The 57671-nt window shown below is 48.4% G+C and carries 54 protein-coding genes (1 of these 54 only partly in view); 27 read left to right on the top strand and 27 right to left on the bottom strand.

The window, feature by feature from the left end; translation table 11 throughout:
• Positions 1-44, bottom strand: partial view of a GTPase gene (locus KNO85_RS11155; RefSeq protein WP_214790107.1) — the beginning only. Its footprint begins 1075 nt before the window's first position; 44 of the gene's 1119 nt are visible here — the first part of the coding sequence; its start codon is at positions 42-44; its stop codon lies off the left edge, out of view.
• Between the two features lie 80 nt (positions 45-124).
• On the opposite strand from KNO85_RS11155, the gene KNO85_RS11150 reads away from it, so the two are divergent.
• On the top strand, positions 125-514 hold the full coding sequence (locus tag KNO85_RS11150) for a VOC family protein (protein ID WP_214790105.1): 390 nt from the start codon (positions 125-127) through the stop codon (positions 512-514).
• A 93-nt stretch (positions 515-607) separates the two neighbouring features.
• Positions 608-1408 (top strand): formate/nitrite transporter family protein, encoded by an 801-nt coding sequence (locus KNO85_RS11145; RefSeq protein ID WP_214790103.1) that lies wholly within the window; start codon positions 608-610, stop codon positions 1406-1408.
• Positions 1409-1458: 50 nt separating this feature from the next.
• On the opposite strand, the gene KNO85_RS11140 is transcribed toward KNO85_RS11145, so the two are convergent.
• From KNO85_RS11140 to KNO85_RS11115, 6 genes are all read right to left on the bottom strand, one after another.
• A complete protein-coding gene (locus tag KNO85_RS11140; protein WP_214790101.1) occupies positions 1459-2931 on the bottom strand; it encodes an alanine/glycine:cation symporter family protein in 1473 nt (490 codons plus the stop codon).
• 268 nt (positions 2932-3199) lie between these two features.
• Positions 3200-3367, bottom strand: a complete 168-nt coding sequence (locus KNO85_RS11135) for a hypothetical protein (protein WP_015880321.1) — start codon at positions 3365-3367, stop codon at positions 3200-3202.
• A 1-nt stretch (position 3368) separates the two neighbouring features.
• The gene (locus tag KNO85_RS11130; protein WP_015880320.1) at positions 3369-3572 is read right to left on the bottom strand and encodes a YwbE family protein; all 204 of its coding nucleotides are present in this window, start codon (positions 3570-3572) and stop codon (positions 3369-3371) included.
• A gap of 57 nt (positions 3573-3629) precedes the next feature.
• Positions 3630-3968, bottom strand: coding sequence for a hypothetical protein (locus tag KNO85_RS11125; RefSeq protein WP_214790099.1), 339 nt, complete (start codon positions 3966-3968; stop codon positions 3630-3632).
• 54 nt (positions 3969-4022) lie between these two features.
• A complete protein-coding gene (locus KNO85_RS11120) occupies positions 4023-5678 on the bottom strand; it encodes a glycoside hydrolase family 13 protein (protein ID WP_214790453.1) in 1656 nt (551 codons plus the stop codon).
• Between the two features lie 129 nt (positions 5679-5807).
• Complete coding sequence (locus KNO85_RS11115) at positions 5808-6569, bottom strand: alpha/beta hydrolase (RefSeq protein WP_214790097.1); 762 nt, start codon at positions 6567-6569, stop codon at positions 5808-5810.
• A gap of 373 nt (positions 6570-6942) precedes the next feature.
• Here KNO85_RS11115 and KNO85_RS11110 point away from each other — a divergent pair, with 373 nt between their 5' ends.
• The 7 genes from KNO85_RS11110 to guaC all read left to right on the top strand — a co-directional run bounded on the left by KNO85_RS11110 (position 6943) and on the right by guaC (position 19287).
• A complete protein-coding gene (locus KNO85_RS11110) occupies positions 6943-10449 on the top strand; it encodes a lamin tail domain-containing protein (RefSeq protein WP_214790095.1) in 3507 nt (1168 codons plus the stop codon).
• A 99-nt stretch (positions 10450-10548) separates the two neighbouring features.
• Positions 10549-11751 carry an NAD(P)/FAD-dependent oxidoreductase gene (locus tag KNO85_RS11105; RefSeq protein WP_214790093.1) on the top strand — a complete coding sequence of 401 codons (1203 nt, stop codon included), beginning with the start codon at positions 10549-10551 and terminating at the stop codon, positions 11749-11751.
• 45 nt (positions 11752-11796) lie between these two features.
• Entirely contained in the window at positions 11797-12450 is a 654-nt protein-coding gene (locus tag KNO85_RS11100; protein WP_214790091.1) for a hypothetical protein, read from the top strand.
• A 132-nt stretch (positions 12451-12582) separates the two neighbouring features.
• Entirely contained in the window at positions 12583-14592 is a 2010-nt protein-coding gene (locus KNO85_RS11095) for a catalase (RefSeq protein WP_214790089.1), read from the top strand.
• A gap of 153 nt (positions 14593-14745) precedes the next feature.
• A complete protein-coding gene (locus KNO85_RS11090) occupies positions 14746-15930 on the top strand; it encodes an MFS transporter (protein ID WP_214790087.1) in 1185 nt (394 codons plus the stop codon).
• A 112-nt stretch (positions 15931-16042) separates the two neighbouring features.
• Complete coding sequence (locus tag KNO85_RS11085) at positions 16043-18103, top strand: PAS domain S-box protein (protein ID WP_214790085.1); 2061 nt, start codon at positions 16043-16045, stop codon at positions 18101-18103.
• Positions 18104-18303: 200 nt separating this feature from the next.
• Positions 18304-19287 carry a GMP reductase gene (gene guaC, locus KNO85_RS11080; protein ID WP_214790083.1) on the top strand — a complete coding sequence of 328 codons (984 nt, stop codon included), beginning with the start codon at positions 18304-18306 and terminating at the stop codon, positions 19285-19287.
• Positions 19288-19312: 25 nt separating this feature from the next.
• Here the strand turns inward: guaC and KNO85_RS11075 are convergent, their stop codons facing one another.
• The 5 genes from KNO85_RS11075 to KNO85_RS11055 form a co-directional block, all read right to left on the bottom strand.
• Positions 19313-19744, bottom strand: coding sequence for a GNAT family N-acetyltransferase (locus KNO85_RS11075; protein ID WP_214790081.1), 432 nt, complete (start codon positions 19742-19744; stop codon positions 19313-19315).
• Positions 19745-19749: 5 nt separating this feature from the next.
• Positions 19750-20601 carry an MBL fold metallo-hydrolase gene (locus KNO85_RS11070; RefSeq protein ID WP_214790079.1) on the bottom strand — a complete coding sequence of 284 codons (852 nt, stop codon included), beginning with the start codon at positions 20599-20601 and terminating at the stop codon, positions 19750-19752.
• Entirely contained in the window at positions 20589-21344 is a 756-nt protein-coding gene (locus KNO85_RS11065; protein ID WP_214790077.1) for a P-loop NTPase family protein, read from the bottom strand. Before KNO85_RS11065 ends, KNO85_RS11070 begins: the two co-directional genes overlap by 13 nt.
• 2 nt (positions 21345-21346) lie before the next feature.
• Complete coding sequence (locus KNO85_RS11060) at positions 21347-24517, bottom strand: EAL domain-containing protein (protein WP_214790075.1); 3171 nt, start codon at positions 24515-24517, stop codon at positions 21347-21349.
• Positions 24518-24656: 139 nt separating this feature from the next.
• Complete coding sequence (locus KNO85_RS11055; RefSeq protein ID WP_214790073.1) at positions 24657-25649, bottom strand: LLM class flavin-dependent oxidoreductase; 993 nt, start codon at positions 25647-25649, stop codon at positions 24657-24659.
• Between the two features lie 260 nt (positions 25650-25909).
• On the opposite strand from KNO85_RS11055, the gene KNO85_RS11050 reads away from it, so the two are divergent.
• Positions 25910-27283 carry a YjiH family protein gene (locus KNO85_RS11050; RefSeq protein WP_214790071.1) on the top strand — a complete coding sequence of 458 codons (1374 nt, stop codon included), beginning with the start codon at positions 25910-25912 and terminating at the stop codon, positions 27281-27283.
• Between the two features lie 73 nt (positions 27284-27356).
• A complete protein-coding gene (locus KNO85_RS11045) occupies positions 27357-28007 on the top strand; it encodes a C39 family peptidase (RefSeq protein WP_214790069.1) in 651 nt (216 codons plus the stop codon).
• Here KNO85_RS11045 and KNO85_RS11040 read toward each other — a convergent pair.
• Positions 27973-28797, bottom strand: a complete 825-nt coding sequence (locus KNO85_RS11040) for a hypothetical protein (protein ID WP_214790067.1) — start codon at positions 28795-28797, stop codon at positions 27973-27975. The genes KNO85_RS11045 and KNO85_RS11040 overlap by 35 nt on opposite strands.
• Positions 28798-28889: 92 nt before the next feature.
• Here KNO85_RS11040 and rluF point away from each other — a divergent pair, with 92 nt between their 5' ends.
• Positions 28890-29600 (top strand): 23S rRNA pseudouridine(2604) synthase RluF, encoded by a 711-nt coding sequence (gene rluF, locus KNO85_RS11035; RefSeq protein WP_015880301.1) that lies wholly within the window; start codon positions 28890-28892, stop codon positions 29598-29600.
• A 32-nt stretch (positions 29601-29632) separates the two neighbouring features.
• Here rluF and KNO85_RS11030 read toward each other — a convergent pair whose 3' ends face one another.
• Positions 29633-30046 (bottom strand): hypothetical protein, encoded by a 414-nt coding sequence (locus tag KNO85_RS11030; protein ID WP_214790065.1) that lies wholly within the window; start codon positions 30044-30046, stop codon positions 29633-29635.
• Between the two features lie 122 nt (positions 30047-30168).
• Here KNO85_RS11030 and KNO85_RS11025 point away from each other — a divergent pair, with 122 nt between their 5' ends.
• Positions 30169-30495: a hypothetical protein gene (locus tag KNO85_RS11025; RefSeq protein WP_214790063.1), complete on the top strand. Its 327-nt coding sequence runs from the start codon at positions 30169-30171 to the stop codon at positions 30493-30495.
• A 33-nt stretch (positions 30496-30528) separates the two neighbouring features.
• Here the strand turns inward: KNO85_RS11025 and KNO85_RS11020 are convergent, their stop codons facing one another.
• On the bottom strand, positions 30529-31278 hold the full coding sequence (locus tag KNO85_RS11020; RefSeq protein WP_214790061.1) for an SDR family NAD(P)-dependent oxidoreductase: 750 nt from the start codon (positions 31276-31278) through the stop codon (positions 30529-30531).
• A 123-nt stretch (positions 31279-31401) separates the two neighbouring features.
• On the opposite strand from KNO85_RS11020, the gene KNO85_RS11015 reads away from it, so the two are divergent.
• Positions 31402-32028 carry a TetR/AcrR family transcriptional regulator gene (locus KNO85_RS11015; RefSeq protein WP_214790059.1) on the top strand — a complete coding sequence of 209 codons (627 nt, stop codon included), beginning with the start codon at positions 31402-31404 and terminating at the stop codon, positions 32026-32028.
• Between the two features lie 25 nt (positions 32029-32053).
• Here the strand turns inward: KNO85_RS11015 and gloA2 are convergent, their stop codons facing one another.
• Positions 32054-32434, bottom strand: a complete 381-nt coding sequence (gene gloA2 / locus KNO85_RS11010; RefSeq protein ID WP_214790057.1) for an SMU1112c/YaeR family gloxylase I-like metalloprotein — start codon at positions 32432-32434, stop codon at positions 32054-32056.
• 278 nt (positions 32435-32712) lie between these two features.
• Between gloA2 and htpG the strand changes: the two genes are divergently transcribed.
• From htpG to ahpF, 4 genes are all read left to right on the top strand, one after another.
• Positions 32713-34581, top strand: coding sequence for a molecular chaperone HtpG (htpG, locus tag KNO85_RS11005; protein ID WP_214790055.1), 1869 nt, complete (start codon positions 32713-32715; stop codon positions 34579-34581).
• A gap of 95 nt (positions 34582-34676) precedes the next feature.
• Positions 34677-35474 (top strand): SRA domain-containing endonuclease, encoded by a 798-nt coding sequence (locus KNO85_RS11000; RefSeq protein WP_214790053.1) that lies wholly within the window; start codon positions 34677-34679, stop codon positions 35472-35474.
• Positions 35475-35807: 333 nt separating this feature from the next.
• Positions 35808-36371, top strand: a complete 564-nt coding sequence (gene ahpC, locus KNO85_RS10995) for an alkyl hydroperoxide reductase subunit C (RefSeq protein ID WP_015880295.1) — start codon at positions 35808-35810, stop codon at positions 36369-36371.
• A gap of 11 nt (positions 36372-36382) precedes the next feature.
• Positions 36383-37906: an alkyl hydroperoxide reductase subunit F gene (gene ahpF, locus KNO85_RS10990; protein WP_214790051.1), complete on the top strand. Its 1524-nt coding sequence runs from the start codon at positions 36383-36385 to the stop codon at positions 37904-37906.
• 38 nt (positions 37907-37944) lie between these two features.
• Here ahpF and KNO85_RS10985 read toward each other — a convergent pair whose 3' ends face one another.
• Positions 37945-38346, bottom strand: coding sequence for a hypothetical protein (locus KNO85_RS10985; protein ID WP_214790049.1), 402 nt, complete (start codon positions 38344-38346; stop codon positions 37945-37947).
• 128 nt (positions 38347-38474) lie between these two features.
• Between KNO85_RS10985 and KNO85_RS10980 the strand changes: the two genes are divergently transcribed.
• From KNO85_RS10980 to KNO85_RS10970, 3 genes are all read left to right on the top strand, one after another.
• Positions 38475-38822, top strand: a complete 348-nt coding sequence (locus tag KNO85_RS10980) for a PadR family transcriptional regulator (RefSeq protein WP_214790047.1) — start codon at positions 38475-38477, stop codon at positions 38820-38822.
• Positions 38809-39771 carry an HAAS signaling domain-containing protein gene (locus KNO85_RS10975; protein WP_214790045.1) on the top strand — a complete coding sequence of 321 codons (963 nt, stop codon included), beginning with the start codon at positions 38809-38811 and terminating at the stop codon, positions 39769-39771. Before KNO85_RS10980 ends, KNO85_RS10975 begins: the two co-directional genes overlap by 14 nt.
• Before the next feature lie 78 nt (positions 39772-39849).
• The gene (locus KNO85_RS10970) at positions 39850-40686 is read left to right on the top strand and encodes an aldo/keto reductase (protein ID WP_214790043.1); all 837 of its coding nucleotides are present in this window, start codon (positions 39850-39852) and stop codon (positions 40684-40686) included.
• Positions 40687-40717: 31 nt separating this feature from the next.
• Here KNO85_RS10970 and KNO85_RS10965 read toward each other — a convergent pair whose 3' ends face one another.
• From KNO85_RS10965 to KNO85_RS10950, 4 genes are all read right to left on the bottom strand, one after another.
• A complete protein-coding gene (locus KNO85_RS10965; RefSeq protein ID WP_214790041.1) occupies positions 40718-41533 on the bottom strand; it encodes a MetQ/NlpA family ABC transporter substrate-binding protein in 816 nt (271 codons plus the stop codon).
• Between the two features lie 20 nt (positions 41534-41553).
• The gene (locus KNO85_RS10960) at positions 41554-42216 is read right to left on the bottom strand and encodes a methionine ABC transporter permease (RefSeq protein WP_214790040.1); all 663 of its coding nucleotides are present in this window, start codon (positions 42214-42216) and stop codon (positions 41554-41556) included.
• Complete coding sequence (locus KNO85_RS10955) at positions 42209-42955, bottom strand: methionine ABC transporter ATP-binding protein (RefSeq protein ID WP_214790038.1); 747 nt, start codon at positions 42953-42955, stop codon at positions 42209-42211. The genes KNO85_RS10960 and KNO85_RS10955 overlap by 8 nt, the downstream gene beginning before the upstream one ends.
• Before the next feature lie 109 nt (positions 42956-43064).
• The gene (locus KNO85_RS10950) at positions 43065-43805 is read right to left on the bottom strand and encodes a hypothetical protein (protein ID WP_214790036.1); all 741 of its coding nucleotides are present in this window, start codon (positions 43803-43805) and stop codon (positions 43065-43067) included.
• A 194-nt stretch (positions 43806-43999) separates the two neighbouring features.
• On the opposite strand from KNO85_RS10950, the gene adhP reads away from it, so the two are divergent.
• The 4 genes from adhP to KNO85_RS10930 all read left to right on the top strand — a co-directional run bounded on the left by adhP (position 44000) and on the right by KNO85_RS10930 (position 47233).
• Positions 44000-45031, top strand: a complete 1032-nt coding sequence (gene adhP, locus KNO85_RS10945) for an alcohol dehydrogenase AdhP (protein ID WP_214790034.1) — start codon at positions 44000-44002, stop codon at positions 45029-45031.
• A gap of 112 nt (positions 45032-45143) precedes the next feature.
• Positions 45144-45569: a MarR family winged helix-turn-helix transcriptional regulator gene (locus KNO85_RS10940; protein WP_214790032.1), complete on the top strand. Its 426-nt coding sequence runs from the start codon at positions 45144-45146 to the stop codon at positions 45567-45569.
• Positions 45570-45677: 108 nt separating this feature from the next.
• A complete protein-coding gene (locus KNO85_RS10935) occupies positions 45678-46205 on the top strand; it encodes a CarD family transcriptional regulator (protein ID WP_260569981.1) in 528 nt (175 codons plus the stop codon).
• 113 nt (positions 46206-46318) lie between these two features.
• Entirely contained in the window at positions 46319-47233 is a 915-nt protein-coding gene (locus tag KNO85_RS10930) for a methyl-accepting chemotaxis protein (RefSeq protein WP_214790028.1), read from the top strand.
• 92 nt (positions 47234-47325) lie between these two features.
• Here KNO85_RS10930 and KNO85_RS10925 read toward each other — a convergent pair whose 3' ends face one another.
• Positions 47326-48825: a malate:quinone oxidoreductase gene (locus tag KNO85_RS10925; protein ID WP_214790026.1), complete on the bottom strand. Its 1500-nt coding sequence runs from the start codon at positions 48823-48825 to the stop codon at positions 47326-47328.
• Between the two features lie 207 nt (positions 48826-49032).
• Here KNO85_RS10925 and KNO85_RS10920 point away from each other — a divergent pair, with 207 nt between their 5' ends.
• Entirely contained in the window at positions 49033-49575 is a 543-nt protein-coding gene (locus KNO85_RS10920; RefSeq protein ID WP_214790024.1) for a histidine phosphatase family protein, read from the top strand.
• A 26-nt stretch (positions 49576-49601) separates the two neighbouring features.
• Here the strand turns inward: KNO85_RS10920 and KNO85_RS10915 are convergent, their stop codons facing one another.
• The 4 genes from KNO85_RS10915 to KNO85_RS10900 form a co-directional block, all read right to left on the bottom strand.
• Positions 49602-50465, bottom strand: coding sequence for a DegV family protein (locus KNO85_RS10915; protein WP_214790022.1), 864 nt, complete (start codon positions 50463-50465; stop codon positions 49602-49604).
• Positions 50466-50580: 115 nt separating this feature from the next.
• Entirely contained in the window at positions 50581-51063 is a 483-nt protein-coding gene (locus tag KNO85_RS10910; RefSeq protein ID WP_214790020.1) for a methylated-DNA--[protein]-cysteine S-methyltransferase, read from the bottom strand.
• Entirely contained in the window at positions 51050-51943 is an 894-nt protein-coding gene (locus tag KNO85_RS10905) for a DNA-3-methyladenine glycosylase family protein (RefSeq protein ID WP_214790018.1), read from the bottom strand. The genes KNO85_RS10910 and KNO85_RS10905 overlap by 14 nt, the downstream gene beginning before the upstream one ends.
• On the bottom strand, positions 51940-52488 hold the full coding sequence (locus tag KNO85_RS10900; RefSeq protein ID WP_214790016.1) for a bifunctional transcriptional activator/DNA repair enzyme AdaA: 549 nt from the start codon (positions 52486-52488) through the stop codon (positions 51940-51942). The genes KNO85_RS10905 and KNO85_RS10900 overlap by 4 nt, the downstream gene beginning before the upstream one ends.
• A 171-nt stretch (positions 52489-52659) precedes the next feature.
• Between KNO85_RS10900 and mprF the strand changes: the two genes are divergently transcribed.
• Complete coding sequence (gene mprF / locus KNO85_RS10895; RefSeq protein ID WP_214790014.1) at positions 52660-55152, top strand: bifunctional lysylphosphatidylglycerol flippase/synthetase MprF; 2493 nt, start codon at positions 52660-52662, stop codon at positions 55150-55152.
• Between the two features lie 47 nt (positions 55153-55199).
• Here the strand turns inward: mprF and KNO85_RS10890 are convergent, their stop codons facing one another.
• Positions 55200-57590 (bottom strand): carbohydrate binding domain-containing protein, encoded by a 2391-nt coding sequence (locus KNO85_RS10890; RefSeq protein WP_214790012.1) that lies wholly within the window; start codon positions 57588-57590, stop codon positions 55200-55202.
• Between the last annotated feature and the right edge of the window lie 81 nt (positions 57591-57671).

Below are 57671 nucleotides of genomic sequence, written 5' to 3'. Positions count from 1 at the left end.
TTCCCGGCAATCAAAATATTCGAGACGAGCCCTGTCCGATCCATATGCTTCCTCCCCCATTCGTTGTATAGTTCAATTATACCGAACGGACCGATTTCAAACGTCCATCGAAAGGATGATTCTCATGCTTCACCATGTTGAACTGTACGTATCCAACCTTGATGACAGTGTGCGTGCCTGGGAATGGCTCCTCTGTGACCAACTGGCGTACACACTTTACCAATCGTGGCCAGAAGGTCGGAGCTATCGTTACGGAGATACATATCTCGTTTTCGTCCAGACAGAGGAAGATCACCTTTCTCCGCCCTATCATCGAAAAAAGACTGGTCTGAATCATTTGGCGTTTCATGCCTCATCACTCGAGCAATTAGAAGAAATTCGACAACAGCTCACATCACACGGGTTTCGCGAATTGTATGCGGACCGTTTCCCTCACGCAGGTGGTCCGAACTATACAGCACTGTTTTTTGAAGACCCGGACCGTATCAAAGTTGAACTCGTGGCAACGATGTGAACGGTTTCTTGATAACTTCTTGAAAGTTTGTGAAAACAATTGCAAACTTTATGTCAACCTCCTAGACTGAAAGGGTCTAAAGGAGGTCTTTTTATGGAAAAGCAAGTCGTCGACTATATGGAAGAAGCCGCATTTAAAAAATCATCCTTGCTTCAGCAATCATTTTCGCAATACATGCTACGCTCAATCATCGCAGGGTTTTTGATTGGAATCGGGGTCGTCTTCTCGTTCACGGTCGGAAACATGTTCATCGATGTGCCCGGCACGATGCTCATCGCCGGCGCGAGCTTCTCGGTCGCACTCGTCTTCATCGTGTGGATGGGTGGAGAACTCTTTACGAGTAACACCATGTATCTCTATACCGGTGCAAAACGAGGTCGTGTCGCTTGGCTAGACTTAGCAAAAATATGGGGACTCAGTTGGGTCGGTAACTTGATTGGTGCCATCATCCTGGCCTTGCTCGTCATCGGTGCCCATAGTATGGGGGAAGTGACAAGTGAGCACTTACTCGCCGTCGTCGCAACGAAAAAAATCGGTGGAGATGCCCTCGCGATTTTTCTGAAAGGGATCTTATGTAACGTGCTCGTCTGTTTGGCCATCTTCATGCCGCTCAAAACGAACAATGACGTCGCGAAGATTATGCTGACGATGATTCCAGTCGTCGTATTTTTTGCCGCCGGGTTCGAGCACTCGATTGCGAACATGGGCGTCTTCGCGCTTGCGCTCCACTATGTTCCTTCAGATCTCATCACCTTCAGCGGTGCCCTTTACAATTTGTTCTTCGCCACACTCGGTAATATTGTCGGTGGTGCGTTGTTCGTTGCGGGAAGTTACTTATATTTGAACAAATCGGAGACGGAGCAAGCCGTCAAACCGATTCGCCAACGTGCATAAAAAGACAGGGACCCCGATTCGCAGGGTCCCTGTTTGTTTCATTTCACGAATTATGATTTTGAAGAGTCAGCAGCGGCTGCTTGAACAGAACCTTGTGCCACTTCGTCTTCTTCCACGTCCCAGCACTCTGTGTTCTCGATACCGAGCTTACGAGCAGAGAAGCGTGGGTTGAGACCTTGAGCACGTTGCTCTTCGTAGTCTTTGAGGACTTTGAAGGCAACACCACCGAGCAATGTGATGGCCGCGATGTTGATCAATGTCATCCCTGCCATGAAGAGGTCAGCAAGGCTCCAAACGAATCCGAGGCTAGCGACCGCTCCGATGAAGACGAATGCCATTGTTGCAAGACGGAATCCGAGGACTGCACCTTTGCTCTTCTTGATGAATTCGATGTTCGTTTCACCGTAGTAGTAGCTTCCTGCGATCGAGCTGAACGCGAACAAGAAGACGCTGACAGCGATGAATGCTGGAGCAAGCGCTCCGATTTGTTCAGTCAAAGCGTTTTGAAGAAGGACAATCCCTTCACCGTTCCCTGAAGCGTAGCTATCTGAGAGAAGGATGATTGCTGCAGTTGCCGTACAAACGATCAATGTATCCAAGAATACACCGAGTGCTTGAAGGAAACCTTGTTTCGCTGGGTGCGATACTTCAGCAGCTGCCGCTGCGTTTGGTGCAGAACCCATACCAGCTTCGTTCGAGAAGAGTCCACGACGAACACCCATTGAGATCGCAGCACCGATTGAACCACCGACCGCTTCGTCTAAGCCGAATGCGCTTTGGAAGATCATCGCGAAGACAGCTGGAAGTTCAGCGAAGTTTACAACCACAACGTAAAGTGCGATTGCAAGGTAGAGAACAGCCATGACAGGTACGACGATTGCCGAGAAGTTCGCGACACGTTGTACACCACCAAAGATGACGAGACCTGTAAGGACGACTAAGACTGCTCCACCGATGACTGCATCGACACCGAACGCGTTATCGAATGCTGCAGCGATCGTGTTCGATTGAACTGAGTTGAAGATCAAACCGAATGTGACGGCGATGAGAACCGCGAATACGATTCCGAGCGCACGGTTGTTCAAACCTTTTTCAATGTAGTAAGCCGGACCACCGCGGTACGCGACATCGTCTTTCACTTTGTATACTTGAGCCAATGTACTTTCAATCATCGCTGTCGCTCCACCGAGAAGGGCGACAATCCACATCCAGAAGACCGCTCCTGGTCCACCGAGTGTGACCGCTACCGTAACCCCTGCAAGGTTACCCGTACCGATACGAGTAGCTGCACCGATGAAGAATGATTTCATTGGTGTGATACTCTTTCCATCTTTTGATGGTGTTACGTCCGATTTATCTGTAATCGTCCGGAACATTTCTTTTAAGTAACGGAACTGCATAAATCGTGTTTTGACTGTGAAGTAGATCCCGGCTCCGACGAGCACGGCGATCAATACGTACGACCATAAGATGTTGTTCAAAAAGTCGACGCTTCCTTGTAACATACCTTGAATCGCTTCCATGAATAAGTTCCTCCCTGTTGTGTGAATCTGAAGTTGAGAATTTTTTATGATGTCTTAGTTCTGAATTATACAAAGATTCTGACAATTAGCAACAATTTTTTTATGGGTGATTTCACTCTTTTTTCACATCAATTCGACGAGATTCCTTATTTTTAGTCATTTAAAGCGCTTACATAAAAATGTTTAGAAATATTAAATCATGATACTATTCATTGATGATGAAACGAATATTCAAAAAAACAGCCACTCTTTTCGAGTAGCTGTGAGTTTAAATACCAGTACGTTTCTTCTGGTTATTAGGTTTTTTCGTCAATTGACTCGTTAACGGTTTTTGTTTTGTACCATGTAAACCTGTCGGAACCTTCGTCTGGTTCTGTTTCTTTTCTGCAAGCTTTTGTTTCATCGCTTCTTGAAAAGATAGTTTTTTCTCGCTCATCTTACTCACCTCCAGCTTCGATCACTTTCACACGACCGACCTGTCCATCGCTCAAACGCACTTTGATTCCATGCGGATGACGTGGCGAGTTCGTCAAGATATCTTGAACGACGCCTTTCGTCAGCTTCCCGCTTCGTTGATCTTGTTTCAAAACGATTTGGACATGGAGCCCTGGGCGAATGTCAGCACGTTTCGTTCCATCCATACCCGACACCCCTTTCCATTTAGTCAATCTCTATCATATGCTCTTTTCCCTCATTTGTCACAGCCTATTCCAGATCCCGATTTGTCGCATCGTTTCCGTCATGTAACTTTGATCGGTCTGTAGCATCTTCTCCGGAAAGGGATTATGGAACGCGATACGGACGCCCCGATGTGAGAAGCTGACGTCGATGACCTCGTTTCCGTCTATATCGCAAAGCGTAGCTAATCCTTGTAGAGAATGAAAAGCCTCCGCGAACGTCTCTGCAAAGTCGAGATACGCCGTCACAGCGATCACACTACAACTTTCCCCAATCCGTAAAGTTAATCGTTCACGATTGGCATTTGCAATCACAACCTGCACTGACTCGTTCTCATTCGAAAATATAACCGTATGCATCCTCGTCTCACCTCATATTCAAAAGAGGTACCCTCCTAAGAAGGTACCCCTCTATCATAAACGATACAAACGTGCTGCGAATGGTCGCAACATAAATGTCTCGGTATCAATCGTCTCCGGATCGATTTCATTCGTCATGACAAGCGTCGCACTCGCAATCTCCGGAATGGTCACTTCTGCCGGATTAGCGGTCAAGTTGACGACCACGAAGAATCGATTATTTTCAAATGTACGTTCGTAGACGAAAGCCTGCTTATGTTCCGGCAAGACATCACGATAACGACCGTACGTGAACGTATCCTCGGCCCGGCGAAGACGAATCATCTCCTTGTAGAACGATAAAATCGAGTGTTGATCGTGTTTCTGCGCCTCAACGTTGAGTGTCTCGTACTCTTCATGAATCGGCATCCATGGGGTTGTCGTCGAGAAACCGGCATATGGTGACGCATCCCATTGAATCGGTGTTCGCACGTTGTCACGGGACGTGCCCCACACTTGTTGCATCGAATCAAGCTCACTCATCCCGTTCGCAATTCGTTCGAAGTACTCATTTTTCGTCGCGACGTCATCGTAGTCATGGATGGACGGGAGCGGCACGTTCTTCATCCCAATCTCTTGTCCTTGATAGATGAACGGTGTCCCATGCATAAAGAAATACATCATCGCAAGCGCAGTCGCACTCTCCCGCCAGTAGTGTTGCTCATCCCCGACGAGCGAGACCGCTCGCACCATGTCGTGGTTTTCAATATATAGCGCGTTCCATCCTGTGTCGCGTAAACCTTGCTGCCACTTATCGAAGATTCGTTTCAACTCGACGACATCGAGTGGGGCGAGTCGCGACCGTCGCATAATGTCGACATGGTCAAAATGAAATGCCATATTCATCGCACCGTTTTCTGGCCCCATCCAAAGATCTGCCGCTTCCGGTTCAATCCCGTTCGTTTCACCGACGGTCATTATATCGTATTTCGAGAACGTCTCCCGCTTCATCTCTTGAAGGTAGTCATGGATTCCTTCAATGTTTGAATACATCGAGAACGCCGTGACGACCGGCTTGCCGTCCGGAGATGGAAGCATCGTCCCTGTTGGCATCTTTTTAATATGACTGATGGCATCGACACGGAACCCGTCGACGCCTTTATCGAGCCACCAGTTGATCATGTCATAGACGGCCGTTCGGACTTCACGGTTCTCCCAGTTCAAATCCGGCTGTTTCTTCGAGAAGACGTGTAAGTAATACTGGTCGGTCTGCGCATCGTATTCCCAAGCAGAGCCGCCAAAGATACTTGCCCAGTTGCTCGGTGGCGCACCGTCTTTTCCGTCTCGCCAGATGTACCAATCCCGTTTCGGGTTATCTTTGGAGCTTTTCGACTCAAGGAACCACGGATGCTCATCCGACGTATGGTTGACGACGAGGTCGAGCAACAGTTTCATGCCTCGTGCATGCACCGCCTCTAACAGCGCATCGAAATCTTCCATCGTCCCGAACTCTTCCATAATGTCTTGATAGTCACTAATATCATATCCATTGTCATCATTTGGCGATTTATACATCGGACAAATCCAAATCACATCAATGCCAAGGTCTTCTAAGTAATCGAGTTTTTCGATAATGCCACGGAGATCCCCAATTCCGTCTCCGTTTGAATCTTTGAAACTTCGTGGATAGATTTGATAGGCAATCGCCTCTTTCCACCATACGCGACTGATTTCTGTTTGTTTCGTTTGGCTGAACAACGTCTCCATACGGCACGTGCCTCCTACAATAAGGTATGATTCACATTTACCATAGCATTAGTGCAAGCGTTTGCAAAGAATCAACTCATAAAAAAATGCAGTTTACACTGCATTTGAATGAAGCGCCCCCACTTGTTTACAAAAAGTCGTGATGAGCTTCGATAAGTGTTTCCAATCATGATCCATCGTCGCGACATGATACGAGTTCGGAAGCACCGCATATTCTTTTGTACCTTGAAGTTGATCGTATAACCAAATCGAGTCGGTTGGCGGCACGACGTTGTCGACAGCCGAATGGATGACGTATGTCGGGACGTTTACCGAACCGACTTGTGGTCTCACCTCATCAATCAATGAAAGCAACTCCCGAATCGCTCTTGTCGGCACACGGTCATAGACAATCTCGTACACATCCTCTGCTGCGATATCCGGGGCGTCTTCATCGATAAAGCGACACTCGGTATCTGATGCATGACACGCATATCCCGGTACGGATAACGCAGCATTAATCGTCACGATTGCATCTGTTTTTTCGTCAAGGGCGGCCTTGAGCGCTAGCGTCCCACCCATCGACTGCCCGACGACGATGACCGTCCGACATGATTCACGTAATCGGTCGATGCCTTCAACCACACTCTTATACCAACATCGATGAGTCGAACATCGAAAATCTTCCGGGTCTGTCCCGTGTCCTTTTAAACGCGGTGCATACACGGTAAATCCTTGTTTCATCAATTCGATTCCGACGTCTTGAACACTTTGAGGCGTTCCATTGAACCCATGACAAAGCAAAATACCGATTTCGTTTCCTTCATAATAAAATGCGCCTGCCCCAGGAATGACTGGATAGTTGATTGCTCTCATTACTGCCTCCTTTTAATACCCACTTAACCGATACAATTAATTCGTATTAGAAGAGTGTAAAAGTTATCCGAGTAATCGTCAAGTTCTTCAATGATCCTTTACTTTGTCATCAAACTGTAATCATAACTTCGTATTTAGTGGATTGAGTTCTGACGTCTGCTTGGTTATGTTTAACATGTAGTTTAAAACTTGGGAAATGTGTTTGTCATTTTTGACAATACACGAATAATTTTTCAAGTGATTCGTTAAAAGGAAAGTAATGTAAGCGTTATCATAGTTTTTTTGATGTGAAGGAGGGTTGTTTATAATCAATTTATGACAACGTACGATGGGGAAATCGGATTACACAATTACATCCAAGGGAGACTTACACATGGGGAAACCAACACAATCATTTAAGGCAGTCACTGGACTCGCCTTGTCAGCAGGACTCATCGTCAGCAGCATGACGCCAATCGCGGCAAACGTGTACGCCGAGACGTTGAACGCTTCAGACCTTTTCATTTCAGAATATGTAGAAGGTTCGAGCAACAACAAAGCAATCGAGTTGTTCAACGGAACAAACGCGACAATCGATCTTTCTGCTTACACAATTGAATTGTATTCAAACGGCGGCACGACTGCCGGAAACACATTGAACCTGACGGGAACACTCGAACCAGGGGCTACATATGTCATCGTGAACGGCAGTGCATCGGAAGCATTGAAAGCAAAATCGGATACAACGAGCGCTGTCACGAACTTCAACGGTGATGACACAATCATCTTGAAAAAAGGAGACACGGTTCTCGATGTCTTCGGCCAACTCGGCTTCGACCCAGGTACAAAATGGGGAACGACCGTGGCGACTGCCGACCAATCGCTCATTCGTAAAGATACAGTGACGCGTGGCGATAGTGATGGCAACAATGCCTTCGATCCTTCGGTTGAATGGACATCGACGCCACAGGACTCGTTCGATAACCTCGGAGCACACACGTTCCAAGGCGTCGAGTACGGAGATGGCGGCACGACGGAACCACCTGCACCGGTCACACCAATCTCAATCGCTGATGCACGGACAAAAGCAGAAAACGAGACGGTCACGGTAAAAGGAATCGTCACAGGAAAATTAGCGAACACAATCTCCATTCAAGACGCGACAGGTGGTCTTTCCATCCGTCCAACGTCGCTTGCGGTCAATGTCGGGGATGAAGTCGTCGTTACGGGTGTCGTCGGTTCGTATCGTGAACTTCTTCAATTGAACAGTGCGGTCGTCGTATCGAAGCAAGCGGCGGCGCTCCCTGCCCCACAAGTGTTGACGGGCGAACAAATCAACGAGGACGCTGAGTCAGAACTCGTCACTGTCAAAAATGTCACGCTCACAGGTAGCGGCCAAAACTTGATAGCAACGGACGGAACGAAGGAGTTCATCGTTCGTGACGAGCGTGGCATCCTCGATTTGCAGACAGACGTGAACTATTCATCTATCACAGGAATCGTTCAACAGTTTGACGACGTTTATCAAATCATCCCGCGTGACCCAGCGGATACGGTCATCGATACGTCTGTTCTTCGTCCTGCCGTCGCAAAACCAGGTGCTGGTACGTTCGTGGGATCGCAAGACGTCACGCTCTCGACAACGACGGCAGACGCTGAGATTTTCTATACACTCGACGGTTCTGATCCGAAAGAAAACGGAACTCGATATGAGAACCCGATTCGCATCGAAAACTCGACGACGTTGAAGACAGTTGTAAAAACAGGAGATACATTCAGCGCGGTCTCCACGTTCTCTTACAAGATCACAGACAAGATTCGTATTCACGACATCCAAGGAGCGAACCACACGGCTCCGATGAACGGTCAGACGGTTGAAGGTGTTGAAGGGATCGTCACATCTACTTTCGTCTCGAGCGGCACGACGTATTACTTCATTCAAACTCCTGATACGGAAGCCGATGACGATGCACGCACATCTGAAGGGATTGTCCTTTACGGTGGACGTTCAATTGCTGGCATTCAAGTCGGTGATCTCGTCAAAGTGAACGGAAAAGTAAGTGAGTACGCGATTGAAGGATATAGCGATCGTCAACAGACAGATATGAAGATGACGCAAATCGATACGCGTAATGGGAAAGTTGAAGTGCTCGAGAGCGGTGTGACACTTCCGACTCCGATTACCATTGATGCGACAAACCTCCCGACTGAGTTTATCGACAGTGATAACCTCGCCGTCTTCAACCCTGAAAAAGACGCCATCGACTTCTGGGAGAGCCTCGAAGGCATGCGCGTTCAAACGAACAACTTGAAATCGGTCGGACCTCAAGAATACGGTGACCTCGTGACCGTTCTCGAAGATACACCAACGGAGACGTTCAATGGTGGCGTCTTATTGAAAAAGAACGACGCGAACCCAGAACGCATTCAGTTCCGTCTTGAACCGAACGCAGAAGCGCGTGACTTCGATGTCGCGACAGGTGACCGTTTCAACGGACCGATCATCGGTGTTGTCGGCTACTCGTTCGGTAACTATAAGATCCAAGCCTCTCTCGAGAACATGAAAGCTGCTTTCGTCAAAGGGGACGCGCAACGTGAGAAGACGTTCATCGAAGCAGAAGAAGATCAATTGACGATTGCGTCGTACAACTTAGAGAACTTCTCGAACAACATCAAAGAAACATCGGATGAGAAAGCACTCAAATTGGCGAAAGCGTTCGTCAACGAATTGAACAGCCCTGACATCATCGGCGTGACAGAAGTACAAGACAACGATGGACAGGACAAAGGTGCAGGTTCTGCCGCCGATCAAAGCTATCAGCGCTTGATTGACAACATTGTCGCTGTCGGTGGAAAAACATATAAGTACGTCAACATCGACCCAGAGAACAACCAAGACGGTGGCGCACCGGATGCCAACATCCGTGTCGGCTTCTTGTATGACCCTGAGCGCGTGTCATTGACGGATGGAATGCCTGCTGGTGATGCGACGACGGCTGTCGGATACGAGGACGGAAAGTTGACACATAACCCGGGACGCATCGACCCGACGAATGAAGCGTTCGATCGCTCACGTAAGCCGTTAGCAGCTCAATTCGACTTCCAAGGCGAGAACGTCATCGTCATCGCGAATCACTGGAACTCAAAAGGTGGAGACACTGGCTTCTTCGGTTCGCAACAGCCGGTCGTGCTCGGAAGTGAAGTACAACGTAAGAAGATCGCAGAAGTCGTCCACAACTTCGTGGCGGACGTGAAGACGAAGAACCCAGAAGCGAACGTTGTCGCTCTTGGAGACTTCAACGATTTCGAATTCTCAGATGCACTTCAAATCTTCAAAGGTGACTTGATGACGAACATGGTCGAGAAAGTCCCTGCTGTCGACCGTTACTCATATGTCTATCAAGGGAACTCGCAAGTGCTCGACCATATTCTTGTGTCGAACCGCTTGGCCGCTTCTACAAAGATTGACATGATTCACGTCAATGCGGACTTCACGGAGATGTCAGGTCGCGCCAGTGACCATGACCCGGTTCTCGCACAAATCGATTTCACACCGGAACCTGAAGTCGAGTTGACACGTTACACGGTAGAAAATCATCCGGCCGCTCGCCTCGTCCTTCAAGAGGATTTCATCGGCGTGACGATTGGAAAAGGCACGAACTTCAAAAACGGCATCTTCGTTCGTGGTGCATTCACGGAATTGACGGGTGACGCTTTGAAAAACGTCGTCGTTCAAGTGAAACCAAAAGAAGCCGGTGCCATCATCGACTTCAAAGGCGCAACAGTGAAGGAAGTCATCGTTGACGGGAAAAACCTTGCCGAGATTCGCGGGGCAAAAAATGTCCAACGTATCACGTATACGAAAGGTGCTTCCTCTTCATCCATCATCATCAAGAAATAACATGTTGAACCGCAGACACATCGTCTGCGGTTTTTTTGGGTTTCGCCTCTCTTGAAGCGGGGATAAAAAGAAAGATGCTGAATCATGGAGGATGAAACGATGGAATTGTATAACGGAGACTTATATTGGCCGACGACCGAATCAGATGACGTCGTATTGAAAAAATCTGAGAAAAAAGAGCATTATGACGTGCTCGTCATCGGTGCCGGTATGTCCGGAACGTTGACCGCCTATACGTTACAACAGGATGGTGTGGATTTTGCGGTACTGGATGGACGGAAAGTCGGAACGGGTAGCACATCGGCGAACACGGGGCTCATTCAATATTCGAATGACATCATGCTACACGAACTTGCAGAAAAAATTGGCGAAGAAGCAGCCGTACGCTTCTATCGCCTTTGTCTCGACGCCGTTGAATCGCTCGATCAAGTAGCGGAAGATGTGGGCGCATCCGAGATTTATATTCGACGGGATAGCCTTTGCTTTGCGAGCGAAGAGGCCGATGTTGCCAAATTGAAACTTGAGTATGAGATGCTTTCGAAGCATGGTTTTGAAGTAGAATGGCTTGATCGTGAGGCGTTGCGTGAACGCTTCCCATTTGAGAAACCCGCGGCATTGATCACAAAAGGGGATGCTGAAGTCAATCCACTCACGCTCAGCCGTCAAATCATTCGTCACTTATCGAAACAGCACGTACCGATTTTTGAAGAGACGTCGGTCGATGAAGTCGTTTCGGACGGTGAGGATTGGCTCGTTTTCACTTCAAACGGAACATTTAAAGCGAATAAAGTCATCTTTGCGACGGGCTACGGCCCTGCTCCCCTACTCGATTCTCATCGTATCGATTTGAATCGTTCGTATGCCATCGCCACAAATCCGATTGCTGAATTTACCGAATGGGAAGGGCGTGCACTCATCTGGGAGACGAAACGACCGTACCTCTATTTACGTACGACTCCGGATGGTCGAATTATCGCTGGCGGTCTCGACGAAGACAAAGCAGAGACGCCTCACAATGAGGCGCTCATGAATGATCGGGCTGAGCGAGTGAAGGAGAAGATCGCTGAACTCTTCCCGATGTATGATCTCGAAGTCGACTACGCCTGGGTCGCCTTATTTGGAGAATCGGTGGACCAGCTTCCGTTCATCGGGGAACACCCGAATCGACCGAATTTGTTTTACTTGCTCGGATATGGGGGAAATGGGACGGTGTACAGCATGCTCGGCTCTCACATCCTGAGCGCCCTCGTTCGTGGTCAAGTCCATCCGGATGCCGATCTCGTTCGTCTAGATCGAACGTAACCCCTATTCTTTGGGGTTGTTACATATTGAAGGAGTGTTTTTGGATTGAAGAAAAAAAGAAAAGCAAATTGGGTGTACACGTTTCGCCGACTTGTCGTGTTTCTCGTTCCTCTCGGCTGCGCCCTCTGGTTTTGGCCTCACGAGTCCACGCCCACTACACAATTAAAGTCTGAACACGTCTCTATGTCCGAGGAAATATATACGATCGAAGAACGTTCACCTGTTCAAGACGACGGTGTCACCCGCTATGTATACGATGTCGTCGTTCATGGCGAACCAAGTACGGATGAACTTCAATCAATCAGTCACGACGTCATCGATGAAGTTCGACAGTCCGATCAGTTTCAAGCCGCCTTGCTACGATTTTATGATGATGCCGCCTATATCGGGACAGACCCCACACTTGGTGAAGCCGTATTCGCTCCTGAAGGCGACTATGCGCTTGCCGATTGGGTCGAGCCCGGTCAAACAGACGAGATGTCGTTCGGCTGGCAACTGCGTGAGAAAGAGTGGTCGACGAAACTGACTGACAAAGAGATTCAAATCTGGGCGTTATGGCAAGAACAATATACAAAACAAGATCCCGACGATCCTGATGTGAAGTCAAAAGTGACGCGAATCGTTTCCAATGAATATGATCTCGACCCAAAAGCCGTGCAACAAGTCGTCTTGAAACAGCATGTATGGGCCGTACTGTAAGCTAATCGACCATTTGTGTGAAATCTCTCTTTTTTGAAAAAGAGGGATTTTTTTATTTCCGTTAGGGAACATCGATACAGTAGGTCAAAACGCGACTTACGACGGTCAGTCATACTTAAGGGAGGCAATCACATGGGGAACAAGAAAGAAGAGCAATTAAAACAACATACTATTGATAACGAACAACAAGCAGGCTTGACGACGAACCAAGGGTTGAAGATGGCGGAAGATGAATTCTCACTGAAAGCGGGGCGTCGTGGTCCGACCTTGATTGAAGACTTTCATTTCCGGGAGAAGATGACCCACTTCGACCACGAGCGGATTCCAGAACGCATTGTTCACGCTCGTGGCGTCGGTGCTCATGGAGAGTTCCACGTATATGAACCGCTCGCCGATATCACGAAGGCTGATTTCTTGAACGACCCTTCGAAGACGACACCGGTATTCGTCCGTTTCTCGACCGTCCAAGGATCACGTGGTTCTGCGGATACGGTGCGTGACGTCCGTGGCTTTGCAACGAAGTTTTATACAGACGAAGGAAACTACGACCTAGTCGGGAACAACATCCCTGTCTTCTTCATTCAAGATGCGATCAAGTTCCCTGACCTTGTCCATGCCGTAAAACCTGAACCGCATACGGAAGTGCCGCAAGGGGGAAGCGCGCACGATACGTTCTGGGACTTCGTCGGACAAAACCACGAAACTGCTCATATGGTCATGTGGGCGATGAGTGATCGGGGGATTCCGCGCAGTCTACGCATGATGGAAGGGTTCGGGGTCCATACGTTCCGTCTCGTGAACGCAGAAGGAAAAGCACATTTCGTCAAGTTCCATTGGAAACCGAAGCTCGGGGTTCATTCACAAGTATGGGACGAAGCCCAAAAAGCAGTCGGGAAAAATGCCGATTTCCATCGTGTCGACTTGTATGAAGCCATTAACAAAGGGGATTATCCAGAGTGGGAACTCGGTCTTCAGCTCATCCCGGAAGAAGATGAGTTCAACTATGACTTCGACATTCTAGACCCGACTAAACTATGGCCAGAGGAAGAAATCCCTGTGAAACTTGTCGGGAAGATGACGCTCAATCGAAACGTCGATAACTTCTTCGCCGAAACCGAGCAAGTCGCGTTCCATCCGGGACACCTCGTCCCAGGGATTGATTTCTCGAACGACCCGCTCTTACAAGGTCGTCTATTCTCTTATACGGACACGCAACTTTCGCGTCTCGGTGGACCAAACTTCCACCAAATCCCGATCAACAAGCCGGTTTGTCCGTTCCATAACAACCAGCGTGACGGTATGCATCAAATGGCCGTCCATAAAGGACAGACGAGCTATCATAAAAATGCGCTCAACAACAACCAGCCAGAACCCGTACCAGCCGACCAAGGTGGATTCGAGCACTACCAAGAGAAAGTCGATGGACATAAGATTCGGGGACGCAGCGACAGCTTCCTTGATTTCTATTCACAGGCGAAGCTCTTCTATAACAGCATGACCGATGTCGAGAAGCAACATATTCAAGACGCCTGCAGCTTCGAGCTCGGGAAGTGTGAGTCCGACATGGTGAAAGAGAACGCTGTCGATTTATTGAACCGAATCGATCGTCATCTTGCCGAAGTCGTCGCCGACAACTTAGGCGTACAAGTGCCAGAAGAGAATAATGAGGTCCAGTCAGACAAGACGTCCCCTGCCCTTTCCATGGCGAATACGATCAAAAAACCGGATACGAAGAGCGTCGCCCTTCTTCTCGCCGGTGATGTGGATGCGAATCAAGTGAAACAATGGGTGAAGAAGCTTGCCGACCACAACGTCAACTACAGTCTCGTCGGCAAGAAGGCCCATATGCTGGGTGACCTGAAAGTAAAAGAGACGTACGACACGGTCGACTCGAGCCTCTTCGATGCCGCTTTCTTGGTGAGCGCCGCAACCCATGTCGAAGACGACGTTCTCGAGTTTATCGAAAATACGTACAAGCACTATAAACCGCTCGCCCTGCACGTGCATCATAAAGAAGCACTCGCAACGTGCCGCGTGAAAACAGACCAGCCTGGTGTCTTCACGTTTGACGAGCATAACCTCGATGGATTCGATACATTCATCGACGGGATCGCGACCGCCCGTTTCTGGGACCGCGCTTAACGACTTCACTCGACTCGATTTATGAGTCGAGTTTTTTGTGCTCGTCCGCTCCATCGGATGCATCATCTCAGACAATCCTGTTTTGATTTGGTATACTCTTTTAGTTATGTTTATTAACTATTCGATTTTGAAGAAAAGGAGGCGTCGTGTTCGATGCATCAACCTATCCAAAAACTATGGACGAGAGACTTTCTGATCATCTCGCTCATCAACTTCTTCCTGACGCTCATCTTTTTCTTATTGATGGTCACCATCGGGGTACATGCCGTCGAGTCGTACGGGGCGACGACGAGCCAGGCAGGACTCGTCACCGGCATCTTTATCATCGGGACACTGACCGGACGACTGTTTATCGGTCGACTCATCGATTCGATTGGTCGGAAAAAGACGCTTTATATCGGCCTCGTCTTTTTCACCGCAACGATTTTGCTGTACTTCGTCCATTGGGGCGTCGGTTTCTTGTTACTCACTCGTTTCGTACACGGTCTCGGGATGGGATTATCGAGTACCGCAACCGGAACAATCGTAGCGCAAGTCATTCCTGCGACTCGAAAAGGTGAAGGAATCGGTTATTACAGTATGAGCTCTACCCTGGCGACAGCCATCGGGCCATTCGTCGGGTTGCTCCTTAGCCAATATACGAGCTTTACGATCATTTTCGGACTTTGTTTCGTGATCGGACTGATTAGTTTAGCGAGTACGTTCTTCGTGAGCGTACCTGAAGTAGACGCTCCTGAAGTCGTTCGCGGCTTCACATTGAAGTCATTCGTCGAACCGAAGGCGTTACCGATTGCGCTCATCATCGGGATGGCCGCACTCAGCTACTCGAGTGTCTTATCCTACATCAACTTTTACGCGAGTGAACTCGACTTGATCGAAGCAGCGAGTATCTTCTTCCTCGTCTATTCCGTCGCCGTCCTATTGTCGCGTCCGATCACAGGGAAGTTGATGGATGCGCGCGGCGCGAACGTCGTCATGTATCCGGCAATCGCCATCTTCGCCATCGGGCTTCTCGTGCTCAGTCAAGCAAACAGTGGCTGGATGCTATTACTCGCAGGTGCTCTGATTGGACTCGGGTTCGGGAATATCCAGTCCGGTACTCAAGCGATCGCCGTCAAGGCCTCACCACCGCATCGGATGGGAATGGCCACCTCGACGTTCTTCATCGCCCTCGATGCAGGTCTCGGATTTGGTCCATACTTCATCGGTTTACTCATTTCGTTGACCGGGTTTTCGACGTTGTACTTGATGCTTTCTGGTGTCGTTCTCTTCACCATTTTCTTGTATTACCTCATGAACGGCCGAAGCGAACAAAAACAATTGAAAGAAGCTGCCTGACAGGATGTCTACACATCCTGTCTTTTTTTGAAAGTTCACACATTTTACCGAAGGATACGTTAAGATAAAAATGACGTGTAAAAAATAGAATGAACGAAATGAGGGAGACGAGATGAAAGCTGACCAAACACTTCAATACAACGCATCGATTTTATTACGGACGTTCGATAAAATTTCAGACTATGTGTTCTTTATGGAAGTCGATGGTTCAGCTTATCGGTATGTCTTCGTGAATGAACCTGCAAAGCGCGCAATCAAGTGGTCGGACGCAGATGTCGGAAAGCAGATTGACGAACTCGTCCCTGCTGATACGGCCGCGCTCATTAAAAAGCATTACGATGAAGCGATTCGAACGAAAAAAAGTGTCGTCTATGAAGATTATCGTCTCGCTGACTCGTTCTACACAGATACGGTAGAAGCGGATGACGTGTTAACACTCCCCCTTCATTACTTCGAGTCAGAAGTAACACCTATTTTTAATGATGAGGGGACCTGTACCCATATCGTCTCGGTCGTTCGCGAAGTGACAGAACGAAAGCGTCGCGAACTTGAATTATCGATTTTAAAAGATCATCATGAATCACTGAGACGTTACTCGCCTCATGGGATCTTCGTGCTCGATCATCATCTAAATATCAAATCGGTCAACCCAGCTGTTACAGCCATCACTGGATATGCAGAACAGGAGATGCTCCATCAACCGTTTCTTCATTGGCTCCCTGAAGAAGAACGTTCTCGTGTCCGTAAAGGATTACAGTTCACCTTGTCCGGCATCCCTCATAAATATTCGATTTACGCTACTCATGAGTCGGGGGAACGGCTCGATTTGTCCGTGTTGAACATCCCGATCGAAGTCGGCGGTAATATTACGGGACTGTTTGCGATCATCATCGATTTGACGCCTGAGAAGAATGCCGAACGCGCTACAATTGAAAGTGAGCGCCGCTATCGTCAACTCATTGAGACGATTCCAGAAGGCATCATCGTCCATCAAAACGGTAAGATTTTGTATGCGAACGAGATGGCGCTCGCCACGATCGGGGAGACATATCTCGAGAGTGAGTCCATCTTCTCTTTCATTGCGGAAGAGTATCACCAGTCCACTCGTACACGCCTCGCCTCCCTTGAACTCGGGGGACCTGTACAAGATACGGAAATGGTCATTGTAACGCCAGGCGGAGACAGACTACAGATGGACATCAGTAGTCTCCTTATCGACTATGAGGGACAGATGGCCGTGTTGACGATTTTGCGTGATGTCACGGAAAAGCGTGAAATGGAGCAAGCTTTGAGGCAAAGCGAATTACAATATCGACTGATTACGGAAAACATGAGTGATCTCGTCTGCATGTTAGAACGGGACGGTGCTGTTCGTTATGCATCCCCATCCCACCAGACAATTCTCGGTTTTGCGCCCGGTTACTACGAAGGAAAGAATACTCTTGACTATATTCACCCGGATGACATCCATATCGTGCGTAAACAATTAAAAGAATTGAAAGAGCAAGATGTCTCATTGACGCTTGAATTCCGTCACTTCCATGCCGACCAACGCTGGGTATGGCTCGAAACAAAAATTCAACCGATCTACAACGAATCGGGTCAACTTCTTCACTACTTGACGGTCAGTCGTGAAATCATGCAACGTAAGGCGCTCGAGAAGCAATTGAAGCATTTGGCGTATCACGATACGTTGACCGATTTGCCGAATCGACGCTACTTCCTCGCCTATCTCGAAGAAGCGATTGGACAAAGCGAACTGGAACAGGAGAAATTGGCCGTCCTCGCCCTCGATGTCGACCGTTTTAAACAAATTAATGATACGTTCGGACATGATGTCGGTGACGAACTCTTGCGACAATTGGCGCGTCGTTTGACGTCGGTTCTTCGAAAACAAGATATGATCGCGCGACTCGGCGGTGATGAGTTTGCTGTTCTTATTCGCTACAACGACGCATCTGCTCTTCATCGCGTCGCAGAAAAAATCATCAAGGCGCTACAACGCCCTTGGGAAATCGATCATCATACGTTCATCACCACTTCGAGTGTCGGGGGTGCCCGATATGTCAAAGGATTATCCACTAAACAATTGTTAAAACGCGCCGATCTCGCCCTATATGAGGCGAAAGCTGGCGGAAGAAATCAATATGCCCTTTCCAAGGATCACCTTTGAGTGATCCTTTTTTCACGTGAAACACCAATAATCACACATAAAACCGAACATTAAACATATCAAAAGATAAATTTATTCATTTTTAGATGTTTTTTATTTATTTTACCTTTGACTTCGAGAACTATTCGCGTTATATTACCGAATGGGCGAAGTTTTTTTATTGTTAAAGACATTAATGTTCGTAAATAGGGGTGTGACATATGGATAAAGTGTTTGATTATGAAGATATTCAATTAATTCCTGCAAAATGTATTGTCGATAGTCGTTCGGAATGTGACCCGACCATCGAGCTCGGGGGCTTCACGTTTCGCTTACCGGTCGTTCCTGCTAACATGCAAACGATCATTGATGAAAAAGTAGCACTCATGTTGGCCGAAAAAGGATACTTTTACATTATGCATCGCTTCAATCCTGAGACGCGTCTCGCGTTTATCCAAGACATGCATGAGAAGGGGCTTTATGCCTCCATCAGCGTTGGGGTGAAGGATGAGGAGTATGCGTTTATCGAGATGCTTCAATCGACTGGCCATACGCCAGAATTCATCACAATCGATATCGCACATGGACACTCGAATGCAGTCATTCGAATGATTCAACATATTAAGCACCACCTTCCGGGTTCATTCGTCATCGCGGGGAACGTTGGGACGCCAGAGGCTGTTCGCGAATTAGAACATGCCGGTGCGGATGCCACGAAAGTCGGAATCGGGCCAGGGAAAGTATGTATTACGAAAATCAAAACGGGGTTCGGCACGGGCGGCTGGCAATTGGCTGCACTTCGTTGGTGTGCCAAGGCGGCAACAAAACCAATCATTGCGGATGGGGGAATCCGTACACATGGCGACATCGCCAAATCGATTCGTTTCGGCGCTTCGATGGTCATGATTGGATCCTTGTTCGCTGGTCATGACGAATCTCCAGGGGAAACGTTTGAGCAAGACGGCAAACAATTAAAAGAGTATTTCGGTTCGGCTTCTGAGTTCCAAAAAAGGGAACGAAAAAACGTCGAGGGGAAAAAGATGTTTGTCGAACACAAAGGGGCATTGCAAGATACATTGACCGAGATGGAGCAAGACCTCCAGTCGGCGATTTCTTATGCGGGTGGTGACAGTCTAGAAGCGTTGCGCACGGTAGACTATGTCATGGTGAAAAACTCAATCTTCAATGGGGATAAAGTGTATTAAAAAAAGGCGACCATCGTGTCGCCTTTTACAGTACCTTCATCATCATATAGTAGTCTGATCCAGGTGGGTAATCAGGAAGCACGCCTGCGACCGTATAGCCGAAGCGCTCATAAAATGATTTAGCCTGAAACGAGAACGTCGTTAATTTCACACGCTTGGCACCGAGTGACCTCGCAATCGTCTCCCCTTCTTCAAGTAATCGACTACCTAGCCGCTGTCCCTGTACGTTCGAATCCACCCATAAGCGATCTAAATCGAACCATCCCCAATATACACTCCCGTACAATCCGGCGATCACGTGTCCTTCCTGCTCAATTTTCAACTGAACGACCGGTACGACCGCCTCGCGAATCTCACGGTGATGCACCGAATGTACATTGTTATATTCACGCAACTTCCCAGTCAAAAACTGTTGAAACGACTCGTCTTCTTCATGGATGCGAACAATCGTATGCATGGATTTCACACCGTCCCATTCACAAAAAATGTAATCAATTCCTGCTCTTCCTCGTTTATCTCACGATTGATGAGTTCGGCATAGACATGGTTGATTCGTTCATTATTTCCTGGGAAATCCTTTGAAATGGTGGCGATTCGACGTAAGGCGAGACAGTCCTCGGCGAACGCTTCATGACTCACCATCTCACCGTGTGACCAAACGATGAACTGTGCATCGAATGTTTCCAATATGTCTAACAATCGAAGTGTCGCTTCAGGCGTCATCCGCCATGTCGGAGCATACAAGTTCGCATAGAGCGCATCTCCTAAAAATAAAACACGTTCTTCTACGAGATAGAGGACGATTGAATCTTTCGAATGGTCACCACCGACATACTTCAATACGACGTGAACCCCACCGAGGTCGAGCGTCAGCGATTCCTGAAATGTCAGTGTCGGCAAAACGATTTGAATGTCTCGCGAATCACCGTATTCTTCTCGGATTGCCTCCGCGCAAAACTCGATTTCAATCCCTTCAGCAACTCGTTCATTCAACGATGCGTCATCCCAAGCGTACGGAATGAGTTTTTTCATCTCATGCTTCGTTGCCTCACTCGCAATCGAGACAACCCCTTCTAGGGCAGGTAAACCGAAGATGTGGTCCCAATGCCAATGTGTCAATGCGACCATCGACGGTGCTCGAAGACCTTGCTTTTGAAGTTCATCTAAAAAGAGCGATGTGTGCGCTACCGAGTTACCTGCATCAATGAGCAACGTATGTGTGTCACCCACAACGGCACCAAGAATCGGACGGTCTGTATGCGCGACCGGCGTCATATACCAAAAGCGCTCCGAGTGTTTGATTAAGGTTTGCATGAACGACTCGACTCCTCTTCTATCAATTTTGTTAATTCTTCAAACGAAGAGCGCTCATCGTTCTGGATCCGGATGTGGCGAAGTGGTAGCCAATCAAGTAAATCGAGCTCGTGTCGCTGCCTCTCTTCCAATACCGTAACCGTTCCCGATACATCGGCAAGGTTACGTTTCAACGCATAGACCCCAGTCGTATAATATTCGACGAATCCATGTTGCCATGCAATCGGCCGTTCGTCATAAATGATTGGAAATATGCGTGCGACGTCGTTCAACTCTAAATAAACAACTGTCGGTTCAATAGGTTTTAAAATAGATGCAATCGCTTGAACGTACGCGTCAATCGCCTCTAAAGAAACGTCCTGTGCGACCATCCCGATTGTAAACGGGTTTTGAAGCAAGGCGCATTCAAAGACGACGTCTCCTTCTTCCTGCTCGAAACGCTTCACATAACGACGCCATCGTTCGCACATGATTCGAGTATGGAGCGGGAACGGCAACTCATAGACGTCCGTCCCGATGCGCTCCTCCCCTTCCTCATAACGGACGAGCCATCCACCTTCGATTTCCTCGAGAATCGTACCGTGTGAAGGTCGTTCATTCACCCAATACACATCATGCACGTCAACAGGGTGAGCGGCGTCCACTTCCGAATAAAAGGCACCTTGTATCATCGCGCATAACTTTTCGGCAAATGTGGACTTTCCACTTCCCGGTAACCCTTCGATCAACCATAATCTCCCCATGATCAAAACTCCTCATCATCTAAATATCCATCGTATTGAAACCACTGGTCTCCGCCATTGTTCTTCGCAATGTACATAGCCGCATCGGCTTGTTGGAGGATCGAGTCGATGGTGGATGCAGGTTGTACCGTAGCCACGCCCACACTCACGGTGAGACGAACTTCCTCACCATTTGAAGCGACTATTCCCCGGGAAATAGTGTCATTTATCTCGTTTAACCCGATCGGACTCTCCTCTTGCACGACAACGAATTCATCAGCTGAAAATCGATACACCTGACCTCCGAACGTTTCAACGAATTCATTTAACCGTTGCGCGATTTCGATTAACATTTCATCCCCAATGAGATAGCCAAATTGATCATTGATCCGCTTGAAATCATCTACGTCGATGAACAGCAAAGCGAATACTTTTGAGCGCTGCATCTGTTTATATAAATCGGTCATGAGTGTATAACGATTGCACAATTTCGTCAGTTGGTCTTGTGTTGCAATCTGAATCATCTCACGCTGTTTCCGTTCTTTTCGAATTCCGTTCTCTAGCCACCTCGCGAGTAACCGAATCGTGTCCGTCAATTCTTGAAGAGTTTCTTCGTCGAGTTGATCGTTTAAATTCCCTTGCTCCGCCAATAAGACAATCCACCCGAACACTTGATGTTTATGTGTCAGTGGAAAACTGACGAGCGTTGTGAATTCGATGCCATCTACAATCAATTCACCCTCTTGAAGGGTTTGTGAACCGACAGTTGTCAGTTGATGGAGCGAACGAAGTTCTTCTTCCCCCCATGTCAGACGTGACACCCCATTCTCCACTAAGAGACGATGCGAGGATTCGATCGAGAAAATCACCGCATGCGAATAGCCGACCCATTCTAATAAGATTTCTTGGACACGTGCCAGTTGGTCTTGGAACGGCATTCGAAGTGCGGTCGCTTCATATAATGACTCCACGACTTGTTGGCGTTTGATTTGTCGCCGTGACACTTCTGTATGCTCAATCTCTGTCATGACCCAGTGCGTGAATGACTCGAGTGCATGTAGGTTTTCTTCCGTGAACGTTCTCGCCTGAGTATCGACCACGCAAAGTGTACCGATGACATGACCTTGCTTTGTCCGGAGCGGCACCCCGGCATAGAATCCGACTTGTTCGAGCCATGGACTGTCACTCTCAAATTCTTCAGCAGCCACATCCTCGATCACCATCGAACGTTCCGATGTGACGACCCGATTACATAACGTCCACTCCCGCTTGAGATGAGAAGACCCGAGTTCGATGCCGACACAAGATTTGAACCACTGTTGGTCCGTTGTCATGATGGAAATGAAGGAGACCGGCATCTGCAACATTTGGGCGACCAAACGAGAAATTCGATCAAACCGTTCTTCTTGGGGCGTGTTCAAAATCTCCAATCGTAAGATGGCCTTTAGCCGTTTCATTTCCCGTTCGTCGAGTGCAGGATGCAGTAAGTGTGACGGTTGCTCAATTTTCGATAAGACCGTTTGGTGAGAATATAAAATTTCAAGCGCCTCACCTAGGTCTTCGAGCGCCATCGGACGGCTAAAGAAATAGCCTTGAATCTCATCACAACCGAGTTGACGCAAAATCCGATACTGTTCTTCCGTCTCAACACCTTCAGCTGTCACTTCGAGGTCTAACTTTTTGGCGAGTGACACAATCAGTTTGACGATTTCATACTCTTTCAGTCCATTTTCCTGGTCGAGTTGCGCAACAAATGACCGGTCAATCTTAATCCCGTCGATTTCGAATAGCTTCAAGTAATTTAAAGAAGAATAACTCACCCCAAAATCATCAATCACCAATCGGAATCCTTGTTGCTTCAACGATTCGACCGTTTTAATGGCAGCGACCGGTTCATGCATGAGCGTGTGTTCCGTCACTTCAAATTCGAATTGCTCCGGTTGTAAGTCGTAAGACGCAACGATTGTCACTAACTCATTCATATGATGCTCATGAAACAAGTTCGGAGACACATTCACAGCGACACGACGCCCTTCAAACTGTTCGGGATGAGTTGATACATCCTGGCACACTCGATTCATCACAAACTGTGTCACGTCCTCAATGAGGAGTGACTGTTCCGCCACGCGAATAAACGTTTCAGGTGAAACGAATCCGAGTACAGGACTATTCCAACGAATGAGCGCCTCAAAATGAATCGATCCGTCCATCGACACTTTTGGTTGATACACCATATATAGTTCATCTTGTTTGATCGCCTTCACCAGTTCCGTCTCAATCATGATCTCATCGATGTAACGCTGCACATACTCATCGTGCTCATACAAACGAATCGTTTGATTACCGGTCTGACGCGCCTCGAGTAAAGCGGTCGAAGCGTTCATGATCACGCGATCAGCGTCAGACGTTCCCGAACCGATACCGATACAACTCGATAACGGAAATTCCGCATCAGCCACTCGGTAAGAATGGCCCGCAATCACATCGAGTAGATGTTCGGCATACATATAAGCCATCTTGATTGGAACATGTGGCAAGACTGCTACAAAATCTTCCCCATCCACCCGACCAATGATGGAGCCTTTAGGAAGCGTATTCGCCAGTTGACGCGTGATGTCTTTTATCAATTCGTTCGATCGTTCCACCCCTTGGAGAGACATCATCATCTTGAAACGATTGATGTGTAGACGCATCACACTTGTCTCTTCCGTGCTCTGTTGCTCGAACAATTGATCGAGATCCAATTTGACTTTCATCAAATTCGGCATACCCGTCAAATAGTCCATATGCTCGATGCTTCGTAACAATTTGATCTCCGCTTCTTCTGATAAATCCGTCGTCAAACTGAGCACATAGCGTACGACACCCGATTCATCTTCGATTGGTACGAGCATGGAGGAAGCGAACCGGGCTGTATTGGAGTCGATGTTCATTTTTGACATGAAATAGACCGGGTCCCCCGTCTCGACGACCGCGTCATAATGTTCGATTAATTCATTGGCTACTTCTGAGCGGTACATCTCATGTAAATAACGACCTTCCACATCATTCGGAAGTGAGGAGGCCAGTTTGCCCTGTTCACTCACTTGCACATATCGATATCCCACATCTGTCACTTCCATGAGGAATACCATCCGATATAAACGTGTGAACAGTTCGAATAAATAATGCGGATCCCCTTTCATCCGTTTCATCGTATACCTCCACCTGATCCTTTTTCTTATAGTGTAGTTGGTTTCGCTGCTTCTATGGAGAAAACCTTTGAAAAAAGGGGAAAACGTTTTTCGTTCCAATACAAAACACCTCCTCAATTCCGAGAAGGTGTTCATCGAATCAAAGCAATTCGTTCGCCAACAGGCGATAAACGTTCAAACGATCCTCTTGTTTATGCTGAATGCTACAAATCATCGCCTCATCGAAGCCATATCGCTCCGACTCATCGCGTAACTGTTCCGCGATTTGTTTCGGCGTCCCCACAAGGTGAATGGCCCGATTGTTGGCGATATGAATCTTGTCGACTTCTGTGAGCGGATACTCATGCGCCGCTTCCGGACTCAACAGCTGTCTCAACTGTCCTCGCATCAAGAAGAGACGCGACAAGTCAGATGGTCGAGCCAAATATTCCGCCTCTTCTTCCGTCTCTGCCGTCGTCACTAAATACGTGACACTGATATCCGGCTTCTCCATAAAGTCAGACGGTGTAAAGTGGTGACGATACGTGTCGAGCGTGTCGGCACTCAGTTCGCCATTGAAAAATTGCGCAAACGAATAACCGAGACCCATGCGCCCGGCTTGAACCGCACTGTTCCCGCTCGATCCGAGTAACCACGCTTCCGGCAACGTGACGCCTGTCGGTGCAGCCGGTGTATTTTTGTACCACCGTTCTTCTGGCGTCTCGTCTTTAATCAGCTGAAGCGTTGTATCGAGCTTCTCATAAAGTCCATCCATCATCGGTTTTTGACCTTGTGACATCGCATAGATGGCATTCGCGTCACCACCTGGCGCACGTCCGACACCGAAATCGATGCGTCCTGGTGCAAGGGCACTGAGCGTCTTGAATACTTCCGCCATCTTCAGTGGCGAATAGTGCATCATCATGATGCCACCGGAACCGAGACGAATCTTGCTCGTCTTCGCTGCTAGATAGGCCGCGATGACTTCTGGAGCCGAACTCGCGAACGACATGCCACCATGGTGCTCGGTCATCCACATGCGGTAATATCCTAACTCTTCTGCGACTTGCGCGAGCTCGACCGCACTCTCTAGCGCATGCTCGCCTGTATGACCGGACGTGACCGGTGCCTGATCTAACACACTCAATCTCATGATGTATTCTCCTATCTCTATAATGAAGTTTCTAAATATCTTGAATTTGTTGGACTCGCCGTCATCATACTAAATGCCTCTATGGAATACGAATGATTTGCCTAGTGTACTACAACTATTTTTCTGAAAATTTACGCATTATGTTGATAGCACCTGGTCATATTTTTTATACTGATAAAGAAATACGTTTTAATATGGGCTGGATGTGTAATGGGGATACATAGACAGCACAAACACTTCGGGGAAATGGGGAATGCATCATGAATGGTTCATCAACACCAGACAAAAAGAAATCTTCTTTTTCGAGTTGGGACTTTTTTAAGTTTTTGGTCCCATCGCTCATCGGGATTATGTTTTTCATCGTCCCAATCTCATCAGAGGAAGGCTTTACGATTCCAGTCGCCTTCTTATCCAATCTATTGATTGAATGGATTGGCGAGTTCGTTCCGACACTTGCCGTCATCATGATGGGGATTTCAATCGCTGGATCTTTGTTATTGTTTACGGCACGTCCTGCTTTTATGGTCGAACGACCGTCCATCAACGCACTCTTTAGCGTGACACCGTTTTGGTTTATCATGCGTATCATCGGTTTTATCGCCGGCGTCATGACGCTACTCACTCTCGGACCAGAGATGATCACCTCGGAATTTACGGGTGGTTTGCTCCTCTTTGATTTGATTCCAATCTTGTTCGCGACGTTCTTCTTTGCCGGTATGTTATTACCTTTATTGCTGAACTTCGGACTTCTCGAGTTCGTCGGGACATTTTTGATGAAAATCATGCGCCCGCTCTTCCGCTTGCCGGGGCGCGCCTCGCTCGACTCGCTCGCTTCATGGGTCGGAGATGCGACGATCGGGATCCTACTGACGACAAAACAGTATGAGGAAGGCTATTACACGAAACGGGAAGCGTCAATCATCGCGACGACCTTCTCCGTCGTCTCGATCACCTTCACCATCGTCGTCTTACAGTATGTCGAGCTCGATCAATACTTCTTACCGTACTACGGGGCAATCGTTTTATCAGGACTAGTTGCAGCACTCATCATGCCACGGATTTATCCATTATCTAAAAAGGCAGACACGGCTTATGAGAAGACAGAACTTAAACCGGAAGAAGAGGTGCCGGCGAACGTGTCACTCAGCAAGTGGGCATTGACGCAAGCGCTACAAAAATCAAGTTCGAGTAAGAGCTTCCTAGAAACACTGAAAGACGGCTTCAAGAACGTCCTTGATATGTGGATCGGTGTCCTTCCTGTCGTCATGGCGGTCGGAACGATTGCGGTCGTCATCGCAGAATACACGCCGTTCTTCACCATCATCGGAAAGCCGTTCGAACCGATTCTGATGCTCCTGCAAGTACCTGAGGCATCAGAAGCTGCTCAGACGATGGTCGTCGGTTTCGCCGATATGTTCTTGCCAGCTGTACTCGGTAGCGGCATCGAGAGCGAGTTGACGCGTTTCGTTATCGCTACATTATCGGTTACCCAGCTCATCTATATGTCAGAAGTCGGGGGCTTGTTGCTCGGTTCAAAACTGCCAATCTCATTCCTCGATCTCGTCTTGATTTTCTTGTTACGTACATTCATCACGCTTCCGATTATCGTCGGAATCGCACATCTGGTCTTTTAACGAAAACGACGCCCTTTCTCTTTTATGAGATGGGGCGTTCTTTGTATACTAAAAGAAAAGGAGGTGGACCTAGATGGAGCACCAATTCGCAGGACAACTAGAGGTCGCGAACAACGGCTATGCCGGCATCATCGACCCAGAACTTTACGTGAACGATCGTTATCACGGACGCTGGACATTAGCGCGCTCTGTACAGATTGAAGGCGTGCCCGTCTTGCTCCAACGACAGTTCGAGAACGGAAAGAACAATTGTACGTTGACGTCCATCACCGCCATCTTCCGTTTCTATCGAGACCATGGTTATACGAATATTCCGGATGACGTGACGCAGATTCAAGAGGATGTGCGCGAGATTGCCTTCATGCATCATTTCAAAGACGAGAAAGGGACACCTCCGACTCAAATCGCCACCATCATCACGAAACTGTGGAAGCGATACGGATACGTTGGTCGAGGCAGTTCCCGCTATCTATGGAAATGGTCGACGTTCGAGCGTGAGCTGAAAGCAGGTCGCCCGTTTGTATTGAACATGGCGAACGGCTTCTATAAAAATCATTCCGTCACGGGAATCGGCTATTTGCAGTTTGAAAAACGGGGATTTCCCGACGTCGTCTTGTTGGCCGTGCTCGATAATCGTTCAAAAGACGTGCGCTATATCGACTTCAACGAATTCAATTTCTGGGGAAGCATCACGCGCGTCCATCCGCCAGCCACTCGTCCATAATCGCTTCAATCGCTTGCCCGATTCGTAACAGATGCTCGCGCTTGGCATATGACCCGTAATGTAGTCCGTTTGAATCACGGCCACTCCCGAGCCCGACGAATACTTCAGATGGTTTCATATGAAGTCCGATCATCGGGATACCTGAGGCATGGTACCCAATTTCATAGGTGATGGCAGGGTATGTCGTGAGTTGTCCTGTTGTAGAGAAGCCAGTGAAGGCACGACAGTTATCCCGTCCGAGTACAATCAATCGGGTCGGTTTAATATATGTAATCGTGCGTTCCAATAACTCAATCGAGGTCGGATGCTCCATCCAGTCCCGCCCGGTCTTCATCTTCCCCATCTGTTCATACGTGGCGAACTTGAAAAAATCGACGTGAATGACAGAGTTCGAATCGTCATAAAACGACCGTCCCATCCCATTTAACAGTGCCTCGAGTTTGGCGCCACCTTGTTTTCCGAACCAGCTTGTCGTCGCGCGACCCGATTCGAAATAGGCTGATGCCCATTCAATCGTTTGTCGCAGCGCCTCTTCATTCCCGAGGTAATCTTCCAACGAGAGCGTCTCCCGCCAATAGAACTTTTGGTGTTTCCCCGTTCTCGGTGTCCCGTCTCGATGGAGAAACTCGCCGCGTGACGGATTCGTCCCGATGGTCAGCCATTGATTCGGACCTGGCCGCCCGTACCAAAGAACAGGCGACGCCTCCGGAATCAATTCCTTTCCAAACGGTGTGTCGCGGATGGCCTCCTGAAATCGGATTGCGTCCTGTAACAGTCGTATCGCCTCCATGTCATCCCTCCTCTCCCGTTCGTTTCCCGCTTTCGAGAGTTTATAAAATACGTTATAGTGAGAGGACGAAGCCAAATAAAGGACGTGTACACATGCGCATCAATAAATTCATCAGTGAATCAGGCAAGGCGTCCCGTCGCCAAGCCGACCGTCTCGTCGAAGAGGGACGCGTCACCATCAACGGGAAAAAAGCAAAAATCGGCGACCAGGTAAAACCGGGGGATGAAGTCCTCGTCAACGGTTCGGTCGCACGTGTCGCACGAAACAACGTGTATATCGCCGTGCATAAGCCGGTCGGAATCACGAGTACGACAGAGAAGAAAGTAAAAGGGAACTTGGTCGACATGGTCAACCATCCGCTCCGCATCTTCAACATCGGTCGTCTCGACAAAGACTCAGAAGGCCTCATCCTCATGACGAACGATGGCGATATCGTTAACGAGATCCTTCGCGCAGAAGGCGAGCACGAGAAAGAATACATCGTCTCGGTCGATAAGCCAATCACACCAGAGTTCGTCGAACAGATGGAAGCCGGCGTCAAAATCCTTGGACAGAAGACACTTCCGTGTAAAGTACGTCCGCTCTCGAAGTTCGACTTCAACATCACCCTCACGCAAGGACTCAACCGCCAAATCCGTCGGATGTGTGAAGCGCTCGGATACGAGGTGTTCCGCCTCCAACGTGTGCGTGTCATGAACATCACGCTCGGGAAACTCCCACCTGGACAATGGCGCGACCTTTCGAAAAAAGAGCGTGAGCAGTTGTTCCGCGAATTGAATTACGAACCGAAAGAATGGTACTAAAACAAGCCTAGACGCGCGTCTAGGCTTGTTTTTCATTCTGGTCGAAGTGATGCAACATGGTCGATTTGTCGGTTAATGAAACGCTTCAGTTGAACACTCAAATCGTCGAGCTGGCCCATCGTTGTCTCGAATGACAACGCGGCCTTCATGTCCCCACCATCACCTTTACTTTGCTCGACCACGACGTTGACTTGAACAATCCCTCTTACATTCGCAAGCGCGAACGTCAAAGAGACACGAACGAGCGGAAGGTCGAGTATCCATCTTTCAGACGACTCTCCGTTTCGTGCATTGAATGCTTGTATTGAAGAGATGAATGCGTTGATATCCGATGCTGTGACATATTCGTTCACGGTAACCTCGCACCACTTTCCTGTTAGCGTCATCATCACTTCGGTTGCGAAATCGTCTTCCCATATTCGCTTCATTTTGAACTGTTCGATCATCCTCATCCCCACGCTTTCATGTCGACTATATCATGTCAATTTGATGAATATCTCAACTTATTCTTTGAAAACGGGAATGTACATTGTATAGACGATGTTTAAACGAAAAGAGGTGAATCATCATGAATGGTGCAATCTTTCCACACACCTCAATCGGGAAATGGTCAATCATCCTGATTACCTTGTTCCTAGTCATGTACGTGCCGTTCCTCCTGCTCGACAGCTTCGATACGACCTTCCACTCGACGCTTTGGAGCGACAACGCCGCGAACATGCTTCGACTCAGCTATATGACCACGTTCTCCGTCCTCGGGTTAGGAGCGTTTGTGACCGGATGGTGGGCCATTCTGAAGCAAAAAGAGTATGCAGTGCTGGTCTTTTTTGCCGCTGTGCTCAGTTCAGGTCTAGTCATGCTGCTCATGATGGAGTTAGTCGGAATCTTAGAGTAATCAAAAAGTCGGGTCTCATCGAGACCCGACTTTTTATTTCGCCGTCACGCCACCGTCTACCGGAAGTTCAATCCCGCTAATATGATTCGCTTCGTCTGACGCGAGGAAGAGGACGGCTGCGGCCACTTCATCCGCTTGTCCAAGATTCGGCAAGGCGATTTGATTCAAGAAGTGCTGCTTATAGTCAGGATGTTCCATATGCGGCGCACTCATCGGCGTCACGATATACCCCGGATGCACCGAGTTGACCCGAATGTTTTGCTTCCCATAATCGACGGCCGCTGCTTTTGTAAGTGAACGGACCGCACCTTTTGATGCCGTGTATGCCCCTGCACCTGCCATACCGGTCAATGCAGAGATAGAGGAGATGTTGACGATCGATCCACCGCCATTCTCTGTCATGAGCGGAATCGCATACTGCGTCCCTAACATGACCCCATCGATATTGATGCGATATGTGCGTGCCCAGTCCTCTTCTGTCTGTTCCAAGAACGGTTTTGCGAGTGCGATTCCAGCGTTATTGACAAGAATATCTAATTTGCCACACGTCGCTCCCACTTCTGCAAACACGTCTTCCCAGCTTGCGCGTGAGGTCACGTCATGTTTCACCGCGATGGCTTCCCCGCCTTGTGCACGAATCGACTCGACCACATTTTTTACCCCTTGTTCATTGATGTCTGTCGCGACAACCGTCGCCCCTTCTTTGGCGAATAGACGTGCCGTCGACTCTCCCATACCGCTTCCTGCCCCTGTGATGACCGCTACTTTCCCCTGTAAACGCATTGTCCCAGCTCCATTCATTAAATTATGATAGTCTAACTATCACAATCATAATCAGTTGTGACATTAATCTCAACGAAACTGCTCGAAGGCGATATACTAAGGACAGACAATGAGGTGATGGAATTGAGTAAACGACAACAAAACAAAGAAGAACGGATTCAACTGATTATCCAAGAGGCCGAGCGCTTATTTTTAGAGAATGGCTTTGAGAAAGTTCAAATGCAGGATATCGCGGATGCGGCAGGGATTGGGATAGCGACACTGTTTCGCTATTTTTCGAAGAAAGATCAATTGATTGTCGCAGCGGCCATTAAGAATTTACAGCCAACACTCGAACGATTTGAGCAATTTGTGAATGAGAAAGGCAACGCCTATGAACGGCTCGAGGTCATCTTGAACCACTTTTTCGAGATGCAACTCGAACGGACAGACCACGCCCGTTTCCGCGAGGCGTTTGAGAGCTATGCCTCGTTCGTCGCCACGCCTCTCCCCGGGATTGAGACGTACATTGATGTGCAGCGACATATCATGCAGACGCTCGAACCGTTGATTGAAGAGGGAAAACGGGATGGCTCGTTGCGAACAGATATCGATGTGAAAGTGACCGTCGTGACAATCATTAATGCGTTTGGGACGTTCGGCAACAACATTATGTTGAAGTCGCATATCAGTTATTTGGAGGACGATATCGAACCGGCTGTTCAAATCAATACGTTGAAAGACATGTTGCTCGCCTCCATTCGGGCATAAGAAAACCCCTTCATCGCGAAGGGGTTTATTCGTGCAGTTCTAACGGTAGGCCATCCGGGTCAAAGAAGAATGTCATCTTCTCCCCTGTGAAATCATCGCAACGAATCGGTTCTGTCATAATCCCACGTTCGTTCAATTCGGCGACGACGGACTCGATGTCCTCGACCTTGAAGGCCAAGTGGCGAAGACCACATGCTTCCGGAAAACTTGGACGCTCGGGACTGTCTGGTTTGATGAACAGCTCGAGCTCATATGTACCGAGGCGCAAGTCGATTTTGTGATCCTGTTTCTGCGGGCGGTGGTGTTCTCGAATCACTTCGAATCCGAGTGCCTCGACATAAAACTGCTTGGCTTTATCGTAATCCGAGGCAATGATTGCGACGTGATGAATCGTATGTAAGTCCATCCTTCTACCCCCATATACAAAAAATGAGCACCTCTCACTAGAGGTGCTCTCGAAAGTCTACCGCGACGGACCACGCTCCACAACGTGCTCCTCAAGGGAATGTCCGCCGTCTTACATAGACCAGCTCATCGCATGTATTCAACTATATGCGAATCAAGCCTTCTCGTCAATCTTTTCTTGAAATCCAGTTGACATCTTCCTAATTTTTAGGATAATCAATAGTGTTAGCACTCTTTATGTTAGAGTGCCAAAATGAAGAGATGAAAAGGAGAACGATCATGACAAAGAAACAGTTTCAAACGGAATCGAAACGAATTTTAGAGTTGATGGTCCACTCAATCTATACACATAAGGACATCTTCTTGCGCGAGCTCATCTCGAACGCGAGTGACGCCATCGACAAGATGTATTATCGCGCCCTTTCCGACGAGAGCATCGAATTCAACAAAGACGATTACTTCGTCAAAATCGAACTCGACAAAGAGGCACGGACCATCACGATTCGCGATACAGGAATCGGGATGACAGAAGAAGAACTTGAAACAAACCTCGGAATCATCGCAAAAAGCGGTTCGCTCGCCATGAAACAGGCGACGAAGATGGAAGAAGACCATAGCCTCATCGGTCAGTTTGGGGTCGGATTCTATTCTGCATTCATGGTCGCTGACCGTGTGACCGTTCGGACTCGCTCGATTGATAGCGAGCAAGGATACGTATGGGAGTCTGAAGGCACAGACGGCTATTCGATCGAGCCGACAGACAAGGCGGACATCGGTACGGAGATCACGCTCCATTTGAAAGCAGACACAGAAGATGATGCGTACTCGTCATTCCTCGAAGAATATGAGATCCGTTCGCTCATCAAGAAGCACTCGGACTTCATCCGCTACCCGATCAAACTCGATGTGACGAAACATCGTCAAAAAGAAGACTCGGAAGAGTACGAGGATTATAAAGAAGAAGAGACTGTCAACAGCATGGTGCCGATTTGGCGGAAGCGAAAGAGTGAACTGAGCGATGAGGATTATAAGGCGTTCTATCACGAGAAGCGCTACGGCTTTGATGAGCCGCTCAAGCACCTTCACTTGAACGTCGACGGGACGATTCGCTATCAATCAATTCTCTATATTCCGTCAACGGTTCCGTTCGACTATTACACGAAAGAATTTGAGAAAGGTCTAGAGCTCTACTCGAATGGCGTCTTGATCATGGAGAAGTCACCGGACCTCTTGCCGGATTACTTCGGCTTCGTCAAAGGGATGGTCGACTCAGAAGACCTCTCCCTCAACATTTCCCGTGAAATGTTGCAGCAGGACCGCCAGCTTCGCGTGATCGCCAAAAATGTGAAGTCAAAAATCAAAGGCATGCTCGAGAAGATGCTCCAAAACGAACGTGGGGACTACGAGAAGTTCTACGAGTCGTTCGGTCGTCAATTGAAGTTTGGTGTGTATGACCAGTTCGGCGCAGCAAAAGATGAATTGAAAGACTTGATTCTCTTCCATTCTTCTCATGAGAAGAAACTCGTCTCGCTTAAAGAGTACGTCGAGCGGATGAAAGAAGACCAGAAGTACATCTATTACGCGACAGGTGAATCGATTCATCGCATCGACCTCTTGCCACAAGCGGAGCGTTTGAAAGAAGAAGGATACGAGATCCTCTACTTCACAGAAGAAATCGATGAGTTCGCGATTAAGATGCTTCAGTCGTATGACGACAAAGAGTTCAAGTCGATCGCGAGCGGCGACCTCGGTCTCGATGACGCGGAAGCGAAATCGCTCAACGAAGACAACCAAGACTTGTTCACCTTCATGAAAGAAGAGCTCGGGGACCGGGTCAAAGAAGTGCGTGCCTCGACACGCCTCAAGTCGCACCCTGTCTGTCTGACGGTCGCAGGCGACGTCTCGATTGAGATGGAGAAGATTCTGAACGCGATGCCAAACGGCGGCGGCATGAAAGCGGAGAAAGTGCTCGAAGTGAATGCTGACCACTCTATCTTCCAGACACTCCAACGTGTATATAAAGAAGATGAAGCGAAAGCGAAACAATATACAGACCTCTTGTATCAACAAGCCCTCCTCATTGAAGGGTTACCGATTGAAGATCCGGTAGCGTATTCGAATGCTGTGTGTGCGTTGATGGCAGAGTAACGATGAAGGCAGAGGGCATCCTCTGTCTTTTTCGTTTTTAATAAAAAAGCATGCTACACTTTAAATAAATGAAAATTTTGGGAATGAGGTGCTTTATGCTGTTCGAAAAAAATAAAGTATATAGACGTTCCTCCATCCATGATCAATATGGAGGAAGTCGTCAACGAGGAATCAGTACACCTAACAAACATAAACTTATTTTTATTTTTGATAGTGGGATGGACCAAGAGTTTGGCTATAAGAATGGCTGGAGCGAAGAAGATGGTTTGTTCTATTATAGCGGCGAAGGACAAGAAGGAAATCAAACCTTCTCCTTCGGAAATAAGGCACTTCTCCACCACATTGAAAATGGTGAAGACGTTTATCTATTTGAGTCTCTCGGCAAAGGAAATTATCGTTTCGTAGATCAACTTATCTTGATTGGCTATGATATTCAATTTGGAATCGACAAGCATCAAAATCAGCGAGAAGTCATCGTTTTTGCTTTCGAACCACTCCATATAGTACAAGAAGAATCTCAAGAATTTGCATCCACCATGAGATACAAATCGATCGAGGAGCTCGAACAAATCGCTACTCGTGACCCTAAGCGTGCGACTGGATTAAGTATGTCGATTCGAAAGCGTCAAGTGCGGGAACAGACATCAGCTTTATATTATTACGTACTTGCAAGAGCAAATAATCACTGTGAGGCATGCGGTCAAGCCGCGCCATTCGATACTGAAAATGGTCCATATCTAGAACTTTACTCGCTATATAAAGAATCTGATGAGGGATTGGCTCTTCCTGAACAAGTGATTGCCACTTGTCCTAACTGTCATGCTCGATTACGAAAAAGTCAGGATCGTGCTTTGTATCGAGAAAAAATTATACAGCAAATTCCTCTACCTTAATCTCTACTTGTGATTAAGGTTTTTTATTGAGGTAATTGATAATCATATAATTCGCGACGAGAAAATCAATGACCCTACTCAATATATTCGTAACTTTCCTTATAAGTTTCATTTTTCAAAATAAGAAAATAGATAGAAAAATACTACTCAATATGTAATCGTTTTCTTTCCTTTTATTAAGCCAAATTCGTATAATCCATTGATATTCCTAATCCTTAAACAGCATGCAAACGCCTTGACAATTCTAGCTCGTTATATGAAGTTAGTATTACATTATAATTATTCTAGTCGAGATAGAAACGCTAGAGTAAAAAAACAAGGAGGACATAACCCATGTCATTAATCGGCAAAGAAGTACTACCATTCAAAGCACAAGCATTCCAAACAGGTGAATTCCTCGAAGTTACAGAGAACGACCTCAAAGGCAAATGGAGTGTTGTTTGCTTCTACCCAGCTGACTTCACATTCGTCTGCCCAACTGAACTCGAAGACCTTCAAAACGAGTACGCTACACTTAAAAACCTCGGTGTAGAAGTATACTCTGTCTCAACAGACACACACTTCACACATAAAGCTTGGCACGAAACATCTGAGAAAATCGGAAAAATCGAGTACATCATGATTGGCGACCCATCACACGTCATCTCACGCAACTTCGACGTCTTGAACGAAGAAGATGGCCTTGCAGACCGTGGTACGTTCATCATCGACCCAGACGGTGTCATCCAAACTGTCGAAATCAACGCTGGCGGCATCGGCCGTGACGCGAGCACGCTCGTCAACAAAGTCAAAGCAGCACAATACGTACGCAACAATCCAGGCGAAGTCTGCCCAGCGAAATGGGAAGAGGGTTCTGAAACACTCCGCCCAAGCCTTGACCTCGTCGGTAAATTGTAAGGAGCGATTGCATGTTAGAAGCAGCGATTAAACAACAGCTCGACCAATATCTCCAGCTCATGGAGGGCGATGTCGTCCTCCGTGTGAGCGCTGGGGAAGACAAAGTCTCAAACGAGATGCTCGAGCTCGTCAACGAACTCGCCAGCATGTCATCACGTATCTCGGTCGAACGCGCGACACTCGAGCGTACACCGAGCTTCAGCGTGAATCGTCCGTCTGAAGAGACAGGAATCGTCTTCGCGGGGATTCCACTCGGACATGAGTTCACATCACTCGTCCTCGCCCTCCTCCAAGTGAGCGGGCGCGCACCGAAAGTCGATGCGGACACGATCAAACAGATTCAAAACATCGAAGGTACGTATCACTTCGAGTCATACATCAGCCTCAGCTGCCACAACTGCCCTGACGTCGTGCAAGCGCTAAACGTCATGAGCGTCCTCAACCCGAACATCACCCACACGATGATCGACGGAGCCGCGTTCAAGGATGAAGTGGAAGTGAAAGAGATCATGGCTGTCCCGACGGTCTTCTTGAACGGAGAATCGTTCGGTAACGGTCGGATGTCACTCGAAGAGATTTTAGCAAAACTCGGTACAGGTCCTGACGCCTCTGCGTTCTCGGACAAAGACCCGTACGACGTCCTCGTCGTCGGTGGCGGTCCGGCTGGTGCGAGTGCTGCCGTATACGCGGCTCGTAAAGGAATCCGTACCGGAATCATCGCGGAGCGCTTCGGTGGCCAAGTGATGGACACGATGGGCATCGAGAACTTCATCGGTACCGCATATACAGAAGGTCCAAAACTCGTCGCAAGTCTAGAAGAGCACGTCAAAGAGTACGGCATCGACGTCATGAACCTCCAACGCGCGAAGCGTCTTGAGAAAAATGACCTCGTCGAAATCGAACTCGAAAACGGCGCTGTCTTGAAGAGTAAGAGTGTCATCCTCTCAACCGGTGCACGCTGGCGTAACGTCAACGTCCCAGGTGAGGCGGAGTTCAAAAACAAAGGTGTCGCTTACTGCCCGCACTGTGACGGTCCTCTTTTCGAAGGGAAACGTGTCGCGGTCATCGGTGGCGGTAACTCTGGGATTGAAGCGGCCATCGACCTCGCTGGTATCGTCAAACACGTGACGGTCCTCGAGTTCGCTTCTGAGCTCAAGGCCGACCAAGTGCTTCAAGACCGACTTCACAGCCTCCCGAACGTGACTGTCATCACGAACGCTCAGACGACAGAAATCACGGGTACGGACAAAGTGAACGGGATCTCGTATGTGTCTCGTGAGACAAACGAGTCACATCATGTCGAACTTGAAGGCGTCTTCGTCCAAATCGGTCTCGTCCCGAACACGGACTGGCTCGACTCGGTCGAACGCAACAACTTCGGGGAAATCGTCGTCGACCGTCATGGCGCGACGAACGTCCCAGGTGTGTTCGCTGCAGGAGACTGTACGAACAGCGCCTACAAACAAATCATCATCTCGATGGGTTCTGGTGCGACAGCCGCACTCGGCGCCTTCGACTATATGATTCGCAACTAACACAAAGACTCGCACTCATCATAGAGGGCGAGTCTTTTTTACAGTTCAAATGTTTTCCCCGAATCCGGGATGAATAAGATCGATTCCCCTCTCCTCGTCTCAAACCGATAGCCTACCCGAGGCGTGAATGGGTTCCATTCTGCCCCGGTCGTCGGTACGCTTTCCATGTACGTCACGTCATCGTACGTTTTATTCAACGTCTCTTTCGCTTCCGCTACCGAATAACCCGGTACGGATAACACGATTCCAATGCTTACGCTGATCACCCCAAACAACACAACCCAACGAGTCGACGTTGGCTTTCGAAACTGGGCCAAGACCAAGATTGTGATCATCCATCCGATTGGCACTCCAAATGTCGCCGCATTCCCATACCACTCCGCATTGATGATCAACAAACTGACCATCACCATACTTCCAACCATCCACCACCACTTCATGAACATCACCTCTTCTTCATTATCCCAAAATCAGGAAATGACTCAACATCTTTTATTCGCATTGATGTATGATAACTTATAGTGTATGATATACAGTATAAAGAAGAACGAATGAAGGAGGCGAAGAAATGTCCGATGTAAAAGCCTCGTTAGTGACAGAATTGCGGCGCGGCACGTTGACGATTGCAGTGCTCAGTCAGTTGAAGACGCCACAGTATGGCTACTCGCTCGTCCAGGCGTTACTTGATGCCGAGATCAACATCGATCAGAGTACGCTCTATCCGCTCTTGCGTCGACTTGAAAAGCAAGGACTCGTCACGAGTTCCTGGGATACGACGGAGAGTCGACCACGCAAGTACTATGTGCTCAGTAGGGACGGAATGGACATTTTGAATGAGTTGTATGTGGAATGGATGAACATGTCGAAGACGTTAACCCGTTTAATCGAAGGAGGAAATGATCATGAATCTTCGTAATGTGTATATCGATGAAGTCACCTCTCGAATCCCGGAGTCGATGCGTCAAGACGTCGCACTGGAATTGGAGTCAACCATCGATGACATGACCGGAAATGACCCGTCTGAAACGGCTTTATTTGAAGCGTTGCGCCAGCTCGGCGACCCTCATGTTCTCGCTGCTCGCTATGCGAACCGACCGCTCTATCTCATCGGCCCCGCCCTCTTCACACAGTATGTGAACATCATCAAGATCGTTTTACCGATTGCCGTCACGGTCATCACGATTCTCTCGATTATCGGTTATTTGACCAACCCAATTGATGATACGTCTTGGAGTCAATTCTTGATTCAAGCATTCCTTCAAATCGTAGCCGCCATCTTCAACGTCGTTGTCCAGACGCTATTTTGGATCACCCTCACATTCTTCATCATCGAACGCGCCGTACCTGAGGGCGAAGTCCCCTTCTCTAGTTGGAAACCTGAGCAACTCAAGAAAGTGAAACCCCGTTCGACCTCAATCTCTTTTGGTTCGATCCTGTTTGATGTTGTCGCCACCGTTTTGATGGTCGTATTATACGTCAACGCCGAAAAGTTGATTCGCGTCGTCACGGATGGCGAATCCTACCCGCTACTCAATCCGTCGGTCTTGGATCGATTCTTACCGCTCGTCATCGCTTTAGCCGCCTTCGGCATCGCCATCGCCATTTACAAATGGATCGTACGAAATTGGACGAAGCCGCTCGCCTTATGGAACGCGCTCTTCAATATCATGTGGATTGTCGTCACGGCGCTCATTTTACTGCAACCTGATTTGATTTCTTCTAATGCCCTCTCATTGATTGCTGAGCAAATCAACATTGATATCGGAACGATTAGTCGTTGGGGCGTATGGGGTGTCTTACTCACCATCATCATCGTATGTATCCTCGATTTGGTCGAAGGTTTGATTAAAGCATTTCGTCGTTGACCTCACATTCAAACGTTTCATTTCCGAGGAAAGTGGAATAGCGGAGAAGAGAACGGATTTTGAATGGGGAGGCATTTGATGGGTATTCCAACAATCAAGTTACATGACGGTTATGAGATTCCGGCGATTGGGCTCGGGACGGTTTATTTGAAAGGCGAGGCAGGCGTCGACGCGATGACGTGCGCGATCCGAAACGGGTATCGACTCATCGATTCGGCGATTCGTTACGATAATGAAGGTGCTGTCGGTGAGGCGGTTCGCCAATCCGGCATCCCGCGTGAGCAGCTTTTCTTAACATCAAAATTGCGTGCGCAATATTATGACTATGACCAGGCACTCGAGATGATTCGGGAGTCCCTGTATCGGGCAAACCTCGATTATTGGGATATGTTCCTCTTGCATTGGCCAAACCCGAAACAAGATAAATACGTCGAGGCGTGGCGCGCCTTGATTCAGGCGAAGAAAAACGGATGGATCCGCTCCATCGGGGTCTCGAACTTTATGCCGGAGCACCTTGACCGCTTGATCGAAGAGACCGGAGAGACACCGGTCATCAACCAAATCGAGCTACACCCGTACTTCTCGCAAGTCGAGCAACGTCAAGCTGACAAGGAGCGTGGTATCATCACAGAGGCATGGAGCCCGCTCAGTCGCGCCCGTACGGTCATCCATGACGAGAAGATCACAGAGCTCGCGAAACAAAAAGGGAAGAGCGTCTCTCAAGTCATCTTGCGCTGGCATATCCAACTCGGTGTGATTCCGCTCGCCCGCTCGTCTAGCGAGTTGCATCAGAAAGAGAATCTCGATGTCTTCAACTTCGAATTGTCCGAGGAAGAGATGGAGACACTCAATGCGTTGACGAAACCGGATGGTCGCATCGATGACCAGGACCCGCGAGAATACGAAGAATACTAAAAAAGATTGAGCCGACGAGGCTCAATCTTTTTTATTCAAACGCTGGAATCGCTGTTTCTGCATAGTTTTCTTCTAAGAATGCACGGACTTCGTCACTCGTGAGCGCTTCGCCGAGTTTTTGGATGGCTTCGTCGTCCTGGTTGTCTTCACGTGCGACGAGTGTGATCGCGAAGTCGTTCTCGACACCTTCTGTTAGAAGTGCGTCACTCTTCGGCGTCAAACCGAGCGGTGCCGCGTAAGCCGGTGTCATCAAGACGGCGTCGACATCATCGTACGCACGAGCGAGCATCAAGAGGTCGACTTCTTCAAACTTAAAGTTTTTCGGATTCGATGTGATATCCGCTTGTGTGTAGTACGTACCTTCCTTCTCCCCGAGCTCGATCACGTCATGCTGTGCGAGAAGCGAGAGCGAACGGTCAATGTTCGATACGTCGTTAGCGATAGCAATCGTCGCGCCTTCCGGGATGTCTTCCATGTTGTCGTAGTTTTTCGCGTATACACCGTAGTTCGCGAAGTAAATTGGTTCGATCGGAACGAGATTCGCATCGTTGCTACGATTGAACTCTTCCATGTACGGAACGTGTTGGAAGAAGTTCGCATCGACTTCTTTCGCCGCAAGTGCCGAGTTCGGTTGGACATTGTCTCCGAGGACAACGATTTCGAGTTCGATGTTCTCTTCTGCGAGCTGTTCTTTTGCGATTTCAAGCATATCTGTCATCGGTGGGATGAGTGATGCGACTTTCAATGTCTGTGGTTTGTTCGATTGCTCCGTTTGTGTTTCTGTATCGTTCCCGCATGCTGCGAGGACGAGTGTGAGTGAGGCAAAAAGTGCCATCAATTTTTTCATATTCATTTCCTACTTTCTGTTTAGCGTTTGTCGATGATTCGTGCCACGGTCGTGCCCGTGAATTGGATCAACTGCACGAAGACGAGCATGATGAGAATCATATAGAGCATGAGTTCTGTCTGAAATTGCTGATACCCGTAACGGATGGCAAAGTCACCGATGCCACCGCCCCCGACGACCCCCATGATTGTCGAGTACGAGATAAAGCTGATGATGGATGTCGTCAATCCGAGGACGAGACCGGATCTGGCTTCGACGTAAAGAAACTTGAAGATGATGTCTTTCACCGATGCCCCCATCGAGAGCGCCGCTTCAACGACACCGCGCGGAACATCAATCAATGACTGTTCGACGAGGCGCGCATAATGCGCGATAGCAATGATGGAGAGCGGTACGGTCGCTGCCGCTGTACCGATGGCCGTCCCGATGATCAGCCGTGTAAATGGAATCAAAAACACGACGAGTAACAAGAACGGGAATGACCGGACGATATTCACAACCAAGTTGAGGACGGAGAAGACGATTTGGTTCTCTAACAGCTGTCCTTTACGTGAGAGGTAAAGCCACGTACCTAATGGCAGTCCGACCAAGATGGCGGCGAGGATGGATACCCCAACCATAATGAACGTCTCAGCGATGGACTGCCAAATTTCAGACTGATAGCGTAACAAGATCTCAGGCATCCGGTTCGCCCTCCTTCCGTAGCTGTTCGACGAACCAACTTGGATTCTGATCGATGGCAACTACGCCTGTCGGTTCCTGTTCAATCGTCTCATGAACGGCTCCGTCTGCCATGACGGTGACACGATGACAGATTTGACGAATGACATCCATCTCGTGCGTGACGAGGACGATGGTGACACCGAGTTGTTCGTTGACCGATTGCAAGACGCGAAGCACTTCTGCCGTCGTATTCGGGTCGAGGGAGGACGTCGGTTCATCGCAGAGAAGGACATTCGGCTCACTTGCGAGTGCCCGAGCGATGGCGACACGTTGCTTCTGTCCCCCACTTAATTGCGCAGGATATTTATCTCGATACGCTTCAAGTCCGACAAACTGGAGACATTCCATCACACGTGCCTCCCATGACGCCTTCGGTCGTTTCGCGAGCTTCAATGAGTCGAGGACATTATCAAAAACGGTCTTGTTGGCGACAAGATTAAATTGTTGAAAAATCATACCGATCCGATGTCGCTTCTTGCGTAGTTCCCGATTGGAGAGTTCGGTCAACTGGTCGCCATCGACTGTGACACTTCCACTATCGGGTCGTTCTAATACATTCATCAATCGAAGAAGCGTTGACTTGCCGGCACCACTTGCGCCGATGATGCCATAAATCTCACCTTTTCGAATGTGAAGCGATACATCGCGAACGGCCATCTCTTGTCCATAACGCTTATGGACGGACGACAATGTGATCATGGCGGACATCCTTTCTACATCTCGTGAGTGAGTCAACCGTTTACCATTTTAGCGAAGTAAAGAGTCGCTGTCAGGTCATGTGCTCACATGAAAAGAACCGCACTGCGGTTCAGAGTGGATGTCGCTTGAAATGTTCGGCGATGTGTCGTTTCATGGCATCTCGATTTTCGGCGAAGATGCGATGACGATGACCATTTCCACCAGAGGGGTGTGGGAACCCGCTCACAACGCGATCCTGATTCAAGAGACCGCGCTCCACCAACAATTCCACGGCTCGCCTCACATTTACGCCCATCGGTAAAATAAGTGCGTCTTGAAGATGTGCCATCTCTTCAGCGAAGGTTCCTTCCACATACGGTCGAAACAGGTCCGTTCGAATCATATCCGGGCTCGACCCGTTATAGTTCTTCCCTTTATAAAAGACCGGATAAGGAAGTACCGCCGTATTTTGTACGAGATGGTTCGCTGATCCGAACAAATCAAGGGAGGACCCGATTCCTAAATGACGATGCAAATCTAAATCATCCAGCATCGTCACCAAGTTCTTTCGAATTGGACCGGAAAAACTGCCACGTTGTTTGACGGCTCGAAGCGCCTCTTCGTCTGTCGCATCCTTCAAGTCGCGAATCGCCTCAAACGACTGACGCATCTGATACAAGCCTGGCGTGATGCCCGCGATGACGACTTTCGCATCCGGGTTGATGTATTCGAACGGTGCGTAATAGATGTCGAGTTGTTTCTTTTCATCACGGTCTAACAAAAACGGTTCACTTTTTAACGTCTCTTCCTCCAAATCAGATAACTGAAAAATTTTCGATTTATATGTGTGGAATAACTCTGTTCGCGTCATGTGAATGACACTCCTTTCATCTGATTCTTCTCTTTCTATTCCCCTAAATCTTCATGTGAAAAAAGTTCATCTTGTAGACACATGCTATACGAGAATAGAGCGCTTTCATTCCATTTTTTGTGATATTCTGACGGTGTGATTCAGAGTGTTGTTTCGGCAGAGTCGCTAAATTCTCACAAGGAGTGTGTTCAGACATGAAAGCAGTCGTTGTCAATTCAGCAAGCAAAGCCAACATCGAAGTCGTTGAAAAGGAAATTCGTCCATTACAGGCGGGTGAGGCGCTTGTCGATGTCGAGTACTGTGGCGTGTGTCACACGGACCTTCACGTCGCGGCCGGTGACTTCGGGGATGTGCAAGGACGCGTGCTCGGTCATGAAGGGATCGGGATTGTGTCTCAAATCGCGGACGATGTCACGAGCCTAAAAGTCGGGGACCGTGTCAGCATCGCCTGGATGTATCATGCATGTGGTCGCTGTGAATATTGTACGACGGGACGCGAGACGTTCTGCCGAAACGTTCAAAATGCCGGCTATAGTGTGGACGGAGGCATGGCCGAACAAAGTATCGTCGTAGCCGATTATGCCGTCAAAGTGCCGGAGGGCTTGGATCCTGCACAAGCATCGAGCATCACGTGTGCCGGTGTCACGACGTATAAGGCGATCAAAGTGGCAGACGTGAAGCCTGGAGAGACAGTCGTCATCTACGGATGTGGTGGTCTCGGGAACTTGGCCATTCAATATGCGAAACATGTCTTCAACGCGCACGTCATCGCCGTCGATTTGAACGATGATAAGCTTGAACTCGCCAAAGAGAGTGGTGCCGATCTAACCATCAATCCATCGACCGAGGGAGATGCGTCCGACATTGTTCAAGAGAAGTTTGGTGGAGCACACGCCGCGGTCGTCACAGCTGTCTCAAAAGTCGCCTTCAACTCAGCCGTCAACGCGGTACGTGCTTGCGGGAAAGTGGTCGCGGTTGGTCTTCCTTCCGAAACGATGGACTTGAATATTCCTCGTCTCGTGCTTGATGGAATCGAAGTCGTCGGCTCGCTTGTTGGGACACGAAAAGATTTAGAGGAGGCTTTCCAATTCGGAGCCGAGGGACTTGTTGTCCCAGTCGTCCATAAACGCTGCCTTCACGAGGTTCAAGACGTGTTCGAAGAAATGGAGCAAGGGAAAATTCAAGGGCGGATGGTCATCGATTTCAAAAATAAAGACTGTCAGTAAAAAACGAGGCCACGTGCCTCGTTTTGTTCTAGATTGACGTTGACGGGGTATAGTTGCTTTTGTATAGTTAGGAACGTCTAAAAACCTGGAAACGAAAGAGGAGTGACTTGATTTGACTCCATCAACGTCAACCCGTCTACTTGATTTACTCACAGAACGAAACGATCAAGTTCGACGCATGAGTGAACAATCCTGGAATGAGCAGAGTGACATCCACATCTCAAACTCGGAATGGTACATTCTCGCTACACTTTATCAATCAAAAACGACCATCGCCGAGGTCACGCGAAGTGTCCACATCTCTCGGCAAGCGATTCATAAACTGATTAAGAACTTGGAAGGAAAAGCGCTCGTTCTTGTGACGGACCATCCGCAAAATCGAAAGGACAAATGTATCGAGTTGACCCCACTCGGCCATACTTGTTATGAACAGAACGAGACGCTCAAAGCGCAACTCGAGCAACGGATTCAAGAAGGCATCGGACAAGAGGCGTTCGATCAACTGAAAACCATTCTACGGATGGACTGGAAACTATAATCGCGTCGGGTTAAACTCGCCGCGATTTTTGTATGCATACATTTCACTAAACGTCAACCTAGTTGACATTTCACCTTCTGAATGACTATGCTTATAGATAAGGAAGAGGTGATCGACTTGTTTAAAGCTGGAGACTTAATCATCTACTCGACCCATGGCGTATGTCGGATCGACGACATTTCGGACAAAACGGTCGCAGGAGAAACGAAATCGTACTATACGCTTCACCCGATCAACAACTCACAGAAATTACAGATCAGTATTCCGGTCGATAATGACAATGTGATGATGTTGACGTTGCTCGAAGCAGACGAAGCATTAGAAATTTTAGAGTCGTTCCGTTCGCCTGGCGTTGAATGGAATCCACATTCGAACAACCGGAATCGGGAATTTTTAAATGTCGTCCATTCAGGAAATCGTCACGACATCGCTCAAGTCGTCAATACACTGAGCCGTCGACACATCGAAGCGCTCCACGCCAACAAGAAGCTATACGAACAAGATCGTAAGATTCTAGAGAACGCCAAAACCATTTTGGTGAAAGAAATCTCACTTGCTCTCAATCGTTCAGAAAGCGACATTGAGCGCAACATATCTGAATACTTACATGAAAGCATGGCGACACTCACACCTTGACCCCTTCCCCGCGGAAGCGGTCTTTTTTTGTTCTGTCACAATAATATACTTATTTTTACAATTATGGGGTATCCTAATAAAAATAACTCAATTGATATAGGGAGGATGTTAGGATGCAACTGCACTCTAGTACGACCCATGTCACCGATACGCATGTTGTCCGGGCCATCGAAAATAATTTAGCCATCATTCGTTTTGATGAAAATCGCCGTGTCGCTTACGTCAATGAGATTTTCGCAAGAACGATGGGCTATGAAGTCAATGAGCTGATGGGACGTCCCCATCGCGACCTTTGCTTGCCTGAGTTTGCGAACAGTCCCCAGTACGAACTGTTTTGGCGGAAACTGATGCAAGGGTTAAGCTATCACGACAAAATCGAACGACGTGCCGCCGATGGCCATAGTATTTGGCTAGAGGCGACTTATATGCCGATTTTCGATGACACGAACCAGCGTGTCATCGGTGTATCTAAGATTGCGGCCGATATCACGTCTCGTCAACAGGATGTCCTCCACATGGCAAATGACCTTCAAGAAACATCGGAGTATTTATCCACTCAGTCTAAGCTAGGAAAGCAGGACGGGGAACATGTGCTAGAGAACGTTAAACAAATCGAAGCCGAATCGATTCAAAATCGGGAGCACTTGCTTGCACTCCAACAAGAGGCAAAGACGATTACAGACATCGTCCGGACGATTCGCGAAATTGCTGCTCAAACCAACCTGCTCGCTCTCAATGCAGCCATCGAGGCGGCACGCGCAGGTGAACATGGACGGGGGTTCAATGTCGTCGCAACGGAAGTACGCAACCTGTCGAATAAAGTATCCCTCTCCATTACGGAAGTGAATACCAACATCGAAGGGATTGTCAAACGCATCGATGACGTGTCGACGAGCATTGGGCGCATCTCTCATAAAGTCCAAGACAGCTCCGGACAACTCGAGCAGACGGTGCGGGAGTTCGAAAAATTAGCCGATTCAGCCGCTACGCTCGAGCAACAGGCGAAGACGTTTCTTAAAATGGTGTAAGCGACCGAATAATGGTCGCTTTTTTCTATTCAAAAAAGCGAGCATACGATTCAAAAAAGCGAGCATACGATTGTATACTCGCCTCATCCTCTTCAGTTGTGGACCATATCTTTTTCTTCTAAACCGAGTGTGACCGCTGTCGATTCATGAATCGTCTTGAATAGGTCAGGATGATCCGAAAGCTTCAAGCCATAAGACGGAACCATCTCTTTGATTTTCTCTTCCCATTCCGGTAACTGTTGCGGGAAGCACTGTTCGAGTACTTTCAACATGACGTGAACGGCAGTCGATGCACCTGGAGAAGCACCGAGAAGTGCCGCGACCGATCCATCTTCCGCGCTGACGACTTCTGTACCGAATTGAAGCGTCCCTTTGCCTTGCGGTGTATCTTTAATGACCTGAACCCGTTGTCCGGCCACGACAATCTCCCAATCTTCATTCTTAGCATTCGGAATGAATTCACGAAGTTCATCCATGCGCTTGTCGTGTGACAAGAGTACCTGCTCGATCAAGTATTTCGTGAGTGGCATCTCTTTTGCCCCTGCCGCAAGCATCGTGATGACGTTGTTCGGTTTGACTGAACGAATCAAATCTAAATTCGAACCTGTTTTCAAGAATTTCGGTGTAAAGCCGGCGAACGGTCCAAACAACAACTCTTTTCGTCCATCGATAAAGCGCGTATCGAGGTGCGGTACCGACATCGGTGGTGCCCCAACTTTCGCCTTCCCGTAGACTTTCGCATGATGTTGCTCGATGACCTCACGATTTTTACAGACGAGGAAGAGCCCACTGACCGGGAACCCACCGATTTGTTTCGACTCCGAGATTCCTGTTTTCTGTAAGAGTGGCAAACTTCCTCCTCCTCCTCCGATGAAGAGGAATGGTGCCGTATGCGTCTCAATTTTGTTCGCAGACAAGTCTTTCACTTTCACTTCCCAAAGACCGTTGTCGAGACGCTTGACGTCCTCGACGCTATGGCCGTAGTTGACCTCGACCCCGTTCGATGTGAGATGGTCAAACAACATACGTGTCAACGCACCAAAGTTCACATCCGTTCCGGAATCAATCTTCGTCGCGGCAATCGGTTCGTCCGATGTCCGTCCGTCCATGATGAGCGGGAACCATTCCCGTAACTGACTCGGATCGTCCGACAAGACCATGCCTTCAAACAGCGGATTCGTTGTGAGCGCTTCCAAACGGCGTTTCAAGAAGTCGACATTCTTCTCCCCTTGGACCATACTCATATGTGGAATCGAGCGAATGAAGGCACCTGGATTTTCAATCAATCCTTGTTTGACGAGGTGCGCCCAAAATTGACGCGAGATTTGGAACTGTTCGTTGACGTTGACCGCTTTGGAAATGTCGATCGTCCCATCCGCGTTCTCCGTTGTATAGTTTAATTCGCACAGTGCGGCGTGTCCCGTACCTGCGTTGTTCCATTCGTTTGAACTTTCTTCCCCTGCTGCATCGAGTTTTTCGAACACTTTGATGTTCCACTCTGGTACGAGCTCTTTAAAGAGTGAACCGAGCGTTGCGCTCATAATGCCTGCCCCAATCAAAATGACGTCTGTTCTCGTTTGCGTACTGCTCATGAAAACCCCATCCTTATCCCCTGAATTTTTTTGTTATACAACCGGAGAATCCCCATTCTTCAATCGTATATTTTATAATCGTTATACCGATTATAACTCTTTTGTGATGAATGATAAGGGTTATGTACAATTTTTTATATTGAAACTTGCAGGTTTGTTCATAACATAAGATACAATGATTTTTTACACAGCAAAGGAGAATCCACTATGCCTACGCTCTATCTGATTCGCCACTGCTCCGCAACCGGTCAAGAACCCGATGCACCTCTGACGGAAGCGGGACACGAGCAAGCACTCCTGCTCAGTGACTTCTTTCGTGAGATTCCAATTGACCGAATCATCTCCAGTGATTACACCCGAGCGGTCGCTTCGGTAACGCCACTCGCCGATACGCATCAGCTCTCAATCGAACGTGAACCGTTACTGCGAGAACGCATCCTGTCCCACGAACCGCTCGAAGACTGGCTGACGCCGTTACGTCAGTCGTTCATCGACCCGACGTTCAAATTGCCTGATGCTGAATCTGGTATGGAGGCGACGAATCGTATCCTACAAGTCGTGGAGCGTGCTCAATCTCAACATGCCGCGACAGTACTCGTGACACACGGCAACTTACTTGCGCTCCTCTTACAACATCTCGACCCACAATATGACTTTGATACATGGCGTAAGATGCGTAATCCAGACGTTTATCGCTTGGATTTCAGTGATGAAGATTCAATTCTCAAACATATTTGGATCAACAAATAAGCCGTCTCACAATGAGACGGCTTTTGTTATTTCTCCACGAAGAACATCGAGATGGCACCGAGACCAACGTGCGTCCCGACCGAAACCCCCATCTGCATGAGGTAAATCTCGCCTGCGAAATCTGTTTCTGCTTCAATCTTCGCTTTTAAGTTTTCGGCAATTCGTTGATCCGATGTGTACCCGATGATCACGAAATTCGTGATGTCCTGATTCACGCGCTTCACGAACTCGTCCGTATAATGCTTCAACACTTTACGTGTGCCACGTTCCTTCGCAACAATCGCACCTTTGCCGTCCTTCATGCTCATAATCGGCTTCACCATGAGTAGCTTTCCGATGATAGCACTCGCATTTGAGATACGTCCGCTCTTGATCAAGTGGTCTAAGTCATCCACGGACAAGAAGTGTTTCACTTTCGTCTTATACGTCTCATTGAAATCGACGAGCTGTTCGAACGTCGCACCCGCTTCACGCATCTGCGCACTCTTCAGCAACAACCAGCCACTACCGTGACTCATCGAACGAGAATCGACGACGTGAATCTTTACAGTCGAGTCAGGATGCGCTTCTTCAAAGTACTCTTTTCCGATTACGGCTGACTGATACGAGCCGCTCGTGCCGCTCGACATACAGATGCATAAAATCTCTTCGTGACCTGAAGCGACCGCATCTTCCATCAACTTCAAGAACGTCGCCGGGCTCGGCATCGCCGTCGTCGGGAATTCCGGGAGCGCTTCCAACATTCCGTAAAAATCATCCGGCTGGATATCCACCCGGTCCTGGTAAGACATATTGTTCATCGTAATGATCAACGGCGCGACCCCGATGTTGTACTGTTCAAGCACTGCATCTGATAAGTCACATGTTGAATCTGCTAGTAATTTAATCATACATTCCTCCAAAACCTTCTCCATAAGTGACGGGAATCATCCTATAACTTCGTCGATTCCGACGTCACGATAGGACCTCCTTTAGTGTAGCAGATTTGGAGGGGGAAATGTTTTTTTACTGGGTTTGATGTGCGACTTGTTTCTCGTGGTGCAAAAGCCATTCTTTTCGCCATAATCCGCCAGCATACCCCGTTAATTTCCCGTTCGATCCGATGACACGATGACATGGAACAACAATGCTCAGCTTGTTGCGACCGTTCGTCGCCCCGACCGCCCGGACAGCCGCAGGTCGTTCTACGCGTTCGGCGAGTTCGCGATAGGAAGCCGTCTCCGCATAAGGGATCGTTTGTAACGCTTTCCATACGTCATGCTGAAACGTTGTACCGGTTTGTTCAGTCGGAAAGGAGAACGTCATCCTCTCCCCTTGAAAATAAGCATCGAGTTCCTCCTTACACTGTCTCAATACATTTGGGATACCTGATTCAGGCGATTGCACCTCTTCTCGTTCGACGAATAGAATCGATTGAATGACCGTTTCTGTCCCAACGATTTCAATCACGCCAATCGGTGTCTCCATGTCTAATTTATACGTCTCCATATAATGACCTCCACAGATAGAATGTCGCGTATCCTTCCCAACCTTCCCAGCGCTCCCCGTATCGCTTCACTTCTTCAATCGTCGGCTTTTCAGGCGTACCTAATTGATGTTGAATCGCTTGATGCAATCCGACATCCGCGATGGGAAAGGCTGATGCGTCCTGAAAACACTTCATCAATACATAGTCTGCCGTCCAGGCTCCGACGCCACGTATGGAAAGTAACCGTTGACGAATGTCAGCTGAAGATTGTGATTGTAGCAACGCTTTCGATAGATTTCCGCTGGTTATTTCCCGTGCAATATCAATGACATACTCGGATTTTCTTCGATTAAACTGAAGCTCGCGCAACGCTTCCGGCTCAAGCAAAGCGATTCGTTCTGCACGTGGGAACGTCCAGTACACCTGATCTCCGATGACTCGCTGATCTCCATATCGTTCGACGAATCGACGTTTGACTGTATAGGCGAAGGATAACGTGATTTGTTGCCCGATGATGGCCCATGTGAGTGCCTCGAACAAATCTGGAAATCCAATCATCCGCAACCCGCGATGCGCTTCGATCAATGGTGCCAACAATTCATCCTTTGCACCCATCGCCTCAAAGGGTGTTAAATCACGATCAAGGTCTAACCAGTCACGTACCTCACGTTCCACGCATTCTTTTTCTGTATCTGAAACGTCATCGACCGGGAACACCACGCGAATGTGGTCTTGCTCTTCTAAAAGTTCGACGAGGATGGGACGCTCCCCAATCAACATCAACTTTTGAATCGCCTCGTCCGTCGTGACATGTAGCACCTCTTGCTCGGACCGACTTAAAAAGACGAGACATTCATTAAAATCAAACGGTTGCGGAACGTCTAGTAACAAATCGTTCATACGTCCCCTCCTTTTCGATACATATTCGGTGTACAACCTTTCACTCGGCGAAAGACTCGGTAAAAGTTCGACGGCGTTTGAAACCCGACCTCATAGCAGACCGTCAAATTGCTCATGGAAGTCGTTCGCAATAAATAAGCCGCCTTGTCGATGCGTAGTCGTTCCAACAGTTGCCTTGGTGTTTCTCCTGTCGCTTGGGTGAACGTTCGCTCCAAATGGAACGGACTCAGCTGGACATGCTCAGCAATCTGTTCAAGACGAATCGGTTGCTTGTAATGTTCCATCAGATATACCGTCACCTGTTTGACGAGCGCGCGGTGTGGGGCATGCTCGACTTCTGGCTGGCATCGCTTGCACGGTCGAAACCCTTTCGCTTCCACCTCTTGTCTTGTCATATAAAAATCGACATTCTCTTTTTTCGGTTTGCGGGAACGACACGATGGTCGACAATAAATTCCCGTCGTCTTCACGGCTGTATAAAATAGTCCATCATACGTCGCGTCACAAGCGAGCACTTTCGTCCATTTTTCTTCAAATGTCAGCATCTCCACACCCCTTTCTTCTTTCACTGTAGCAAAGATAAAAACAATATTTCGTCCTTTTTCTTGCGCTTACAATCCCCTCATTTGAAACGTTTTACAGATTTCAATCGTATCCTATAGTACGATTTAGTTAGAAGACGCTGTCAGTCATATGACAGATAAGGAGAAAACCTCATGCGCACTCGTTTTTCATGGAAACAATTAAAATGGCTCATCCCTATAGCGTTAATCGGATTGATTTTATTCCAGAGCGGACAAGAGTTGAAAAACCTCTCGCTCGCGACCGCCTTCACGACACTGAAACAATTGACCGGTTGGGAACAGTTCACACTCATCCTACTCGGTGGATTCGCCGTCTTGACGATGACCGGATACGATTACTTTTTGCTCCGCTCGTTACACATCCAATTACCGAAGCGAAAAGTCGTCCAAACGGCATGGATCACGAACTCAATGAATGGGATGCTCGGATTCGGTGGAGTGATTGGGATTGCCCTTCGGACATCTCTCTATCGCCCATATACGGACACAAAACGCTTGCTCCGTGCGATCGGTTGGATGACCCCGACACTCATCAGTGGTCTTTCCATCCTTTCCATCGGTGTGCTCTTCGGTATCTTCCCAGCAGGCGGGCTCGTCGGGACGAAACCGTGGATTTGGCCGGTGTTACTCGCGGTGAGTGCGATGCTCCCGTTCTATCTATTTGTCACGTCACGACGATCAAACGTGGGTTGGTCCACCTTGATCGGTTACACGATGACTTCACTTGCGGAATGGGTCACGGCAGGGCTCGTCGCCGTCTATGCGCTATCGTTACTCGACGGGTCAGCTTCGTTCACGCAACTCTTTGGAGTCTTTATCGTCGCCACGGTCGTCGGTGTCGTCTCCCTCGTCCCGGGGGGTGCCGGTACGTTCGATTTACTGTATCTGGTTGGGATGACACAGCTTGGGATTCATCAAGACATCGTTCTCTCATCTTTAATCATCTATCGGTTCGTCTATTTCGTCGTTCCTTTTTTGATTGGTCTCTTTTTGGCTGCCATCGCGTTCGGAGACCAGGTCGTCAAACAAATCGAATATCGGCCAATCATTGGGTCTTCTTATGAAATCGGGACCGTCGTCTGGCGTATCGTTTCACGGACGCTTGCAAAGATTGGGCGCTTAACAGGTAGTCTCATTGCCTTGATGAGCAGTTTGTTGATTTGGTTCCAGACACTTCTCCCGAGTGTGACACCACTCTATGAAGTGAATCGTTGGTTCGAATGGATCGGGACGCTTCTTTTATTGAGTGCTGGATTACTCATGTTCCTTTCCGTCTATGGCATGTATGTGCGGACGAAGCGAACGCTCTGGTTGCTCAACACGGCATTCATCTGGGCTTCAATCGGCGTCATCGCTCGTGGTTTGAACTTATTTGAGACATTCGTCGTCATCGGTTTCGCGACGTTCGTCTGGTTGACGCGTAAACGACACGTCCGATATCGCTCCATTTTAACGACTGGTCGTCTCATTCGAAATCTGTTCTATGTCCTGCTATATGTCGGCTCACACGCCCTGTTGCTACAGTCGTTCGCCGGCACCTATGACTTATTTTTCACATCCCATCAGGCTGGCTGGTTGACGGTGTTACTTCTCCTCTTCACGTCACTCGTCGCAAGTGCACTGCTGCTTCTGTTCGACCGTTGGAAACGCCCGGCGCTCGGAGAAGCATATGATGAAGATCGAATCAGACAGTTCCAAGCAACACAGCACATATCGAGTAGCTTTGACTTGGCCCACATGGCAGATAAGCGTTTCTATATGAATGAGGCTGGAAATGCGTGTCTCTTGTTTGCGACAGCACGGAACCATGCGATTGTCCTTGGTGATATTCAAGGGGAACGACAGGCCGCGACTGCGTTATTGACACGTTTCATCGAGGATGCGGACCGAATTGGATATATTCCTTTATTTTATCAAATCACACCGAATTGGATGCCACGCCTTCATGATGCCGGCTTCACGTTCTTCAAGCTAGGGGAAGAGGCGACGATTGACGTGTCGACCTTCTCGTTGTCGGGTAAGAAGCGTGCGAATATGCGCTCCCTTTACAATCAATTCGAAAAGAAGGGAATCACGTTCGAGATCGTCTGTGAGCCGAGCCTCCTGTTATTAGAGGAGTTAAAAGAGATCTCAGACGAGTGGATTGGAAATCGGAACGAGAAAGGATTCTCTCTCGGTTTCTTCGACTACGAAACGTTGACACGTTATCCAATCGCTCTGTTACGAGATGCGGATGGTGTCGTCGTCGCCTTCATTTCGTTGCTCAGAGGGAATGGAGCCATTTCAATCGATTTGATGCGTTCGAAAAATGATGCGCCGTCCGGAGCAATCGAAGTGCTGATTCTCCATATCATCGAATGGGCACGTGCGGAAGGCTATGAACATGTCGGACTCGGCGTGGCACCACTTGCCGCCGTCGGCGAGCAGACATTCTCCCATTGGCCAGAGCGCGTCGCCGCCGATATTTTCGAAAATATCAGTTACATTTATCCGTTCAGCGGCCTGAGACAGTTTAAACAAAAGTTCAAACCGTCCTGGGAAGGACGGTATCTCGCATTCCGTCAACGTCGTAAATTGTTGCCGTCGATTTTACGAACGGCGCGATTGATTAGTCGGAAACGCTAAAAAACAGGAATTTCTCACGATGAGAAATTCCTGTTTTGCGTATCATCTTATTTCAACGTCACACTCACGTTATCAATCGTGATATCATGCGCACCAAGTGGTGACCCTTCTGTGCGTCCCATCAAGAACTTCAATCCTGTCATATCCGTCACGGGCATCGTCACTTCAAACGTGTACGTGTTCGTTTCCGGTGTGACCGAAACGACTTCGCTCAAGTAGCGATAGTACCCGGCATTCTCTAACGTCACTTCGAACGAACGAGCGACTGTAGAAGATGCATCGAATTGAACGACGTACGTTTGGTCTTGTTGTAACTCAAGACCACCTTGTTCCATAAGGACACTCCATGCTTCGTTCCCTTCTTGCGTAATCGAGATACGTGCCGCCTCATTCACCGCTTCGACAGCAGCCTGTGCGTCAAAGTGTACATAGGAGCCCCAGTTTGTGAGACCTTCTGTGAATGATCCATTTTTAAGTGGAGATGGGTCGATATAAATCGGCGTGACATCGCGCAATTCGACATCATCGATCTCAATCACACCTTTTTCAGAACCGAGAATGAACTGAAGCTGGCTCATGAGGTCCGTTCCGGCTTCCATCGTGAACGGAATTTCATACGTATCGAACGCTTCTGATAGAGCGACACGCTGAAGCGGAAGGTAGGCATCCCCATTCGCACCGTTCAACCCGACTTGAAGACCGTCTATCCGCTCTGCACGTGCTTTGAAGCGAAGAACGTATTCATGTCCTTCTTGCAATTGAATTCCTTGTTGCACCAATGTTGCCGGTGCTCCTTTTTTCTTGTTCGTTTCGAAACGGAAGAGACGCTCTACTGGATCCACTGTTCCTGTCCCTTTCGTGACACCTGGGTCGAACGTCCAATACGTCATGCGATCCATCGCACCTTGGTCGAACGTACCGTTATATACATGGTTTCCGTCTCCAAGCTTCGGTTTTGTCGCATTCGGGTCGAACGCCTCACGAGGTGTCTGCTCGACACGGACGTTCCCGATTTGGACACCAGACGTGCTGAGTCCAACGTTGAACTCAAGACGTGCCGCAAGGTCAGTCTCTTCGGTCATATCAAATGTCATCGAGTACGTTTGAACGTCTGTCGTCAAATCGAATGACCCTTCATCTGAATATTTTGCATAGCCTCGGTCCGGTCCACCGCCAACTTTAACGGCGATCGAACGCGCCGCGTCCGCCTTGGCGTCAAACGTCACTTTATAGTGTCCGCCTTGTCCGAGCGATACGTTTTGAATCAATTGATGCGAGTACGGCTGGCTTCCCGCCTGATCAATCGAAATGTCGGCGAATCGTGACCCTGCCAAATCAATCACATCGACTGAGCCGACACCACCAAAGTCAGGAAGCGCCACATAGTTCCAATACGTCGGGTTGAGCGTCTGTGCACCGTTTGTCACCGTCGTAATCGGTTCTGTATAGTCTTCATCATAGACAAGGTTCCCGTCTTCTAAAGGTTGTTTCGCACCTTCTGGTAACACGACTTCCTCATCCGAGTATGTCGGTTCGACAGCATCGCGATACTTTCCGTTCTTCAAGTCAAAGACGCGGACGTAATCGACTTCCATCTCTGCCGGGAATGGTGTCGTCTCGTCAACGTCCCCATCGAACCATCCACCGACTGCCAAGTTCATAATCAAATAGAAATCTTGGTCGAATGGCGCAGGATAACTATATTTTGAAGCCTTGTTTGCTTCTTTCGCATACCAATCGTTTTGCGTCTGATACAATTGTCCGTCTACATACCAACGAATCTCACCAGGCTCCCACTCGACCGCATATGTATGCCATTTGTCGATGCCGTCACCCTCTGCGAAGTGATAGTCTTTCCCCGTGTATTTGTTGTTTGGCCATGTTTCCCCGTAGTGAATCGTGCCAGCGACTTTATCTGGCTGACTGCCCCATGACTCCATGATGTCGATTTCACCAGATGCGGCCCAACCACCGTAGCGGTCTTCTTCTGGAAGCATCCAAAATGCAGGCCAAAGCCCTTTACCTGTTGGAAGTTTGGCTCTCATTTCATAACGACCATATGTCTTACTGAACGTACCTTTTGTCGTTAACTTCGCCGATGTGTAATCATATGTGCCGAATTGATCCGATGCTTGTTCTTTCTTTGCACGGATGACGAGCTTCCCGTCTTTTACGAAAGCGTTTTCGTTTTTGTCCGTATAAAATTGCTTCTCATTGTTTCCCCAACCGGCAGCGACTGGATTTCCGTCTTTGTCGACAATCCAGTTCCCCGTTTCAAAGTTCCATTTCGAGTGATCGATTTCAGACTTACTAAACTCATCTGACCAGACAAGTTTCCACTTGGCGTCGTCGGCTTTTGAGCTCTTTTCAGCCGGCACCTCTTGTGGCAATGACAGGACAAGACCTGTCCCGAGTGCGAGTGCAACCCATTTCTTCATCATGTGTCCTCCTTCAGGATAAGTGATGGTTATATATCAGCCGTTCTTTTGAAAGCGATTTCCGAAAGCGCTTTCGTTAAC

Source organism: Exiguobacterium sp. s124, assembly GCF_018617485.1.
In the GTDB taxonomy this organism is placed as follows: domain Bacteria; phylum Bacillota; class Bacilli; order Exiguobacteriales; family Exiguobacteriaceae; genus Exiguobacterium; species Exiguobacterium aestuarii.
The sequence above is the reverse complement of the archived record's forward strand: the minus strand, read 5'-3'. Positions and strand labels throughout refer to the sequence as shown.

What these genes read in the sequence shown, in the direction of transcription:
- KNO85_RS11150 (WP_214790105.1), top strand. Translation starts at nt 125, where the DNA reads ATGCTTCACCATGTTGAACTGTACGTATCCAACCTTGATGACAGTGTG.
- KNO85_RS11145 (WP_214790103.1), top strand. Translation starts at nt 608, where the DNA reads ATGGAAAAGCAAGTCGTCGACTATATGGAAGAAGCCGCATTTAAAAAA.
- KNO85_RS11140 (WP_214790101.1), bottom strand. Translation starts at nt 2,931, where the DNA reads ATGGAAGCGATTCAAGGTATGTTACAAGGAAGCGTCGACTTTTTGAAC.
- KNO85_RS11135 (WP_015880321.1), bottom strand. Translation starts at nt 3,367, where the DNA reads ATGAGCGAGAAAAAACTATCTTTTCAAGAAGCGATGAAACAAAAGCTT.
- KNO85_RS11130 (WP_015880320.1), bottom strand. Translation starts at nt 3,572, where the DNA reads ATGGATGGAACGAAACGTGCTGACATTCGCCCAGGGCTCCATGTCCAA.
- KNO85_RS11125 (WP_214790099.1), bottom strand. Translation starts at nt 3,968, where the DNA reads ATGCATACGGTTATATTTTCGAATGAGAACGAGTCAGTGCAGGTTGTG.
- KNO85_RS11115 (WP_214790097.1), bottom strand. Translation starts at nt 6,569, where the DNA reads ATGAGAGCAATCAACTATCCAGTCATTCCTGGGGCAGGCGCATTTTAT.
- KNO85_RS11110 (WP_214790095.1), top strand. Translation starts at nt 6,943, where the DNA reads ATGGGGAAACCAACACAATCATTTAAGGCAGTCACTGGACTCGCCTTG.
- KNO85_RS11105 (WP_214790093.1), top strand. Translation starts at nt 10,549, where the DNA reads ATGGAATTGTATAACGGAGACTTATATTGGCCGACGACCGAATCAGAT.
- KNO85_RS11095 (WP_214790089.1), top strand. Translation starts at nt 12,583, where the DNA reads ATGGGGAACAAGAAAGAAGAGCAATTAAAACAACATACTATTGATAAC.
- KNO85_RS11090 (WP_214790087.1), top strand. Translation starts at nt 14,746, where the DNA reads ATGCATCAACCTATCCAAAAACTATGGACGAGAGACTTTCTGATCATC.
- KNO85_RS11085 (WP_214790085.1), top strand. Translation starts at nt 16,043, where the DNA reads ATGAAAGCTGACCAAACACTTCAATACAACGCATCGATTTTATTACGG.
- guaC (WP_214790083.1), top strand. Translation starts at nt 18,304, where the DNA reads ATGGATAAAGTGTTTGATTATGAAGATATTCAATTAATTCCTGCAAAA.
- KNO85_RS11075 (WP_214790081.1), bottom strand. Translation starts at nt 19,744, where the DNA reads ATGCATACGATTGTTCGCATCCATGAAGAAGACGAGTCGTTTCAACAG.
- KNO85_RS11070 (WP_214790079.1), bottom strand. Translation starts at nt 20,601, where the DNA reads ATGCAAACCTTAATCAAACACTCGGAGCGCTTTTGGTATATGACGCCG.
- KNO85_RS11065 (WP_214790077.1), bottom strand. Translation starts at nt 21,344, where the DNA reads ATGGGGAGATTATGGTTGATCGAAGGGTTACCGGGAAGTGGAAAGTCC.
- KNO85_RS11060 (WP_214790075.1), bottom strand. Translation starts at nt 24,517, where the DNA reads ATGAAACGGATGAAAGGGGATCCGCATTATTTATTCGAACTGTTCACA.
- KNO85_RS11055 (WP_214790073.1), bottom strand. Translation starts at nt 25,649, where the DNA reads ATGAGATTGAGTGTGTTAGATCAGGCACCGGTCACGTCCGGTCATACA.
- KNO85_RS11050 (WP_214790071.1), top strand. Translation starts at nt 25,910, where the DNA reads ATGAATGGTTCATCAACACCAGACAAAAAGAAATCTTCTTTTTCGAGT.
- KNO85_RS11045 (WP_214790069.1), top strand. Translation starts at nt 27,357, where the DNA reads ATGGAGCACCAATTCGCAGGACAACTAGAGGTCGCGAACAACGGCTAT.
- KNO85_RS11040 (WP_214790067.1), bottom strand. Translation starts at nt 28,797, where the DNA reads ATGGAGGCGATACGACTGTTACAGGACGCAATCCGATTTCAGGAGGCC.
- rluF (WP_015880301.1), top strand. Translation starts at nt 28,890, where the DNA reads ATGCGCATCAATAAATTCATCAGTGAATCAGGCAAGGCGTCCCGTCGC.
- KNO85_RS11030 (WP_214790065.1), bottom strand. Translation starts at nt 30,046, where the DNA reads ATGATCGAACAGTTCAAAATGAAGCGAATATGGGAAGACGATTTCGCA.
- KNO85_RS11025 (WP_214790063.1), top strand. Translation starts at nt 30,169, where the DNA reads ATGAATGGTGCAATCTTTCCACACACCTCAATCGGGAAATGGTCAATC.
- KNO85_RS11020 (WP_214790061.1), bottom strand. Translation starts at nt 31,278, where the DNA reads ATGCGTTTACAGGGGAAAGTAGCGGTCATCACAGGGGCAGGAAGCGGT.
- gloA2 (WP_214790057.1), bottom strand. Translation starts at nt 32,434, where the DNA reads ATGGACTTACATACGATTCATCACGTCGCAATCATTGCCTCGGATTAC.
- htpG (WP_214790055.1), top strand. Translation starts at nt 32,713, where the DNA reads ATGACAAAGAAACAGTTTCAAACGGAATCGAAACGAATTTTAGAGTTG.
- KNO85_RS11000 (WP_214790053.1), top strand. Translation starts at nt 34,677, where the DNA reads ATGCTGTTCGAAAAAAATAAAGTATATAGACGTTCCTCCATCCATGAT.
- ahpC (WP_015880295.1), top strand. Translation starts at nt 35,808, where the DNA reads ATGTCATTAATCGGCAAAGAAGTACTACCATTCAAAGCACAAGCATTC.
- ahpF (WP_214790051.1), top strand. Translation starts at nt 36,383, where the DNA reads ATGTTAGAAGCAGCGATTAAACAACAGCTCGACCAATATCTCCAGCTC.
- KNO85_RS10985 (WP_214790049.1), bottom strand. Translation starts at nt 38,346, where the DNA reads ATGAAGTGGTGGTGGATGGTTGGAAGTATGGTGATGGTCAGTTTGTTG.
- KNO85_RS10980 (WP_214790047.1), top strand. Translation starts at nt 38,475, where the DNA reads ATGTCCGATGTAAAAGCCTCGTTAGTGACAGAATTGCGGCGCGGCACG.
- KNO85_RS10975 (WP_214790045.1), top strand. Translation starts at nt 38,809, where the DNA reads ATGAATCTTCGTAATGTGTATATCGATGAAGTCACCTCTCGAATCCCG.
- KNO85_RS10970 (WP_214790043.1), top strand. Translation starts at nt 39,850, where the DNA reads ATGGGTATTCCAACAATCAAGTTACATGACGGTTATGAGATTCCGGCG.
- KNO85_RS10965 (WP_214790041.1), bottom strand. Translation starts at nt 41,533, where the DNA reads ATGAAAAAATTGATGGCACTTTTTGCCTCACTCACACTCGTCCTCGCA.
- KNO85_RS10960 (WP_214790040.1), bottom strand. Translation starts at nt 42,216, where the DNA reads ATGCCTGAGATCTTGTTACGCTATCAGTCTGAAATTTGGCAGTCCATC.
- KNO85_RS10955 (WP_214790038.1), bottom strand. Translation starts at nt 42,955, where the DNA reads ATGATCACATTGTCGTCCGTCCATAAGCGTTATGGACAAGAGATGGCC.
- KNO85_RS10950 (WP_214790036.1), bottom strand. Translation starts at nt 43,805, where the DNA reads ATGACGCGAACAGAGTTATTCCACACATATAAATCGAAAATTTTTCAG.
- adhP (WP_214790034.1), top strand. Translation starts at nt 44,000, where the DNA reads ATGAAAGCAGTCGTTGTCAATTCAGCAAGCAAAGCCAACATCGAAGTC.
- KNO85_RS10930 (WP_214790028.1), top strand. Translation starts at nt 46,319, where the DNA reads ATGCAACTGCACTCTAGTACGACCCATGTCACCGATACGCATGTTGTC.
- KNO85_RS10925 (WP_214790026.1), bottom strand. Translation starts at nt 48,825, where the DNA reads ATGAGCAGTACGCAAACGAGAACAGACGTCATTTTGATTGGGGCAGGC.
- KNO85_RS10920 (WP_214790024.1), top strand. Translation starts at nt 49,033, where the DNA reads ATGCCTACGCTCTATCTGATTCGCCACTGCTCCGCAACCGGTCAAGAA.
- KNO85_RS10915 (WP_214790022.1), bottom strand. Translation starts at nt 50,465, where the DNA reads ATGATTAAATTACTAGCAGATTCAACATGTGACTTATCAGATGCAGTG.
- KNO85_RS10910 (WP_214790020.1), bottom strand. Translation starts at nt 51,063, where the DNA reads ATGGAGACGTATAAATTAGACATGGAGACACCGATTGGCGTGATTGAA.
- KNO85_RS10905 (WP_214790018.1), bottom strand. Translation starts at nt 51,943, where the DNA reads ATGAACGATTTGTTACTAGACGTTCCGCAACCGTTTGATTTTAATGAA.
- KNO85_RS10900 (WP_214790016.1), bottom strand. Translation starts at nt 52,488, where the DNA reads ATGCTGACATTTGAAGAAAAATGGACGAAAGTGCTCGCTTGTGACGCG.
- mprF (WP_214790014.1), top strand. Translation starts at nt 52,660, where the DNA reads ATGCGCACTCGTTTTTCATGGAAACAATTAAAATGGCTCATCCCTATA.
- KNO85_RS10890 (WP_214790012.1), bottom strand. Translation starts at nt 57,590, where the DNA reads ATGAAGAAATGGGTTGCACTCGCACTCGGGACAGGTCTTGTCCTGTCA.